The 57,671-nt window shown below is 71.8% G+C and carries 42 protein-coding genes (1 of these 42 running past the window's edge); 22 read left to right on the top strand and 20 right to left on the bottom strand.

The genetic code is table 11. The features are described from left to right. The 3 genes from K8638_RS12385 to K8638_RS12375 all read right to left on the bottom strand — a co-directional run. On the bottom strand, nucleotides 1-1,496 hold the 5' portion of the coding sequence (locus K8638_RS12385; protein ID WP_223754695.1) for a serine/threonine-protein kinase. Its footprint begins 331 nt before the window's first position; only the first 1,496 of its 1,827 coding nucleotides appear in the window; it begins with the start codon at nucleotides 1,494-1,496; its stop codon lies beyond the left edge, outside the window. Nucleotides 1,497-1,583: 87 nt separating this feature from the next. Next, the gene (locus tag K8638_RS12380) at nucleotides 1,584-3,434 is read right to left on the bottom strand and encodes a PQQ-binding-like beta-propeller repeat protein (RefSeq protein ID WP_223754694.1); all 1,851 of its coding nucleotides are present in this window, start codon (nucleotides 3,432-3,434) and stop codon (nucleotides 1,584-1,586) included. Next, a complete protein-coding gene (locus K8638_RS12375) occupies nucleotides 3,431-4,282 on the bottom strand; it encodes a tetratricopeptide repeat protein (protein ID WP_223754693.1) in 852 nt (283 codons plus the stop codon). Before K8638_RS12375 ends, K8638_RS12380 begins: the two co-directional genes overlap by 4 nt. Nucleotides 4,283-4,535: 253 nt before the next feature. Here K8638_RS12375 and K8638_RS12370 point away from each other — a divergent pair, with 253 nt between their 5' ends. Together K8638_RS12370 and K8638_RS12365 are read left to right on the top strand one after the other, a co-directional pair. Then, nucleotides 4,536-5,351 (top strand): spermidine synthase, encoded by an 816-nt coding sequence (locus tag K8638_RS12370; protein ID WP_223754859.1) that lies wholly within the window; start codon nucleotides 4,536-4,538, stop codon nucleotides 5,349-5,351. 176 nt (nucleotides 5,352-5,527) lie between these two features. After that, nucleotides 5,528-5,884, top strand: coding sequence for a YciI family protein (locus K8638_RS12365; RefSeq protein ID WP_223754692.1), 357 nt, complete (start codon nucleotides 5,528-5,530; stop codon nucleotides 5,882-5,884). A 75-nt stretch (nucleotides 5,885-5,959) separates the two neighbouring features. Here K8638_RS12365 and K8638_RS12360 read toward each other — a convergent pair whose 3' ends face one another. Then, the gene (locus tag K8638_RS12360; protein WP_223754691.1) at nucleotides 5,960-6,856 is read right to left on the bottom strand and encodes a DMT family transporter; all 897 of its coding nucleotides are present in this window, start codon (nucleotides 6,854-6,856) and stop codon (nucleotides 5,960-5,962) included. A gap of 108 nt (nucleotides 6,857-6,964) precedes the next feature. On the opposite strand from K8638_RS12360, the gene K8638_RS12355 reads away from it, so the two are divergent. Further along, nucleotides 6,965-7,846 carry a LysR substrate-binding domain-containing protein gene (locus tag K8638_RS12355; protein WP_223754690.1) on the top strand — a complete coding sequence of 294 codons (882 nt, stop codon included), beginning with the start codon at nucleotides 6,965-6,967 and terminating at the stop codon, nucleotides 7,844-7,846. A gap of 189 nt (nucleotides 7,847-8,035) precedes the next feature. Then, the gene (locus K8638_RS12350) at nucleotides 8,036-9,076 is read left to right on the top strand and encodes a pirin family protein (protein WP_223754689.1); all 1,041 of its coding nucleotides are present in this window, start codon (nucleotides 8,036-8,038) and stop codon (nucleotides 9,074-9,076) included. 21 nt (nucleotides 9,077-9,097) lie between these two features. Here the strand turns inward: K8638_RS12350 and K8638_RS12345 are convergent, their stop codons facing one another. Continuing rightward, entirely contained in the window at nucleotides 9,098-10,306 is a 1,209-nt protein-coding gene (locus K8638_RS12345) for a serine hydrolase (RefSeq protein WP_223754688.1), read from the bottom strand. A 136-nt stretch (nucleotides 10,307-10,442) separates the two neighbouring features. Here K8638_RS12345 and K8638_RS12340 point away from each other — a divergent pair, with 136 nt between their 5' ends. Next, nucleotides 10,443-10,874, top strand: a complete 432-nt coding sequence (locus K8638_RS12340; protein ID WP_223754687.1) for a YciI family protein — start codon at nucleotides 10,443-10,445, stop codon at nucleotides 10,872-10,874. A 57-nt stretch (nucleotides 10,875-10,931) separates the two neighbouring features. Further along, a complete protein-coding gene (locus K8638_RS12335) occupies nucleotides 10,932-12,269 on the top strand; it encodes an RNA polymerase sigma factor (protein WP_223754686.1) in 1,338 nt (445 codons plus the stop codon). 13 nt (nucleotides 12,270-12,282) lie between these two features. Here the strand turns inward: K8638_RS12335 and K8638_RS12330 are convergent, their stop codons facing one another. The 4 genes from K8638_RS12330 to mutS all read right to left on the bottom strand — a co-directional run bounded on the left by K8638_RS12330 (nucleotide 12,283) and on the right by mutS (nucleotide 18,899). Continuing rightward, nucleotides 12,283-14,097, bottom strand: a complete 1,815-nt coding sequence (locus K8638_RS12330; RefSeq protein WP_223754685.1) for an N-acetylmuramoyl-L-alanine amidase — start codon at nucleotides 14,095-14,097, stop codon at nucleotides 12,283-12,285. An 86-nt stretch (nucleotides 14,098-14,183) separates the two neighbouring features. Further along, nucleotides 14,184-14,948 carry a DUF3592 domain-containing protein gene (locus K8638_RS12325; RefSeq protein WP_223754684.1) on the bottom strand — a complete coding sequence of 255 codons (765 nt, stop codon included), beginning with the start codon at nucleotides 14,946-14,948 and terminating at the stop codon, nucleotides 14,184-14,186. A 59-nt stretch (nucleotides 14,949-15,007) separates the two neighbouring features. Then, a complete protein-coding gene (locus K8638_RS12320; protein WP_223754683.1) occupies nucleotides 15,008-16,030 on the bottom strand; it encodes a DUF3616 domain-containing protein in 1,023 nt (340 codons plus the stop codon). A 100-nt stretch (nucleotides 16,031-16,130) separates the two neighbouring features. Beyond that, the gene (gene mutS, locus K8638_RS12315) at nucleotides 16,131-18,899 is read right to left on the bottom strand and encodes a DNA mismatch repair protein MutS (RefSeq protein ID WP_223754682.1); all 2,769 of its coding nucleotides are present in this window, start codon (nucleotides 18,897-18,899) and stop codon (nucleotides 16,131-16,133) included. Nucleotides 18,900-19,056: 157 nt separating this feature from the next. On the opposite strand from mutS, the gene nhaA reads away from it, so the two are divergent. Next, entirely contained in the window at nucleotides 19,057-20,409 is a 1,353-nt protein-coding gene (gene nhaA, locus K8638_RS12310) for a Na+/H+ antiporter NhaA (RefSeq protein ID WP_223754858.1), read from the top strand. Nucleotides 20,410-20,433: 24 nt separating this feature from the next. Continuing rightward, on the top strand, nucleotides 20,434-22,128 hold the full coding sequence (locus K8638_RS12305; RefSeq protein ID WP_223754681.1) for an AarF/ABC1/UbiB kinase family protein: 1,695 nt from the start codon (nucleotides 20,434-20,436) through the stop codon (nucleotides 22,126-22,128). 42 nt (nucleotides 22,129-22,170) lie between these two features. Here K8638_RS12305 and K8638_RS12300 read toward each other — a convergent pair whose 3' ends face one another. Next, nucleotides 22,171-22,635 carry a DUF2267 domain-containing protein gene (locus K8638_RS12300; protein WP_223754680.1) on the bottom strand — a complete coding sequence of 155 codons (465 nt, stop codon included), beginning with the start codon at nucleotides 22,633-22,635 and terminating at the stop codon, nucleotides 22,171-22,173. 158 nt (nucleotides 22,636-22,793) lie between these two features. Next, nucleotides 22,794-24,119 (bottom strand): amidohydrolase family protein, encoded by a 1,326-nt coding sequence (locus K8638_RS12295; protein WP_223754679.1) that lies wholly within the window; start codon nucleotides 24,117-24,119, stop codon nucleotides 22,794-22,796. A 262-nt stretch (nucleotides 24,120-24,381) separates the two neighbouring features. On the opposite strand from K8638_RS12295, the gene K8638_RS12290 reads away from it, so the two are divergent. Then, complete coding sequence (locus K8638_RS12290; protein WP_223754678.1) at nucleotides 24,382-25,485, top strand: nitrous oxide reductase family maturation protein NosD; 1,104 nt, start codon at nucleotides 24,382-24,384, stop codon at nucleotides 25,483-25,485. Between the two features lie 115 nt (nucleotides 25,486-25,600). Here K8638_RS12290 and K8638_RS12285 read toward each other — a convergent pair whose 3' ends face one another. From K8638_RS12285 to K8638_RS12275, 3 genes are read right to left on the bottom strand one after another with little or no spacing between them, the layout of a single operon-like run. Next, nucleotides 25,601-28,726, bottom strand: a complete 3,126-nt coding sequence (locus K8638_RS12285) for an efflux RND transporter permease subunit (RefSeq protein WP_223754677.1) — start codon at nucleotides 28,724-28,726, stop codon at nucleotides 25,601-25,603. After that, nucleotides 28,723-29,955, bottom strand: a complete 1,233-nt coding sequence (locus K8638_RS12280; RefSeq protein WP_223754676.1) for an efflux RND transporter periplasmic adaptor subunit — start codon at nucleotides 29,953-29,955, stop codon at nucleotides 28,723-28,725. The genes K8638_RS12285 and K8638_RS12280 overlap by 4 nt, the downstream gene beginning before the upstream one ends. A 5-nt stretch (nucleotides 29,956-29,960) precedes the next feature. Next, on the bottom strand, nucleotides 29,961-31,397 hold the full coding sequence (locus K8638_RS12275; protein ID WP_223754675.1) for a TolC family protein: 1,437 nt from the start codon (nucleotides 31,395-31,397) through the stop codon (nucleotides 29,961-29,963). 199 nt (nucleotides 31,398-31,596) lie between these two features. Between K8638_RS12275 and K8638_RS12270 the strand changes: the two genes are divergently transcribed. The 7 genes from K8638_RS12270 (at nucleotide 31,597) to K8638_RS12240 (ending at nucleotide 40,386) form a co-directional block, all read left to right on the top strand. Next, nucleotides 31,597-33,540 (top strand): putative metal-binding motif-containing protein, encoded by a 1,944-nt coding sequence (locus K8638_RS12270; RefSeq protein ID WP_223754674.1) that lies wholly within the window; start codon nucleotides 31,597-31,599, stop codon nucleotides 33,538-33,540. A 21-nt stretch (nucleotides 33,541-33,561) separates the two neighbouring features. Further along, nucleotides 33,562-34,260 (top strand): ABC transporter ATP-binding protein, encoded by a 699-nt coding sequence (locus K8638_RS12265; protein ID WP_223754673.1) that lies wholly within the window; start codon nucleotides 33,562-33,564, stop codon nucleotides 34,258-34,260. Between the two features lie 73 nt (nucleotides 34,261-34,333). Then, nucleotides 34,334-35,107 carry an ABC transporter permease gene (locus K8638_RS12260; RefSeq protein WP_223754672.1) on the top strand — a complete coding sequence of 258 codons (774 nt, stop codon included), beginning with the start codon at nucleotides 34,334-34,336 and terminating at the stop codon, nucleotides 35,105-35,107. Continuing rightward, entirely contained in the window at nucleotides 35,104-35,850 is a 747-nt protein-coding gene (locus K8638_RS12255) for an ABC transporter permease (protein WP_223754671.1), read from the top strand. The genes K8638_RS12260 and K8638_RS12255 overlap by 4 nt, the downstream gene beginning before the upstream one ends. 7 nt (nucleotides 35,851-35,857) lie before the next feature. Beyond that, nucleotides 35,858-36,604, top strand: coding sequence for an ATP-binding cassette domain-containing protein (locus K8638_RS12250; protein ID WP_223754670.1), 747 nt, complete (start codon nucleotides 35,858-35,860; stop codon nucleotides 36,602-36,604). After that, nucleotides 36,597-37,607: an MlaD family protein gene (locus K8638_RS12245; RefSeq protein WP_223754669.1), complete on the top strand. Its 1,011-nt coding sequence runs from the start codon at nucleotides 36,597-36,599 to the stop codon at nucleotides 37,605-37,607. Before K8638_RS12250 ends, K8638_RS12245 begins: the two co-directional genes overlap by 8 nt. Before the next feature lie 19 nt (nucleotides 37,608-37,626). After that, on the top strand, nucleotides 37,627-40,386 hold the full coding sequence (locus tag K8638_RS12240; protein ID WP_223754668.1) for a phosphatidylserine/phosphatidylglycerophosphate/cardiolipin synthase family protein: 2,760 nt from the start codon (nucleotides 37,627-37,629) through the stop codon (nucleotides 40,384-40,386). Between the two features lie 15 nt (nucleotides 40,387-40,401). On the opposite strand, the gene K8638_RS12235 is transcribed toward K8638_RS12240, so the two are convergent. From K8638_RS12235 to K8638_RS12220, 4 genes are all read right to left on the bottom strand, one after another. After that, nucleotides 40,402-41,031, bottom strand: coding sequence for a DUF2202 domain-containing protein (locus K8638_RS12235; protein WP_223754667.1), 630 nt, complete (start codon nucleotides 41,029-41,031; stop codon nucleotides 40,402-40,404). A 122-nt stretch (nucleotides 41,032-41,153) separates the two neighbouring features. Further along, the gene (locus K8638_RS12230; RefSeq protein WP_223754666.1) at nucleotides 41,154-41,822 is read right to left on the bottom strand and encodes a DUF4956 domain-containing protein; all 669 of its coding nucleotides are present in this window, start codon (nucleotides 41,820-41,822) and stop codon (nucleotides 41,154-41,156) included. After that, nucleotides 41,809-43,491, bottom strand: coding sequence for a dTMP kinase (locus K8638_RS12225; protein WP_223754665.1), 1,683 nt, complete (start codon nucleotides 43,489-43,491; stop codon nucleotides 41,809-41,811). Before K8638_RS12225 ends, K8638_RS12230 begins: the two co-directional genes overlap by 14 nt. Beyond that, the gene (locus K8638_RS12220; RefSeq protein ID WP_223754664.1) at nucleotides 43,491-44,807 is read right to left on the bottom strand and encodes a porin; all 1,317 of its coding nucleotides are present in this window, start codon (nucleotides 44,805-44,807) and stop codon (nucleotides 43,491-43,493) included. The genes K8638_RS12225 and K8638_RS12220 overlap by 1 nt, the downstream gene beginning before the upstream one ends. Nucleotides 44,808-45,001: 194 nt before the next feature. Between K8638_RS12220 and K8638_RS12215 the strand changes: the two genes are divergently transcribed. Continuing rightward, nucleotides 45,002-46,720, top strand: a complete 1,719-nt coding sequence (locus tag K8638_RS12215; protein WP_223754663.1) for a DEAD/DEAH box helicase — start codon at nucleotides 45,002-45,004, stop codon at nucleotides 46,718-46,720. Nucleotides 46,721-46,811: 91 nt separating this feature from the next. Here the strand turns inward: K8638_RS12215 and K8638_RS12210 are convergent, their stop codons facing one another. After that, the gene (locus K8638_RS12210; protein ID WP_223754662.1) at nucleotides 46,812-48,047 is read right to left on the bottom strand and encodes a PepSY domain-containing protein; all 1,236 of its coding nucleotides are present in this window, start codon (nucleotides 48,045-48,047) and stop codon (nucleotides 46,812-46,814) included. Nucleotides 48,048-48,124: 77 nt separating this feature from the next. Continuing rightward, entirely contained in the window at nucleotides 48,125-48,613 is a 489-nt protein-coding gene (locus K8638_RS12205; protein ID WP_223754661.1) for an 8-oxo-dGTP diphosphatase, read from the bottom strand. Nucleotides 48,614-48,952: 339 nt separating this feature from the next. Between K8638_RS12205 and gltB the strand changes: the two genes are divergently transcribed. The 5 genes from gltB (at nucleotide 48,953) to K8638_RS12180 (ending at nucleotide 57,302) form a co-directional block, all read left to right on the top strand. Further along, nucleotides 48,953-53,518, top strand: coding sequence for a glutamate synthase large subunit (gltB, locus tag K8638_RS12200; protein WP_223754660.1), 4,566 nt, complete (start codon nucleotides 48,953-48,955; stop codon nucleotides 53,516-53,518). A gap of 3 nt (nucleotides 53,519-53,521) precedes the next feature. After that, entirely contained in the window at nucleotides 53,522-54,982 is a 1,461-nt protein-coding gene (locus tag K8638_RS12195) for a glutamate synthase subunit beta (protein ID WP_223754659.1), read from the top strand. 76 nt (nucleotides 54,983-55,058) lie between these two features. After that, nucleotides 55,059-55,703, top strand: coding sequence for a glutathione S-transferase N-terminal domain-containing protein (locus K8638_RS12190; protein WP_223754658.1), 645 nt, complete (start codon nucleotides 55,059-55,061; stop codon nucleotides 55,701-55,703). 108 nt (nucleotides 55,704-55,811) lie between these two features. Next, complete coding sequence (rnk, locus tag K8638_RS12185) at nucleotides 55,812-56,240, top strand: nucleoside diphosphate kinase regulator (RefSeq protein WP_223754657.1); 429 nt, start codon at nucleotides 55,812-55,814, stop codon at nucleotides 56,238-56,240. A 162-nt stretch (nucleotides 56,241-56,402) separates the two neighbouring features. Then, nucleotides 56,403-57,302, top strand: a complete 900-nt coding sequence (locus K8638_RS12180; RefSeq protein WP_223754656.1) for a hypothetical protein — start codon at nucleotides 56,403-56,405, stop codon at nucleotides 57,300-57,302. Nucleotides 57,303-57,671 lie beyond the last annotated feature (369 nt).

Genomic DNA, 57,671 nt, shown 5'->3' with positions numbered 1-57,671 from the left:
CCGGGCGGGACGGCGGCGGGCTCGCTCTCTTCAGCCGTGGCCCTGGCGGGCTCGCGCTCCTCGGAAGCACTCCCACGGGTCGCCTCGCTCGCTGGGACCGGCGGCACCAGCGGGGCAGGCTTCTCACCGGCCCCGGCGGCTGGCATGGGGGCCGCGCGCTCACGAGCTCGCGACAAGGTGCCAATGCCCAGCGCGAGCAGCCCCCCCAACCCCACCGCCAGCAGGAAAATCCCGGGGGACGCCAGCCTCCGCGACGCGACTCCCAGCGACTTCGTCCAGCCTCCGTCGTCCGTCTCCGCCCTCCCCTGATGGTCAAAGGGGGCTGACGTGACGACCCGCTCGGTGGATTTCGTGGACGCGTCACTCCGGGTGACCTCCGCCGCCGGAAACGGCCTCGCGGGCGTCGTGGGTGCCGAGGCCTCCACGGGTGCCGGGCCCGCCCGCTCCCTGCGGGTGGCCTCCGTCCCCTGCAACGGCCCCTCGGGCGTCGTGGGGACCGAGTCCTCCACGGGCGTCCGGCCCGCCCGCTCCTGACGGGTGGCCTGCCCGGGCGATGGCGTCACGGGCTGCACCCCCTGCCCGTCCGGACCCTCCGCCGCGATTCGCGCCGCGAACCGGGCAATCTGGTACGCGCCCATCGGCTCGCCCGTGGACAGCACGAAGCGCTCCAGGTCGTGCTGGAACGCACGGCAGTCCGGGTAGCGCCGCTCGCGGTCCTTCTCCAGCGCCCGGTCCAGGATGTGCACGAGCGCCGCGGGCAGGTCCGGCCTCCGAAGCGACGCGGGGATGAACGGGTCGTTCAGGACGGCATTCACGATGCCCGCCTCGCTGCTGACGGCGTACGGCCGCTTTCCCGTGAGCAGCTCGTACAGCACCACCCCCAGCGCATAGATATCGGCCCGCCGGTCCAGCTTCTTCAGCTGCAGCTGCTCGGGTGGCATGTAGGCCAGCTTCCCCTTCACCACGCCCGCCTGGGTGCGGTGCTCCTGCCCCGCCACCTTGGCGATGCCGAAGTCCACCACCTTCACCGCGCCCTGCCGTGACACCAGGATGTTGGCCGGGCTCACGTCCCGGTGGACGAGCCTCATGGGCTCGCCGGTGATGGGGTCGCAGAACTCGTGCGCGTACGCCAGCCCCTCCGCCGCGGACGCCACCACCTTCGCGCAGAGGGCCGGTGGCAGCGGCCGCGTCGTCCCATGCTTCACGAAGCGGCGCAGGTTGGGCCCGTCGATGAGCTCCATGGCCAGGAAGTAGCTGCCCTCGGCCTCACCGAAGTCGAAGACCTGGACGATGTTCGGGTGGTCGAGCTGCGCGGCCAGCTTCGCCTCGCCGAGGAACATGGCCACGAAGTCCGGGTCCTCCGCCAGCGCCGGGAGGATGCGCTTGAGGACCAGCGTCTTCTCGAAGCCCATGGGCCCCGCGGCCTTCGCGAGGTAGACCTCGGCCATTCCCCCGGCGGCGAGCTTTCGCACGAGCTGGTACTTGCCGAGTTGCATTGCACCGAGACTTTCCCAGGACAGCGGGGAGGCGTCCATGATCCCGGTACGCCAGAACGGGTGCCGGGTTACATCCCCCGGCCCCCGTCACGGGCAGGCCAGGGGCGTGGCGGCGTTGCCCGTGTTGCGCGCGTCGTGCTGGAAGCGGGGCCACGGCGCGTTCGTGTCCAGTCCCCTGGAGTCCACGATGATGGCGTAGAGGACGCCATCGGCTCCTGGGACGTACAGCGTGCCGAGCTCCTCATCACGCGCCGAGCCGCTCCGGGCCCGTGCGCAGTCCAGGGCTGGAGAGGGCGAGGAGAAGACCGTGGAAGAGGACTGCCAGCCGGCGACCGGGGCCACCGAATCGCTCAACCGCCACAGGAGCTTCAGCGTGGAGGCCTCCCACGCGCTCACCTCCGCTCCGCGCGACTGAGGTCCGCTCGCGGTGTAGAGCACCCCGGCGGCACCGAGCACCGGTGCGTTCGGGATGACACCCGCCCCAGGCACGCTCCGGAGCCTCGCCATGTCCACCAGCCCCACCGCGGTCAACGCTCCGTCCTCCGCGTCATGGCCGAAGTAGAGGGTCTCTCCTCCATCGGCGGCCCCCAGCACGAGGTCGCGAATGGGGGGCTCCCCCCGTGCTGCCACATACTCCACGCCAGCATCAGGATTGCCCGCGTTCGTCAGGGTACGCATGACGGCACTCTGGCTATCGTCGAAATCGGCGCCCGCGGTGACCACATGGGTGGCATTCCGCGAGAGTGCGAGGCCCGACATCTCCCACGGCATGTTGGACGTGGCGGAAGGCACCTTCACCCAGCCATCCGCGATGAAGCGGAACCCCTGGATGCCAGGGTACCCGGTGGCGTACACGTCGAGGCCATGAGCCACCATGCCCCCGAACACGGGGGGGCTGTCGTCCGTGCTCGGTATCGGCTCCATGCACGGGTTCGTCCCCGTGTCATCGGGCCTGAAGGCCACCAACTGGGCCGCGTGCTCCGTGCCGACCTTCGGCAGTTCCACCTGGGTCACCACGGTCTCGACGTCCGCGGGGTCGGTGGACATGCGGGTGGTGGTGAGGACCAGGGGTGTGGCGTAGGAGTCCTCCGCCTGCCGGGAGCAACCGTAGATGGGGAGGGCACCCTCGCTGGAGAGGGCCACCAGTACCTTCGTGTGCGTGGAATGAACCGCGCTGGCGTCCACGCTCACGTAGACGCGCTCCCGGCCGTTGACGAAGGCCCCCACGGCCGGGCCGCTCGTCACCCGCCCCACCACCCGCGACCAGCGCACCACTCCCTCTGGCGCGAGCGCGAACACCCGCCCCTCCGCGCCGCCCGTTCCGAAGTAGACGGTGCCTCCAGCCCCAATCGCCGGGCTGGTCTGAATCACGCCCGCCTTCCCGGCGAAGGACCACTTCCAGCGTGTCACCGGAATGGAAGTGCTCGCCGTGAGGGTGTTCCCCTCCGAGTCACGAATGGATGCGGTGGCGGTGAACTCCCCACGGAAGGCCCTCAGCGGCGGGCTCCAGAGCCCGAATGTCACCTCCTTGCAGAAGGGACCCGCATCGCAATCTCCGACGCGGAGGTGAGAGGACTCCGGGCCCTCCACTCCCTTCAAGGCAACACTCAGCGGGCCCGCGTCCGGAAGCGCCTGGCTGGCGCGGACGCGCACCACCACCTCCTCGTCGCGGTGCCGGGCATCCGGCCGCAGGGGGTCCGTATAGCGGAAGTCCGCCCCCCCGTCGGGCGTTGAGGGCCCAGGCAACAACTCCATCGTCAGCGTGGCCGTCCCGGGGAGGGGTTCACCGTTCCTCCTGCACATTCCCGCGACGCAAGTGTAGCCCTCGATGCACCTGCTCTGCGCATCACAGTCGCGGTCTTCGGGATTCCACTCAGGCACGGTGCACGCGAACAGCACGCCCACCGCCACGACGGCGCAACCCATCAGCCGCTTCATCGGGACGCTCCAACCTGGGACACCGAGCTCTCATCACGGGGGGACAGCAGCCAGGCCACCACCGCCCCCGTGGCGGCGAGCCCGGCCGTGGCGAACAGCACGTTCGCGACGCGCGCGCTTCCCCTGGCGTCCTCCAGCCGGTTCCAGGAGTCGATCTGGACCTTTTCATCCCTCGCGGCATTGGCGTCACTCCGGGAGGACAGCCCGAAGTACGTGCCCACGCCCGCCGCCACCACTCCCGCGCCGAGCAGCGCCACCGGAACCACGGGGAGCCGCGAGCGCGGCGCCGCCTCCACCGTGGGCATGAAGGGCTCGGGCTCCCTGTGCGTGGACTCGGGCACCACCACCGGCGCCGGTGTCCGCTCGGGCCGGTCCGTCCCTCCGGCCACGGCGCTCGGCGGCGGCGCCGCCGGTACGACCGCTGGCGCCGGCTTGCCGCCGGTCCGCGGCGACGTCCTCGAGCGGCGGGCCAGCTCCCTGCGCACGCGGGCGCGCACGGACTCGAACTCACGCACCACCTTGGGCGCGGCGCTCAGCGGCAGCTTCGCCTCCGGGTCCAATGACAGCGCCGTGTGGAAGGCCGCGCGGGCCGCGTCGCGCCTCCCCATGTCCGCGTAGACGAGCCCCTCGTGCAGCGCCACGGCGACGTCCTGCTCCACGCCCGAGGCGAGCCGCTTCGCCCGGCCCAGCTGCTCCAGCGCGCGCTCGTACTCCAGGTTCTCATAGAGGTTCACGGCCGCGGAGAGATAGCGGTCGAAGTCACCGGCGGCGGCACCACCACGCCCGGCCACCAGCAGGAGTCCCACGAGCATCAGTCGGGGGGCCGCTCGGAAGAGGAAAAGACGCATGCGCCGCATCCTAATGGAGTCCGCGCAACCCTCCGGAAAGTCACCCTCACTTGCGATGCACTGGAAGAGTTCCACCAGATTGATCAGAGACGCTCCACCCGCGAGCCCCCATTCCTCGTATGCTCCCGGCGTGACGTGGATGCGCCCGTGGCGCCCGGGGGAGAGCACCGCTCCCTGGAGGCCCACCCTCACCTGCTGGCATCGACTGAACCGGGGGGGCCGTCCGCCGGAAGGCAGGACCCGCCGTGCCGTGATGGCCCAGGCCCGCGTCGCTCGTGCGTTCGAGCACCCTCGCAAGGTGTTGCACGTGGCGAAGTCGTCGGCGGGCCTCCTCATCGTCAGCGAGGACGAAGAGGGCCGGCGCTATCTCCAGTTCGGCTGGCTGGGCGCGTCGCAGAGCGTGGTGTGGCCGGGGTTCCCGCTGCGCCTGGAGTCGGACTACACGCGGGCGATGGTGGCGGCACTGGCCTTCGTGGCGGAGCCCCGCCGCATCCTGGTGGTGGGCGTGGGAGGTGGCGCCATTCCCATGTTCCTCCGCACCGTGCTCCCCGAAGCCCACATCGACGCGGTGGACCTCCATCCGGAGGTGCTGGACGTGGCCCGGCGCTACTTCGGCTTCCGCGAGGACGCGGCGCTCCACGCACACGTCGCGGACGCGCGGCGGTTCATCGCGACGCCCGGGCCGCCCTATGACGCCATCCTCCTGGACGCCTACGGGCCCCGGGGCATCCCCCCGGCGCTGGCGACGCGGGAGTTCCTCCAGGCCACCCGCGCGCGCCTCGCACCGGGCGGCGTGGTGATCGGCAACGTGCTGAGGTTTCCGGGCAAGTGGAACTCCTCCATGGCCCGCACGTGGCAGGAGAGCTTCGCCCAGCTCCATGCCTTCACCGTGGAGGAGTCGGCCAATCAGATCCTGGTCGGACTCCCGGACGCGAAGAAGCGCTCCCGGGCGGAGCTGAACGCACGCGCCGAGCAGCTCACCCGCGAGTGGGGCGTGGCCTTCAGCCTGCGCTCGCGGGTGGCCCGCCGGTATCAGGGAAGCGCCCCGCCCGGGAGGGGCGCTCGTTGAGCGCACTCCGGGCCTCGGGCGTCCGCTGGCGTCCGGCGCCGGCCGCGACGAACCCCGAGAGCGCCGAGCGGGCGGTGCGGGGAGCTGTGGCCTTACCCACACGGTTCCCCGCCGGAGAAACGACACCACGGGGCAGGAGCAGCTGGGCTAGGCTGCGCGCGGAAGGAGAACGACCCATGCCGTACATGCTGTTGATCATGGAGCCGCGCGGTCAGCGGCGGACCCGGACTCGTGAGGAAGGGGAGCACGTCTACGCGCGGATGGTGCGCTTCGGCGAGGACCTCAAGGCCCGAGGCCTCCTCATGGCCAGCGATTCGCTCCAGGCCGACTCCAACGGAGTCCGCGTCGAGGTCCGCAACGGCAAGCGCAGCATCAGCGATGGCCCGTTCACCGAAGCCAAGGAGATGATTGGCGGCTTCTTCCTCCTCGACTGCCGGACCCGGGAAGAGGCGGTCGCGATTGCCCAGGAGTGCCCCGCGGCCGAGTGGGCCACCATCGAAGTGCGCGGGGTCGGCCCCTGCTTCGACAACTGAGTTCCCCGGCCGCCGGAGGGTCCTGGCCGGCCTCCCGGGTGGCCAGGGCCTCCAGGCCCCACCGGGCGGCCCCGCCTACCCCGCCTGCTTCTGGCTCAGCGCCACGCTGCCCAGGATGAGCACACCGGCGATGAGCATGGTCAGGGTCATCGGCTCCCCCAGCAGCAGCCAGGCCCACGCCACGGCGAACAACGGCACGATGTAGGTGACGGTGACGGCCTGCGCCGCGCCGATGCGCTGGATGAGCCGGTAGAACACGACGTACGCGAGGCCCGTGCACAGCACCCCGAGCGCCCCGGCCGACAGCCACGACACCGCCGGAATCGGCTGTGCCGGCCAGGTGGCCACCGCGAAAGGCAGCATCAGCACCGCCGCGCAGGACAGCGTGGCCGCGGCGACCGCGCCCGCCGGCAATCCGGTGAGCTGACGCCGCACCATGTTCGCACCGATGCCGTACAGGAACGCGGCCGTCGTGCCCGCCGCCGCGGCCTCACCGATGCTCGCGCCCGCGGCCTTGCCGCTGGCGAGAATCACCACGCCCACGAAGCCCGCGAACACCGCCACCGCGCGCCGGCGGCCGATGCGCTCTCCGTAGAACAGGAACGCCACCAGCGCGGTGAACAGCGCGGCCATGCTGTTGGTGATGGCGCCGATTCCCGCCGGTGCCCGCTGCGCGGCCCACGCGAACAGCGCGAACGGCACCGCCGAGTTGATGGCGCCAATCAGCGCCAGCTTCGGCCACAGCGTCGGAGTCAGGGCCGCCCTCGCCCGCCACAGGAACGGCATCAGCACGAGCGCGCCCAGCGCCAGCCGGATCTCCACCAGCGGCAGCGCGCCGAAGTCCCGGGCGGCGACGCGCATGAACATGAAGGACGCGCCCCAGATGGCGCCCAGCAGCCCCAGCTCGAGCGGCGTGAGCCATGCGCCCGAAAGCGAGGAAGAAGGAGTACGGGCCAGCGGCGGAGCATTCATGGCGATGACACCAACCTTGCTTTTGTCCGCGCCGTATATTCATTCCGGGCATTTTCCTCACAAGCGCATCCTATTGCGGTCAGCCACAAGTATGATTTGAGGCTCCGCATGACCTCGCGCTCGGACTGGCTCCCCGCCCTGGCGGCGTTCGAATCCGCCGCCCGCCACCAGAACTTCGCCCACGCGGCGGAGGAGCTGCACCTGACGGCCAGCGCGGTCAGCCACCATGTGCGCAGGCTGGAGTCGCTGCTCGGCGTGGCGCTCTTCCAGCGGCACGCGCGCGGCGTGTCGTTGACCATCGAGGGCCGCCAGCTGGCCGACACCGCCAGCAGCGCGATGTCCGCCCTGGACGACGTCCTGCGCGGACTGAGCGCCGCGCGCGACGAGCACGACCTCGTGCGCATCACCACCCTGCACTCGCTGACCTACACCTGGCTGCTGCCACGCCTGCCGCGGTTCGCCGCCGCGCATCCGCACATCCGCCTCCACGTCGACACGGAGGTGGCGCTCACCCGGTTCGATGACGGCGGCCCCGACCTCGGCATCCGCCACGGCGAGGGCCACTGGCCGGGCCTGACGGCGCTCCACCTGATGGATGACGCCCTGTTCCCGGTGGCCGCTCCGGCGCTGCCCGGCCTCCAGGACGTCCACGAAGCGGCCGACATCGCGAGGCTGCCGCTGGTGTCGGACCTCTCGCGCCAGGGCTGGCAGGACTGGTTCCGCGCCGCGGGCGTGCGAGGCGCCCGGCTCGACGAGCGGTACAGCTTCAGCGACACCACCGACGCGCTGAAGGCCGCGGTGCACGGCCTGGGCGCGGCGCTCGCGCGCGAGCAGATCACCACGCCCTACCTCGCCGACGGGCGCCTCGTGCGGCTGCCCGGGCCCACCATGCCCGCGCGCTTCGGCTACTACGTGGTGTACCCGGCACACCGGCGGCTGCGGCCCGCGGCGCGCGCCTTCGTCGACTGGCTGCTGAAGGAGCCCGGGTAGCGAGCCCGGCTGCCAGCACCGGCGTTGCGAAGAGGACACCCCGGGGATTAATGAACCCGGCCAGTTTCGAACGCGAGGTGGGCCTTGGACGAAGTGAGCCGGAGAGCGGCGCTGAAGTTGATCGCGGCGGCGGGAGTCTCGACGGCCACGGGCTGCTCGCGTGGTTCCGGACGGACGGAGGAGCAAGGAATGGGTCAGCAGGAGAGCAGGCAGCCGAGCGCGGTCATCAACGTCGCCCCACTCCAGGGGATGCCCTGGCGGACGCCGGATCCGTTCCTTTTCTGTGTCCACCACGATGACCGGTACCCGGCGGGCAACGAGCGCCTGGGCCCGGCCGCCTCGCTGGCGGGCCGCAACCTCGGCCAGGACTTCGACGGCCGGGACGGCTGGAACATGTACCACGGCACCGTCGTCCCCGGCTTCCCCCAGCACCCGCACCGGGGCTTCGAGACGGTGACCATCGTCCGCAACGGGCTGCTCGACCACTCGGACTCGCTGGGCGCGGCGGCCCGCTTCGGCGGCGGTGACGTGCAGTGGATCACCGCGGGAGCCGGGCTCCGGCACTCGGAGATGTTCCCGCTGCTCCAGCGCGACAAGCCCAATCATGTCGAGCTGTTCCAGATCTGGCTCAACCTGCCCCGGGTGGACAAGCTCGCGGCGCCGCACTTCTCCATGCTCTGGAACCACGTCATTCCCCGGCACGTCGCGAAGGACGAGGCGGGGCGCACCACCGAGGTCACCGTCGTCGCCGGCAGGCTGGGCGGCGTGACGGCGCCACCGCCGCCGCCGAAGTCGTGGGCCTCGCGCGAGGACGCGGACGTGGCCATCTGGACGCTCAAGCTGGCGCCCGGCGCGCGCTGGACGCTGCCGGCGGCGGCGCGCGGCAGCAACCGCATGTTGTACTTCTTCCAGGGCTCCGGGCTGCGCGTGGGCGGCCGCGCCATTCCGCCGTCCCACTCCATCGAGCTTCGCGCCGACGTGGCGGCGGAGCTGGAGAACGGGGCCGACGCGGCCGAGCTGCTCATGCTGCAAGGCAAGCCCATTGGCGAGCCCGTCGTGCAGTACGGCCCGTTCGTGATGAACTCGCGGCAGGAAATCCAGCAGGCCTTCGCCGACTACCAGCGCACGGGCTTCGGCGGCTGGCCGTGGCAGAGCGACGACCCCGTCCACCCGCGTGACGAGGGGCGCTTCGCCCGTCACGCGGACGGCCGCATCGAACGGCCGGCCTGAGCCGGCCCGTCCCGGGACAGCTCAGTCGTCGATGGCCTGATAGACGAGGTTCCCGAAGTCGACGATGGCCCCCGACGTCCCCGGATACACCAGGCGCTGCGTCATCAGGATTCCGACCAGCGCCTCCCGGGGGTCCGAGAACCACATCGTCCCGAAGCCGCCGGCCCAGCCGAAGCGCCCGGGAACCATCGACACGTCGTCACGGCGCGTCACCATCGACACGCCAAAACCCCAGCCACTGTCGTCCCAGAAGCCGGGGGCGAAGCTGGAGACCGCCTTCTGCGCGGGCGTGACGTGGTCGGTCGTCATCAGCTCGACCGTGGGCCGCGACAGGATGCGCTCGCGCCCGAGCCTCCCTCCGTTCAGCAACATCTGGCCGAAGGCCAGGTAGTCGTCCACGGTCGACACCAGCCCGCTGGACCCGCTCGGGAACGCGGGCGGGCGGCTCCACTGGCCGTCCGCCGCACCGTCCTGGAGCTCGAGCGCCGAGGTCTCCGGATTGAACCGGTAGCAGCTCGCCAGCCGCTCCAGCTTCGACTCCGGCACGCTGAAGGCGGTGTCCTTCATTCCCAGCGGCTCGAAGATGCGCTCGCGGAGGAACGTCTCCAGCGGCTGGCCCGAGGCGCGGGCAATCAGCACGCCCAGCACCTGGGCCCCCGTGTCGTACATCCATTTCTCGCCGGGCTGGTGCATCAGCGGCAGCGTGGCGAACCGGCGCAGCCACTCGTTCGGTGCATGCGGGGTCGCCGGCATCGGCGGACCGATGCCGAGCTGCAGCGCGTTCATGGCCTGCTGAATCGGGTACGAGCTCGACGGCTCCATGATGATGCCGAAGCCCATCCGGAACGTGAGCAGGTCCCTCACCGTGATGGGCCGCTTCGCGGGCACGGTGTCGTCGAGCGGCCCGTCGAGCCGCTTCAGGACCTCGCGGTCCGCCAACTCGGGCAGCAGCCGGTCCACCGGCTCATCCAGCCGCAGCCGGCACTCCTCCACGAGAATCATCGCCGCCACGGCCGTGATGGGCTTGGTCATGGAGGTGATTCGGAAGAGCGTGTCGCGCCGCATGGGGCCGCCCCCGCCGGCCGCCTTCGTGCCGATGGCATCGACATGCACCTCGCCCCGCCGGCTGACAAGCGTGACGAGCCCGGGCAGCTCACCGCGCTCGACATGACCGGCCATGACGTCGTGCATGCGGCCCAGCCGCGCCCTGGACAAAGCTTCAGCACTCATCATCCGTTCACCTGCCCCACTCCAGGAATCACGGCCGCCTGGCCGCGTCCGGAAAATCGTTCGTAATTCATGTCGATCCGCCGGGGCCTGTTTCGACGTGGGAGTAGAAACCCGAAGCTCGAAAGGAGACACGACCATGCGTTTCATGATCCTGATCAAAGCCACCAGGGACTCCGAGGCGGGTGTCATGCCGGGAGAGAAGCTCCTGACGGAGATGATGAAGTTCAACGAGGAGCTGGTGAAGGCCGGCATCCTGCTCGCGGGAGAGGGGCTCCACCCCAGCACGAAGGGCGCGCGCGTCCGGTTCTCGGGCAACAAGCGCACCGTCATCGACGGCCCCTTCGCCGAGACGAAGGAGCTCATCGCCGGCTTCTGGCTGTGGCAGGTGAAGTCGAAGGAAGAGGCCATCGAGTGGGTCAAGCGCGTGCCCAACCCCGAGGGCACGGAGTCGGAGATCGAGATCCGCCAGGTCTTCTCCCCGGAGGACTTCGCGGCGAGCGACCCGTCGGGCGAGGTCCGGAAGAAGGAGGAGGAGCTGCGCGCCATCTCCGAGTCGCGTCGCAATTAGACATGACACCCGCCTCGTGCCTTGCACCGGCGGGGGGAGATGCCCTAGTCGGAGGCCATGACGGCTTCCGACACGCATCGCGCAATCCACGCGGTTTGGAGAATCGAGTCGGCCCGGCTCATCGCCGGCCTCGCGCGGATGGTGCGCGACGTCGGCCTGGCCGAGGAGCTCGCACAGGACGCGCTCGTCATCGCGCTCGAGAAGTGGCCGCGGACGGGCGTACCGGACAACCCCGGCGCGTGGCTCATGGCCACCGCGAAGCACCGCGCCATCGACCAGATGCGCCGGGGCAAGCAGCTCGAGCGAAAGCACGAGGAGCTCGGCCACGAGATGGAGGCCCGGCAGGACGCGGCCACGCCGGATCTGGACGCCATGATCGACGAAGACGTCGGCGACGACCTCCTTCGCCTCATCTTCACGGCATGCCACCCCGTGCTGTCGACCGAAGCGCGCGTCGCGCTCACGCTCCGCCTGCTCGGAGGCCTGACGACCGAGGAGATTGCCCGCGCGTACCTCGTCCCGGAACCCACCGTCGCGCAGCGCATCGTCCGCGCCAAGCGGACCCTGGCCGAGGCGAAGGTCCCCTACGAGGTCCCCCGCGGGCCCGAGCTGGCCGAGCGCCTGTCCTCGGTGCTCCAGGTCATCTACCTCATCTTCAACGAGGGTTACTCGGCCACCGCCGGTGGCGACTGGATGCGGCCCGAGCTGTGCCAGGACGCGCTCCGGCTGGGCCGCATCCTGGCCGAGCTCGTTCCCCAGGAGCCGGAGGTCCACGGGCTCGTCGCCCTCATGGAAATCCAGGCGTCGCGCGCACGGGCGCGGGTGGGCCCATCGGGCGAGCCCATCCTGCTGCTCGACCAGAACCGCGGGCTCTGGGACCAGCTCCTCATCCGCCGCGGGCTCACGGCGCTGGAGCGCGCCGGGAAGCCAGGCGCGGCACCGGGCCCGTACGTGCTGCAAGGCGCCATCGCCGCCTGCCATGCGCGAGCGCGGACGCCGGAGGAGACGGACTGGCAGCGCATCGCGGAGCTCTACGGCGTGCTGGCCCGCGTCTCCCCTTCCCCCGTCGTGGAGCTGAATCGCGCGGTCGCGGTCTCCATGGCGTCAGGGCCCGAGAAGGGGCTCGAGATTGTCGATTCGCTGACGTCGGAGCCCTCGCTCGCGGGCTACCACCTGCTGCCGAGCGTGCGCGGCGACTTCCTCTTCAAGCTGGGCCGCCTCGGCGAGGCGCGCGCGGAGTTCGAGCGCGCGGCCTCACTCACCCGCAACGTCCGCGAGCGGGACCTGCTGCTCGGGCGCGCCGCGGCGTGTGGCGGTGACGCGGCGCTGGCCCCGGCTCCGGCGGCGAAGGCCCCGGCTTCCCCGGGGCGCAAGGCCAGGCCCCGGCGCAGCTGAGGGCCGTGGACGCTCAGTCCACCTTCGCCACGCGGCGGCGGTCGCCGATGAACTCCTCGACGCCGTGGGCAATCGCCTTCGCCAGCTCGGACTGGTACTCGCCCGAGGCCAGGCGCTCCTCCTCCTCCGGGTTGGAGAGGAACGACGTCTCCACCAGGATGGCCGGCATCTTCACGCCCAGCAGCACGTAGAACAGCGCCTCCTTGTGCCCCAGGTCCTTGATGCCCGAGTACCTGCGGGACAGGCCCGACACCAGGGAGCGCTGCACCTGGTTGGCCAGCCGCGACGACTCCTCGGTGTTCGCCTTCGTCGCCAGGTCCGCCAGGATGAACTGCAGGTCGCTGATGCCCTTCTCCGACGACGCGTTCTCCCGCGCCGCCAGCCGGATGGAGTAGCGGTCCGCCGACGTGTTCAGCGTGTACGTCTCGATGCCCCGCAGCTTCCGGCTCGCCGCCGCGTTGCAGTGGACGGAGATGAACAGGTCTCCGTGCTCGGCGTTGGCGAACTTCGCCCGGTCCTCCAGCCGGATGAACCGGTCATCGTCGCGCGTCAGCACCACCTCCAGCCCCTTCTCCCGCAGTTCCTCCGCCAGCTTCTTCGCGACGGTCAGGGCCACGTCCTTCTCCCGCGTGCCGCCCTTGCCGATGGCACCCGTGTCGTGCCCGCCATGCCCCGGGTCGATGATGACGCGACGCACCTTCAGCCCGAGCTGCTCGGCCAGCGTCAGCTCCGCGCTGCGAGTCTGCTTCGCCACCGCCTTCAGCCGCGCCTGCGCCACCCGGTCGTCCACCGGACGGGTGATGGGCCTCGGCGGCTCGGGAGCGGCGACGGTGATGTCGAACGGCGCCTCGGAGGCCTTCGTCTGCCCCTTCGCCGGGGGCTCGGGCTTCACGTCCCGCGCCGCGACGGCCTCGGGCTTCGACTCGGCCGCGGCCGGCTTCGGCTCCCGGACGGCCTCCACGTCAACGGAGGGCTTCTTCTGCACGGAGGCCACGGCCGCGGGCGGCTCCTCCGCGTTGGACTTCGCGTCCCGGGCCGCAGCCTCTTCATCCGAGGTCCGCTTCGACGTGGAGGGCTTCGCCTCCTTCGCCGCCAGGGCGGCCGCCACCGCCTCGTCCAGTCCCTTCCCTTCCTCACCCGCGCCGGCCTCGGCTCTCGCGGGCGCGTTCGGGTCCAGCCGGGGAATCATCGGCGACGGCTCGCGCGCGAGCTTCTCGATGGCACCGACCAGCGAGGAGCCGGGACGCCCGGCCTGGGCCACGGCGGTGGGCCGGGACTCGGCGGCGGGCTTCACGGGCGCGGGCTTCTGCACCGGCGCTGCCTTCGGAGCAGGCAGCGTGGCCAGCAGCTCCTTCATGTTCCGCGCCTGGTCCCCCTTGCTGCTCTTGGCGAGCGCCTCCGTCAGGGTGCGGCGCGCCGCGTCCGGCTGATCCAACCGGTTCACCTGGATGCGCGCGAGCGCCAGCGCGGCGTCATCCGCCAGCCGGTGCTTCGGGTGCGCGGCCAGCAGCTTGTTGTAGTGGGTGATGGCCGCCTTCAGGTCCTCCTCCACGAAGGACACGCGGCTCAGCTCCTGGAGCAGATCCGCCGCGGTGAAGAGGGCATCCGGGGCGCGCTCGGACTTCGGGTGCTGGCTCGCCACCGCCTCGAACTTGCGCACCACGTTCAGCCAGTGGTGGCGCAGCTTGCGCCGGGCCGCGTCGTCCTTCAGCGCGTAGTACGCGCGCCGCGCGCCCTGGTAGGCCTCCTCGGCCTCGTTCCGCTTCGCCGCTCCCACCGCGCCCGGGACGAGCAGCAGCAGCAGGGGCAGCACGAGAGCGAGGCGCATGGGTTCCTCCGGCGGACTGGGAGCTACAGGCGTGTGTCACACGGCCCCACGTCACCGGCAAATTTTCGGCCCCCACGGCCTTCCCGTCAGCGCACCCAGCCCAGCGTCTTCGCCAGGTCCTGGTCGATGACGCGCGCCCACCCGGGCTGCCGGGGCACCACCGCCGCCAGCACCTTCTCCCCGTTGCGCACCGGCGCCCTTCCGGGCCGCACGCGCGCGCGCACCTCGTGCTTCACGTCCTGCCGGAAGTAGTGCGCGGGGAACACGATTTCACGCCGCGTCTCCGGCAGCGGCCCCTCCGGCGTGAGCCACACCAGCGCGCCCGTCCGCAGCGGCTCCACCTCCGCCCGCCACAGCCGCCGCACCTCCCGCGCGAAGAGGCCCAACGCCGCGAGCACGCCCAGTCCCAGCCCCCACGGAAGCCACCCCACGCGCGAGGCCCGCGCCCGCGCGAAGCCCGCCTCGCGGGGGCGGTCCGGCCTGTGGGGGTCCACCAGCAGCTGCACCCGCGCGCCGCGCCCCAGCCCCTCCGCGTACTCCGCGAAGGTCGTCACGCCGGACACCGAGTGCTCCACGGACTGGAAGGTGTAGAGCACCTCCAGCGCCCCTTCCGCCCCGTCGCGGGCGTCCGGAGGTGGCAGCCGCGAGGCCACCAACAGGCCCTCCACCTCCTCCGCCCGCGCGACGAAGGCCTGTTCCTCCACGAAGAAGCGCCCGGCCCAGGCGGCTCCCGCGCCCAGGAGCGCGATGGCGGCGAGGCCCAGCACCACGCCTCGCACGAGGCGCCCCACCGCGCCGGGCACCTGTGTCAGTCGCACCTTCCTGGGGGCATGGGGGATGGCGAGCTGCATGCGGCCGCCAGCGTACCCCACCTGCGCGCGGCGCGCGGGTGGGCCCAGGCAGGCCCCGCTCAGGTCTGCTCCGGCGGAAGCCGGACCCACACGCCCCGGAAGCGCTTGCGCGCCGGGTCCTTCAGCCGCTTGCACTCGACGCCGTCGAGGGGGACGGCGCCATCGTCGCTCAGGAGCAGGATTTCGTCCGCCTGCTCCGGCGTGAAGAAGGCCTCGGGGTTGAGCCCGGTGAGGTCCACCTCGCTGACGGCGACGGGCGCATCGTCCCCTCCGCGCCACGTGTACAGGCGCGACGTCGCCTCGCTCGCGGTGCCCCCGCTGATGATGAGGTAGCGCCCGCGCCACCACGACAGCGAGCGGATGCCCAGGCCGCCCAGGTCCAGCAGCCTCGGCTCGCCCAGCCGCGCCCGCTCTCCGTCCCGCACCATCTCTTTCGGGTTCAGGATGGGCACCACCAGCGCCTTCCCCTCGGGCACGGGGCTGCGGAAGCCGATGATGAGGGAGCTCCCATCCGGCATCGCCGTCATGCCCTCGATGTTCAGCCCGCCGGGGGACTTCGGCGGCAGCGCCTCGGCCTGGGCCAGGGAGAACCGGGCGAGCCGCGGGTCCGTCAGGAGGTCATCCAGCAGTTGCGTATAGGCCCGGCCCACCAGCTTCGGGCCGCTCTCCGTCTCCTGCGTGGCGAAGAAGCGCAGGCGGCTCGGCTGCTTCTTGCCGGAGCTGTTGCGGCCATGCGACGTGAGCCAGAAGGACAGCGACTCCAGCCCGGTGGCCGCCTCGATGTCCGTCTCCGGTACCTTCTTCTTGATGGGCAACTCCAGGTCCGGTGAGAGGTCCACGCTCTGCACCGGCACCCCGCCCCGCCGGGCGTCATAGACGCGGAGGACGTTGTCCTCGTCGTCACCCACCACGAACTTCTCGCCCCCCAGGGCCACCGCCCCGGAGGCGTCACACATCCCCTCGAAGACGATGGGCGCACGAACTTGCGCGGTGCTCGCCGGAACGGCCGCGGGTCGCTCGGGCACGCCACGGGCGGCGCAGCCCACGGTCAGGACTCCCACACAGATGAATGCCAGCCTCATGGACTCGCATTCATTTGCACGAACAGCCCCTTCGGGGAGTGACTCGAAACGGACTGTAATCTGACCGACAGGCGGGGCCCACAGGCCCCCACCCGCCTGCCTATTCCAGCTCCCGCTGCAACCGGGCCAGCAGGTTCAGCGCATCCAGCGGCGTCATCCTGTCGATGGTGACGGCCTTCAGCATGTCCATCACCTTCTGCTGCGCGGGCGACGGCGCCGGAGAGGAGGAGGCCTGGAGCGCGGGCGCCGGCTCCGCCACGAACAGCCCCAGCTGCCCGTTGGAGGTGCCCCGTCGCGCCGGCTGCCGCACCGCCACCCGGGGCCGGCCCGCGTCGTCCAGCTCGCCCGACTCCAGGTTCTGCAGGAGCTCCCGCGCCCGCGTCACCACCTCGGGCGGAAGGCCCGCCAGCTTCGCCACCTCGATGCCGTACGAGCGGCTCGCCCCGCCCGGCACCAGCTTGCGCAGGAAGATGACCTTGCCGCCCTGCTCCTTCACGGCGATGCACAGGTTCTTCACCTTCGGCCGCTCGCGCGCCAGGTCCACCAGCTCGTGGTAGTGCGTGGCGAACAACGCGCGCGCCCCCACCTTGTCATGCAGGTGCTCCGCCACCGCCCAGGCGATGGAGAGCCCGTCGAAGGTGGACGTGCCGCGGCCAATCTCGTCCAGGATGATGAGGCTTTTGCGCGTGGCGTGGTGGAGGATGTGGCTCGTCTCCGTCATCTCCACCATGAAGGTGGACTGCCCGCGCGCCAGGTTGTCCGCCGCGCCCACGCGCGTGAAGATGCGGTCGCACAGGCCGATGCGCGCCGCCTTCGCCGGGACGAACGAGCCCGCCTGCGCCATCAGCGCCGTCAGCGCCACCTGACGCATCACCGTGCTCTTTCCGGCCATGTTGGGGCCGGTAATCACCAGGAGCTGCGCGTCCTCCGGGTCCATCCGCACGTCGTTGGGGACGAAGGACTCCCCCGCCCCCAGCATGCGCTCCACCACCGGGTGCCGCCCGGCGGTGATGTGGAGCACCTCCGACGCGTCCACCTCCGGCCGCGTGTAGCCGTACTCCGCCGCGCAGCGAGCGAAGGACAGCAGCGCGTCACACGCCGCCACCGCCTCCGCCGCCGAGCGGATGCGCGGCGCCTCCGCCACCACCTTCGCCCGCAGCTCCTCGAAGAGCTGCAGCTCCAGCACGCACCGCCGCTCCTCCGCGGTGAGCACCTGCTCCTCGTACTCCTTCAGCTCCGGCGTGACGAAGCGCTCCGCCCCCACCGTGGTCTGCTTGCGGATGTAGTCCGAGGGCACCAGGTGCAGGTTCGCCTTCGTCACCTCCAGGTAGTACCCGAAGACCTTGTTGTAGCGGACCTTCAGCGAGGAGATGCCCGTGCGCTCCTTCTCCCGCGCCTCAATCTGGAGCAGCACGTCCTTGCCGGACGTGGACAGCGCCACCAGCCGGTCCAGCTCCTCGTGGAAGCCGGGGCGGATCATCCCGCCTTCCTTCAGCGTCACCGGCGGCTCGTCCGCCACCGCCCGGGACAGCAGCTCCGCCAGCTCCGGCAGTGCGCCCAGGGGCCCCGCCAGCGACTGGAGCAGCGCGGACTGGCACCGCGCCAGCGCCGCCCCCACCCGGGGAAGCTGCGCCAGCGACACGCCCAGCGCGCGCAAGTCTCGGGCGTTGCCCGCCCCCAGCGAGAGCCGGCCGCACAGCCGCTCCAGGTCGCCCACCTCCTTGAGGAGGGTGGCCAGCTCCTCGCGCCACACGCTGCGCCCGGACAGCTCCTCCACCGCGTCCAGCCGCGCGTGGATTTCCGGCAGCGCCCCCAGCGGCGACGAAAGCCAGCGCGCCAGCTTGCGCGCGCCCAGGCTCGTCACCGTCCGGTCCAGCACGCCCAGCAGCGAGCCCTTGCGCCCGCCGTCCCGCTGGGAGCGCAACACCTCCAGGTTGGCCCGGGAGGACTCGTCCATCAGCAGATGGCTGGCGCGCTCCTGGCGGCTGAGCCGGTCCACGTGCGCCGCGGCCGTCTTCTGCGTGTCCTTGAGGTAGCGCAGCGCCGCGCCCGCCGCCCCCGTGGCCAGGGGCGCGTCATCCAGCCCGAAGGCGGACAGCGACTGCACCGAGAAGTGGCCGCGCAGGTAGCCCGCCGCCCGCGTGGGCTCGAAGGCCGCGGCCTCTCCCTCCGCCACCGCCGGCGTGCGGGACAGCCGGCCGCAGAGCTGCGCGACCTCCGCCGAGCCCCGCTGCCCCTGCGGCACCAGCAGCTCCCGGGGCTCCACGCGAGACAGCGCCTCCGCCAGCTCCGCCAGGGTGGCCGCTTCCAGGGCGAGGAACTCACCGGTGGACGCCTCCAGCAGCGCCGCTCCCCAGCCCCGCTCGCCCCAGCACACGGCGGCCAGGAAGTTGCTGGCCTGCGGCTCCAGCACCTCCTCGTCCAGCACCATGCCGGGCGTAATCACCCGCGTCACCTCGCGCCGGACGATGCCCGGCCCGCTGCCGGGCTCCTCCACCTGCTCGCAGATGGCCACCTTCAGGCCTTCTCCGATGAGGCGGGCGATGTAGCGGCGCGCCGAGTGGTACGGCACCCCGCACATGGGCACCTTGTCCGCGCCCTTGGCCCTCGCGGTGAGGGTGATCTGGAGGATCTCCGAGGCCTTGACGGCGTCCTCGAAGAACATCTCGTAGAAGTCCCCCAGCCGGAAGAAGAGCACCGAGTCCGGGTGGAGGGCCTTCAGCTCCAGGTACTGCCGCATCATCGGTGTGAGGGAGGCGATCTCCCGCGCGCCCGCTCCCTCGCTCGCCCCCGGACCGACGTCCTGAGTCACGTCCCCGGAGAGGTCCACCGCTGCCTTCGTTGCCTTCGCCTGCTGCGTCACGGCCATCCCTGCCCTTCTCTCATGACCCGACCTGCGGATCAACGAACCCGCCACCCTACCTGCCGCGTTCCCTTATCACCCACCCCCGACACTTCCACTGCCCCGCTGGCCGAAATCGGATGCACCCGCCTGGCGGGGCGTGCATCTTGCCGCCGTCATGGAGATGCCCCCGACGAACACCTCCGCCCCCCGCGCCCAGCCCCGCCCGCCCGTCCCCACCCTCTTCCGCGTGGCCCTGATTCCCCTCCAGGCCTTCTTCCGGCTGGAGGCCAGCAGCGGCATCCTCCTGGCGCTGTCCGCGGTAATGGCCATGGTGTGGGCCAACTCCCCCTGGGCCTCCGTCTACAACCACCTGTTCGACGCCCGCCTGGAGGTGGGGGTGGCGGCCTTCCGGGGGACCTTCACCTTCCGGGAGTTCGTCAACGACGGGTTGATGACGCTCTTCTTCTTCGTGGTGGGCATGGAGATCAAGCGGGAGCTGCGCGCGGGCGAGCTGCGCTCCTTCTCCAACGCCGTGCTGCCGCTCATCGCCGCGGTGGGCGGCATGGTGGTGCCCGCGCTCCTCTACACCGCCTTCAACGCCGGCACTCCCTCCATGGCCGGCTGGGCCATCCCCATGGCGACGGACATCGCGTTCGCCATCGGCTGTCTCACCCTGGTGAAGGGCCGGGTGGGCCACGGCCTGGTGGTGTTCCTCACTGCGCTGGCCATCTTCGACGACATCGGCGGCATCCTCGTCATCGCCCTCTTCTACGGCTCGGGCCTGCACGTGGACTGGCTGCTGGGAAGCGCGGCGCTGCTGGTCGTACTCCTGGGCCTGGGCCGCTTCTACGTGCGCAACGGCATCCTGTACGCGGTGGCCGGCGCGGCGCTCTGGTACGCCATGCACCACGCCGGCGTCCACGCCACGCTGTCCGGCGTGGTGCTGGGGCTGTGCATCCCCGCGCTCCCCATCCGCAGCGGCCGGGAGGTGCTGGACGAGTTGCACCAGTATGTCGGCAACTGCGTCCTGCAGAAGGCGGACGAAGAGGTGAGCGGCGCGCAGATCCTCTACATCGAGGAGCGGCTGGAGGACCTGGAGTCGCCGCTCAACCGCTTCGTGCACCTGTGGCACCCGTACGTGGCGTACGGCATCGTCCCGCTGTTCGCCCTGGCCAACTCCGGCATCTCCCTGGAGGGCATGGGGCTGGGAGACCTGCTGAAGCCCGTGCCCCTGGGAATCATCGCGGGCCTGTTCGTGGGCAAGCAGGTCGGCATCTTCCTCTTCACCTGGGTGTCGGTGAAGGCCCGGGTGTCCGGCATGCCGGGCGGCGCGGGACCGGGGCAGCTCCACGGCGTGTCGGTGGTGGCGGGCATCGGCTTCACGGTGGCGCTCTTCGTGGCGGGGCTGGCCTTCCTCCGGGAGCCGGAGTTGCTGAGGGAGGCCAAGCTGGGCATCCTGGTGGGCTCGCTCCTGTCCGCCGTGGTGGGATACGTCCTGTTGCGCTTCGTGGCGAAGCCCATCGTCCGGGCGTAACGTAGGGGACAAAGGGGCGGCGCCGTGATTCTCCAGGACCTCAACCGCGTTCGGCAGATCTCCGTCATCGCGGCGCGGCACGGCTTTGGCGAGCTGGCCGAGCGTGCCGGGCTGTGGCGCATCCTCGGCCGCAAGGAGAAGGTGGAGGTCTCCCCGGAAGCCCAGCGCGCCTCCACCGCCCGGCGCTTCCGCATGCTGCTGAGCGACCTGGGGCCCACCTTCATCAAGCTGGGCCAGGTGCTCTCCACCCGCGCGGACCTCCTGCCCGCCGAGTACATCGACGAGCTGTCCCTCCTCCAGGACCATGTCGTCCCCATTCCCCTGGAGCAGGTGCACGCGCAGATCCGCGACTCGCTGGGCAAGGAGGTGCAGGAGCTGTTCGCCCAGATCGACCCGGTGCCGCTGGCCGCCGCCTCCATCGCCCAGGTGCACCGCGCGATTACGCTGCAAGGCGACGAGGTGGTGGTGAAGGTGCAGCGGCCGGGCATCGCCGCGAGCATCGACTCGGACCTGGGCGTGCTGCGCAGCCTGGCGCGCCTGCTGGAGGCCGTGGTGGAGGAGACGGGCGTCTACACGCCCTCCGGCATCGTGGACGAGTTCGACCGGGCCATCCACGAGGAGCTGGACTTCATCAACGAGGCCAACAACATCCGCGCCTTCCTGGAGAACCACCGCGAGAGGCCCTACCTCAAGATTCCGCGCGTCTACTCCGAGCTGTCCGCCCGCACGGTGCTGACGCTGGAGTTCATCCGCGGGGTGAAGATCAACCAGGCCGAGCTCCCGGAGGAGGACCGGAAGGTCATCGCGCAGCACATCCTGGAGGCGTCCTTCCGCCAGCTCTTCGAAGACGGGCTCTTCCACGGCGACCCGCACCCGGGAAACATCCTCCTCCTGGAGGGCAACCGGCTGGCGCTGCTGGACTTCGGCGTGGTGGGGCGGCTGTCGCGGCCCATGCAGGAGACGCTGGTCATGCTGTGCCTGGCGGTGGCGCTCAAGGACAGCGACTCGGTGGCGCGCATCCTCTACCGGGTGGGCGTGCCGGACGCGCGCGCCAACCTGGTGGGCTTCCGCAACGACATCGAGGGCATCCTCGGCCAACACCTCGCCACCACGCTGGGGCAGGTGGACACGCGCTCGCTGCTGCGCGACTTGCTGGACCTGGCGGTGAAGTACCGCATCCGCATCCCCAAGGAGTACGCGCTGCTCAGCCGCGCGTCCGTCTCCACGGAGGGCATGCTGCGCAGCCTCTACCCGGAGATGAACATCATCGAGGTGGCGCTGCCGTACGCGAAGGAGCTGCTCGCGGGGCGGTATGACCCGTCCCAGCTCCAGGGCGGGCTGATGCGGACGCTCCTGCGCTTCCAGTCCATGGCGGCGGACCTGCCCACGCAGCTGTCGCAGATCCTCCTGGACATGGAGTCCGGCAAGTTCACCGTCACGGTGCGCGCGGACCAGTTCGAGAAGCTCAACGAGAACCTGCGCAGCGCGGCGGTGATTGCCTTCCTCGGCCTGTGCGCGTGCGGCTTCATCGTGGGGGCGTTCATCGCCTTCGCGCCCAAGCCGTGGATGTACGGCGGCGTGCCGGTGCTGGGCGTGGTGGGCATCGCCCTGGCCGCGGCCCTCTTCGGCGCCGTCTTCACCTGGTACCTCTTCGGTGGGCGGGGACTGGGCAAGGTGCGGCTGAGCCGCTTCCTGAAGAAGCAGCAGAAGCGCAAGTAGGGCGGGCGCGCGTCCGGGGCAGGCCCGCCCTCCTCCGCCGCGCTACACCGGCCGGCGGAACAGGTCCGCGAGGTCCGCGGGAAGCTGCGAGGCCACGGCCGCCACCTCGTCCTCGGGGATGCGATCCCGGATGGCGGTGAAGACAGCGGTCACCACGCGGAAGGACTGGTCCACGGGGATGCGCAGGTGGTCCGCCACGTCGCCGAGGAACTCGTCGCGGCCCATCCGCTTCGCGTGGGACGGGCCCCGGTGGATGGAGCAGGCGCCGAGCATGCGGCCGATGCCGCCCGGCAGCGCGCGCATCAGCTTCACGTCCTCGCCGTCGGACAGCCGCCGCGCCAGGGTGCAGAGCACGGCCTCGGCCGTCTTGCGCGCATCGAGCTCGTTCACCCGCAGGTCCTGACTGTTCTGCAGCTCGTCCAGGAAGGGCTGGAGGTCCGCGCTCTCGTCCCGTTCCTTCACCGGCTCCGCGGAGACGTCACGAGGGGGTTCGGTGTGCTGCGCCATGGGGGTTGCCTCCTTGCTCGCGGTGAGGGACGTGCCGTGCTGGCCCGACGCCAGTCACGGTGGCCATGACCCACGCGCCCATCAGCGGGAGGGCGACGGTTCCTCCCGCCGCGGCCCCGGAGCCGGGAGCCCGCCGGGCCGCTCGCCCCGGGCCTCCCTCACTTCGGAGCCGGAGCTACCGGAGCCCTGCTGGCCACCGGAGTCAGCTCGTCGCGGATGACCACTCCGCCCTTCATGACGAACCGGATGCGCTGGAGCTCGGTGAGGTCGGCCAGCGGGTCTCCGGAGACGGCCACCAGGTCGCCATAGCGCCCCGGCTCCAGCGTGCCGACGTGCTGCTGGAGGCCGAGCAGCTCGGCGGCCCGCGAGGTGGCCGAGCGGAGGGCTTCGATGGGCGGCAGCCCGGCGCGGTGGAGGGCCACGGGCTCCATGGCGTTGCGCCCCTGCTGCCAGGCCGTGCTCGCGTCGAAGCCGCTGGCAATCCTCACGCCGAGCTGGTGGGCGAGCGCCACCATCTTCCGGGCCCCGGCCAGCCGCGCGTCGAAGCGGCGGCGCGTGGCCGCGTCGGGGGCGCGCTCCGCCAGGGCCTCGAGGATGCCCACGGTGGGCACCAGGAAGGCGCCCTTCTGCCGGATGAGCTCCAGCGCGGCGCGGTCCGCGTCGTGGCCATGTTCGATGGAGTCCGCGCCCGCCGCGAGCGCGTTGCGGATGCCCTCGCCGGACATCGCGTGGACGGCGGCCTTGCGGCGGGCCTTGTGGGCCTCGTCGATGATGACGCGCAGCTCCTCCACGGTGAGCGTGGGCGTGGCCCAGTCCGCGTAGATCTTCAAGAGGTCCGCGCCCTGCCCCAGTTGCTCGCGCGCGGCGCGGCGGGCCTCCTCCACGCCGCTGACGAACTGCGCCCCGGTGGGCAGGTCCTTCACGTCGGGAGAGGTGCCGAACGGGTGGTAGGCCCCCACGGCCGCGATGCCCCTCGTCGCCACCTGCATGCGGGGCCCCTCCACGAGCCCCTGGCGGATGGCGTCGCGCAGGGCCACGTCCGCGAAGCCGCTGCCCTCGTTCTCCACGTCGCGCACGGTGGTGAAGCCGGCGCGCAGGGTGGCCCGCGCATTGGCCGCGCCCTCCAGCGCACGGGTGGCCTGGGACTTCTTGAGCAGGGCCAGCTCATAACCGTCCGGCGTCTCTTCCTGGCGCGCCATCAGGTGCGTGTGGCAGTCGATGAGGCCCGGCAGCACCGTGGCCGCGCCCAGGTCCACCACCTCCGTTCCCTCCGGCACCGGCAGGCCGGGGCCCACCTTCACGATGCGCTCACCCTCGATGAGGATGACCGGCTCGCTCACGTACTTCCCGGTCTTCACGTCGAGCATCCGCGCGGCACGCACGGCCACCCGGCGGGGCACCTCGGAGGGAGTGCCGGGCTGGGCCGCGGCGGAGGCTCCGATGACGAGGGAGAGAAGGGACAACGCACGGGCAAGCCGCTTCACGAGGCCTCCGATGGGCGAGGAAACGCGGCGGAGCGTAGCGCGCGCCGGGGCGCCGGCCACGACGATGTTGTCCCTGGCAACGGCAACGCGTGTCCTCCGGGCGCGCGGGCGGGCCCGTCACCACGCCCCCTCAAATCTCTGAGGTTCCCTTCCGCACACCGTCAGATCTTCGAGGAGCCCATCCGCTCCGGTTCGTGCGTACACTGCTTCGCGAGCAGGGGCCGGTTGTCTCGTCTCGCAATGACTACCTGAAGGGGGAAGCATGTCCTGGAAGCATCCTGGCTCACTCGCGCTGCTCACGTTGTGCCTCGCCGCGTGCGAAGGGGCGCCCGACACTGGCGCGTCCGAACAGACGGCCTCCATGCAGGAGGCTCCCGCCACAATCCAACCGCCGGGGCCGGCCTCGCCCGGTGACACATCGCAACCGGCTCCCGGTACCGACGCGGTGCCCGGCCCTGGAAGCGGAGCCTCCGGCGAGGACTCGGGCCCGGCGGGCCTGCCGCCCCCCTCCGAGCCCCGGGAGCCCCGCATCCTCATCGTGCCGAAGCACTACCCCACCATCCAGGCCGCGGTGGACGCCGCGGAGGCCGGGGACACGGTGCACGTCGCCCCGGGCATCTACACCGAGCACGTGCGGCTGAAGAGCGGCATCCGCCTGTCGAGCCTCGGCGCGCCCTACACCGTCCTGGACGGCCAGGGCGCCTCCCAGAACCTCATCGACTTCACCGGCGCCACGGACGTGGTGATTACCGGCTTCACGTTCCGGAACGTGGGCTCCGACACGCACTGCACCATGACCGGTGACCTGCTGCGCTGGTGCGGGAGTGCCTGGTACGCCGCCGCCATCTCCGCGGACGGGCATGACCCCTCGTCGGCCCGCGTGGAGGGCAACATCTTCGAGCACAACGGCATTGGCGTGCTCCTCTACTTCCATGCGCGCGCCGAGCTGCGGGGCAACCTCTTCTTCCAGAACGACTCCGCGCTCACCTTCCCCTATTTCCAGGACACGGCCACCGTCGAGGGCAACATCTTCTGGGGGAACCGCGAGCTCGCCATCGGCGTGCTGGCGGGCGCCATCGATATCCGGCGCAACGTCATCGCCGGCTCGTCCGTGGGTCTGGTGCATGCGTATGTCCAGACGGGCGACATCCGCTGCAACGTCTTCTTCCAGAACGAGGAACACGCGGCGGAGACGTTCTACGGCCCGCCTCGCGTGGTCATGGGTGAGAACGGCAACGTGGTGATGGATCCGCTGTTCAAGGACCCGGACGCCCGCGACTTCCGCCTCCAGCCCGACTCCCCGCTGAAGCACCTGGAGTGCCTGCGCGACGTGTCCCTCGACGGCCCAGGCCCCGTGGAGCCCTGACACGCCGTGTCCCGCGGGTCCGGGGCGCGTCCCCGGAAAGCCGGCGCCGCCAGCTCCACCCGCGGACTTCACGGGGGCGCTGGCGGCGCGGTGGAATGGAAGCTCCGTTCCGCGGTCAGCCGTGCGCGGCGGGCCGGGCCTCGTCGCGGCTCGGCGGCTGCGCGGGTGTGCCGGCCTCGTCATCCGGCTTCTTCCCCCTCAGCGTCTCCAGCCGCGTCTTCATGCGGTCCGCCACCACGTAGAAGGCGGGCACCACCAGCAGGCTGAGCACCGTGGACACGGACAGGCCGCCGAGCACGGCGATGGACATGGGCGCGCGCGTCTCCGAGCCCGCGCCCAGCGCCAGCGCCGCCGGCACCGCCGCCATCATCGTCGCGGTGGACGTCATCAGGATGGGCCGCAGCCGCACCGGGCCCGCGCGCAACATGGCCTGGAGCGCGTCCGCGCCCCGCTCGCGCTCCTGCAGCGCGTAGTCCACCAGGATGATGGAGTTCTTCTTCACGATGCCCATCAGCAGCAGCAGGCCAATCATGCTGAAGATGTTCAGCGTGGTGCCCGTGGCCAGCAGCGCGAAGGCCGCGCCCGCCACCGACAGCGGGAGAATCGTGAGCACGGTGACGGGGTGCAGGAACGAATTGAACTGCGCGCCCAGCACCATGTACGCCACGCCAATCCCGAGGAAGAGCGCGAAGAAGAGGCTGCTCATCGAGTCGCGGAAGGCCACGCTCGCGCCGCCGGGCACCACGCGCACCCCGCCGGGCAGGTCCTTGGCGAGCCGCTCCACCGTGGCCAGCGCCTCCTGCTGGCTGGAGCCGGGCGCCACGTTGGCGAAGACGCTGATGGCGCGCTCACGATCCCTCCGGGTGATGCCTTGCAGGGCGGGGCGCTCCTCCTGCGTCACCAGCGAGGACAGCGGCACCAGCGCGCCGCTGGCGGTGCGCACCTTCAGCACCGACAGGTCCTCCGGCCGCGAGCGCTGGTCCGCCAGCAGGCGCATGCGCACGTCGATGCGCCGGCCGCCGGTGCTGTACTTGCCCACGCGCACGCCGCCCACCAGCGCGTTGATGGTGGTGGCCACCGACTGGATGGGCACGCCCAGGTCCGCCGCGCGCGCCCGGTCCGGGGAGATGCGCAGCTCCGGCATGCCGAGCTGGTAGTCCGTGTCCACGTCCACCACCTTGCCGCTGGCCTGGAGCTTCTCGCGCATCTCCTGGCTGGCCTCCACCAGCCGGTCCCACTCCGAGCCGCGCACGCTGAACTCCACCGGGAAGCCGCGCTGCGCGGTGAAGCCGCTCTGCGACGGGTCCTGCACCACCGCGCGCAGGCCCGGGTAGCTGTTCAGCTCCTTGCGCAGGAGCTGCTGGAACTCGGACTGCGGCATGCGCTCGTCGGGGGGCTTCAGGGTGACGAACATGATGCCGCTGTTGACGGCGCCGCCGCCGAAACCGCCCACCACGCCGAACACGCGCGTCACCTCCGGCCGGCTGGCGGCGAAGGCCTCGGCGCGGCGGAACAGCCGGTCCGTCTCCTGCAGATTGCTGCCCACCGCCGTCTGCATGCGCACCATCAGCCGGCTCTGGTCCTGCGAGGGCACGAACTCACTGGGCAGCGCGCGGAAGACGAAGATGCTCACCACCAGCAGCGCCGCCGAGCCGCCCAGCACCCACCACGGCCGCTTCAGGCCCCAGCCCAGCGCCCGCCCGTACCCCCGCTCCAGCTTCTCGAAGGCCCGGTCCACCGCCACACCCACCCGGCTGCGCCCCTCGCGCGACGTCTTGAGGAGCTGCGCGCACCGCGCCGGCGCCAGCGTGATGGCCTCCACGTAGGACAGCAGCACCGCCACGCACAGCGTCACGCCGAACTGGAGGAAGAACTTGCCGATGACGCCCTTCATGAAGACGACGGGCAGGAAGATGGCCACCACCGCCAGCGTGGCCGCCAGCGCCGCGAAGGTGATTTCCGCGGTGCCCTCGCGCGCCGCGCGCACCCGGTCCTTCCCCTCCTCCGAGTGCCGGAAGATGTTCTCCAGCACCATGATGGCGTCGTCCACGACGATGCCCACCGCCAGGGCCAGTCCCAGCAGCGTGAAGGTATTGAGCGTGAAGCCCAGGAAGTAGATGACGGCCACCGTCCCCAGGAGCGACATGGGGATGGCCAGCACCACGTTCAGGGTGCTGGACAGCGAGCCCAGGAACACCCAGCAGACGAAGGCGGTGAGGATGCACGCCAGCAGCAGCTCGAACTCGATTTCGTGGACGCTCTCCTCGATGAAGCGCGTCGAGTCGAAGTTGATGCCGAGCTGCATGCCCTCCGGCAGGTCCTTCTGGAGCTTGTCCAGCTCCGCGCGCACGCCGTCGGCCACCGCCACCGCGTTGGCGCCGCGCTGCTTCTTGATGCCCAGGCCCTGCGCCGGCTCGCCGTTGACGCGCGCCGAGCGCCGCACGTCCTCGAAGCCGTCCTCCACCAGCGCCACGTCCTGCAGGTAGACGGGCTGGCCGCCCTGCTCGCGGACGATGATGTTGCGCAGCGTCTCCAGGTCCAACGCCTCGCCCATGACGCGGACGTTGACCTCGCGCCCCTCCGTCTCGATGCGGCCGGCGGGCAGCTCCACGTGCTCGCGCTGGAGCGCGGCGGTGACGTCCGTGACGGTGAGGCCGAGCGCGTCCAGCTTCTGTGCGTCCACCCAGATGCGCACGTTGCGCTCCAGCAGGCCACCCAGCATGACCTCGCCCACGCCGGGCACCGTCTGCAGCTTCTCCTTCACCCGGTAGCGTGCGTAGTCACTCACCACCTGCTGGCTGAAGGGGCCGGACACGCCCACCCACATGATGGGCTGGTCCTCCGGGTTGTTCTTGGAGATGACGGGCGGGTCCACGTCCCGAGGCAGCCGGCCCTGGGCCTGGCTCACCTTCGTCTGCACGTCCTGCAGCGCCAGGTCCACGTTGCGCGACAGGTCCAGCTCCACGGTGATGCTGCCGCCGCCCATGCGCGCGTTGGAGGTGATGCTGGTGACGCCCTCCACCTGCGTCACGGCCTCTTCAATCGGCTCGATGATGTCGCTCTCCACCGCCTCGGGGTTGGCCCCCTCCCAGGCGACGGAGATGTTGATGGTGGGGAAGTCCACGTCCGGGAACTGGCTGATGCCGATGCGCTGCGCCGCCACCACGCCGAAGACGATGGTGGCCGCCATGATCATCCAGGCCAGGACGGGCTTCTTGATGCAGGCTTCCGTGAGGCTCATCTGCGGGCACCTCCGCCGCTGGGGCCGCCAGCGTCGCCACCGCCCTCGGGTCTGGCGCCCGGCTCGCCCTTCAGGGTGGGCTTCGGCCCTTCCGCCACGCGCACCGCCACGCCGTCGCGCAGGGCCTCGCCGCCGCGCACCACCAGCGTCTCACCGGGCTTCAGGCCGTCGCGGACCTCCACCCGGCCGTCCGCCGTACGCATGCCCAGCTCCAGCACCCGCTCGCGCGCCTTGTCGCCCTCCACCACGTACGCCAGGAAGCCGCGCTCGCTGGGGCGCACCGCCGTCTGGGGCACCACCGGGCTGCCGCCCCGCGTCTCCACCGGCACCGTCACCGTGGCGAAGGCGCCCGGCCGCAGCTTCTGGACGGCCTCACCGGAGATCTCCGCCGTCACCGGCACCATGCGGCTCGCGTCGTCCGCGGCCTCGGCCACATGGGTGATCTTCGCGGTGAAGCCGCCGCTCATGGAGCGCACGGTGAAGCGCGCCGTCATCCCCGGCAGGATGCGCGCGACGTCCGCCTCCGGCACGGTGAAGCGCAGCAGCAGCGGCTCGCGCCTCAGCAGCGTGGCCATGACGAGGCCGGGCTGCACGTACTGGCCCGTCTGCACGGTGCGCGTCTGGAGGACGCCGTCCATGGGGGCGCGCACGTAGGCGTCACGCTGGTTGAGCTGCGCCTGGTCCAGCATCGCCTTCGCCGCGGCGACCTCCGCCTCCGCGGTGCGGGCGCGCGTCTGGTACGTCTCGAGCTGCTCGACGGGCAGCAGGCCCGGGCTGGCCTCATTGACGGCGGCGCGGCGCTCGGCGCCGGCCTGGGCCTCCGCCAGCGCGGCCTTCGCCTTGGCCAGCGCGGCCTCCGCGGAGCGCACGGCGATGGCGTAGCGCGCGGGTTCAATCTCCGCGAGCACGTCGCCCTTCTTCACCGCCTGGCCCTCCGCGAAGAGCACGCGCTCCACGGCGCCGGCCACGCGGGCGGTGATCTGCACCCGCTCGAAGGCCTCCACGGAGCCCACCGCGTTCACCACGTACTCCACGTCGCGGGCCTCGACCGGGGCCACCTCGACGGGGAACTGGAGGGGCCCGCGGCCTCCCGGGCCACCGGGGCGCCCCCCTCCCTTGGGAGCCGCCGCCGCGCCCGGGCCGGCCTTCGACGCCTCCGCGTTCTTCTCGCAACCGGCACCCATGGCCAGCACGGCCACGGCCAGCGTCAGCGTTCCTGCGCGTCGCATTCCCTTCACGGTTCCTTCCCCAAAGGATCGAGTCCGACCGCCGCCCTGAGTCCCAGCAGCGCCACACCCAGTGCATAGCGGCTCTGAGCCTGGGATACCTCCGCCTCGAACAACTGGAGCGACGCATCCGCCACCGTCAGCGCCGTGGAGAGGCCCTGGCGGTAGAGGATGCCCTGCTCCTCGGCGTTCTGCCGCGCCGCGCGCACCGCCAGGTCGCTCTGCGCGAGCGCGGCCTGTGCGTTCTCCAACCCCACCCGCGCCCGCTGGATGTCCACGTCCACCCGGCGGGTGCCCGCCTGCTCCTCCAGCGCCGCGGCCCGGGACAGGGCCACGCGCTCACGGCGCTCCGCGTAGCGCTCGCCGCCGTCGAAGAGGCTCCAGGTGAGGTCCACGGAGAAGAAGCCGTCCCCCGTGCGCCCGGTGAGGCCCGCCTCGTTGGTGAGCCGGTAGGTGTACGACGCGCCGAGCGCGGGCAGCAGCCGGGCGAGCGGCTCCTTCGCGTTGGCCTTCAGCGACTCCACGCGCAGCCGCTGGGAGAGGATGTCCGGGCGCCGGTCCGCCGCGCCCTGGGCCAGCGCCTCGTACCCGGTCAGCGGCTGGGCCGCGTCCGACAGCAGCGTGGCCGGCGGGGCCAGGGAGCCCTCCACGGGCTCCACCAGCAGGTAGCCCAGCTCCAGGCGGCTCGTCTGCGCGGCATTCCGGGCGCTGGTGAGCTGCACCTCCGCGCTGGCCACCTCCAGCTCCGCGCGCGTCACGTCATTGGTGCTGGCCAGGCCGGCCCGGGCCCGGGCCTGGGCGTCCTCCAGGGACTTCCGGGCGAAGGCGAGCCGCTGCTCGGCGGCCTGGAAGACCTGCTGGTCCGCCAGCGAGATGAGGAAGGCATTGGCGGCCTCGAAGGACACCTGGCGGCGGGCCTCCACCGCGTCCAGCCCGGCGGCCTCGCCTTCCAGCCGGGCCGCCCGGTACAGGGGGAAGCCCCGGGCGTCGAACAGGACGACGCGAGCGACGAAGTTGGCGCCGAAGGCATTGAAGCGCTGGAGGACCACCTCCTGGCCGCCCACGTTCCGCGTCGTCTGGTTGGAGCGCCGGGTGTAGGTGCCCGCCGCCGTCAGCTCCGGGAAGAAGAAGGCGCGGGCCCGGGCCACACGGGCTTCGGCGGCCTTCGCGCGCTCCCGGGCCGCCAGCGCCGCCTCGTTCCGCTCCGCGGCCAGGGACACCGCGCGCTCCAGTGTCAGCGGTGCCGCCCCGGCAGCGGGCCCGGCCGGAGCCGCGGAGCCGGACGCGGAGGACGCCGGAGCCGCACCGGACGTCGGAGCCGCCCCTGGCGCCGGGGTTGCTGGGGCCGTACCGGGAGTGCCGGCCTCCTGGGCCAGGGCACCGGGCGCGGACAGGACGAGCCAGGCACACAGGGGCATGGCGAGAGCGGAGCGGGCGGCGGGCATGGGCGGGCGGGGAGGAGTCGGACCAGGGGGAGCGGTTCGGCGCGCCATATAACGGAGGTGATGTAGGGGGCTATGGCCATTCACGCGTCTGGACGATGCCGGGCGCGGCGGACTATGGGTGACTTCGGGGTCTCCTGGGTTTCTGACCTCACTGCGTCATGAAGGCGGGCGGCTGGGCGCGCCCGGGAATGCACAGGCAATGCGTTTATTCCTGCTCGGTGTGCCGCTGGTGGCGGTTTTCTTCATGGGATGCCGGAAGGAGGACGCGCCTCCCAGCGCGGGGGCACTGCGCGTGTCCATCTCCTACGCCACCTTCCATCCCGCGTGTCTGACATTGAGGGTGGTGGACCGGGAGGACCCGTCCCGCACGGACTCCACGGAGGTGCCGGTGGAGGCCAGCGCCCGCAGCGACGAGCGGACGGTGGCGATTCTGGGCCGCGAGGGGTGGAGCCGGAACCTGACGCTGACGGCCACCGCGCACGAGCGCTCCTGCAATGGGCCGCTGGTGGCGGAGCAGTCCGTGGAGGCCCAGGTGCCGGTGGAGGGCGTCACCAGCGCGCGGCTGGCGCTGCGGGCCGAGGACCTGGATGACGACGGCTACGTCTCCGGCCAGGGCGCGCTCCCCGGGACGGACTGCGATGATGACGCCCCCGGCGTCCACCCGGGCGCCACCGAGCTGTGCGACGGCATCGACAACAACTGCGCGAATGGCGAGGCCGACGCGCCCGACGCCCGGAATTTCTACGCGGACGGGGACGGGGACGACTACGGAGCCCGGGACGCCCTGCCCGTCCCGGCCTGCGTCCAGCCCGCGGGGACGGCCACGCGGACGGGTGACTGCGATGACGGGGACGCCGACATCCATCCCGGCCAGCGGGAGTCCCTCTGCGACGGCGTGGACGAGGACTGCGACGGCACCAGGGACGATGACGACTTCGCCGTGGGCGCCACCTGCGCCACGGAGCTGGGCTGCCCGGGAGTGAGGACCTGCCAGGGCGTCTCGTCCGCCGCGTGTGTCAGCGAGCAGCAGCCCGTGGCCTGGTACGTGGACGAGGACGGGGACGGGAAGGCCGGAGCGGAGGCGGGCTCGCGGTGCACCGAGCCCGTTCCGGGGGCCACCACCGTGCGCGACGACTGCGACGAGAGCTCGCGCTTCGCCTCCACGGGCGCCACCGACGGGTGTGACCGGCTGGACAACGACTGCGATGGCACGGTGGACGAGGACGCTGCCGGGTGCGGCGCGGTGGCGTGGACGGAGGACACCGTCGGCGCCGCGGACGCGAGGTGGAACGCGGTGGCGCCCTACGGAGAGAACCGGGGGTGGCTGGCGGGCGAGACGGGCCGGGTGGTCCACGTGAGTGGGGCCACCTTCACGCCCGTGGCGAGCTGCGACGGCACCTGGCAGGCGGCGTGGGCGGCGAGCAACGGGCGCGTGTTCCTCGGCTCGAGCGCGGGCGAGCTGGCCACGGTGCGGCCGGAGGCGCTCGACACCTGCGAGCGCGTGAGCGGCCCGGCGACGAGCGGCATCAACGGGATGGTGGGCTTCGAGCAGGGCTCCACGGTGCGGCTGTTCGTGGTGGACAGCCAGGGGCGTGTCATCCGCTGGGAGTACGTGGAGGGCGCGCCGACACAGGCCGCGCCCCAGGCCGTCACCCGGGTGGCGGCCAACCTGCGCGCCATCCATGGCCTCGGCCCGGAGACGCTGCTCGCGGTGGGCTCGGAGGTGGTGGACAGCGAGGAGCGCCCCGTGGCGTGGCGCGCGCCCGCGAGCGGGAGCACCTGGCTCAAGGAGGACCTGGGGGTTCCGGCGAGCACCGGCTACCTGCGAGCGGTGCGCGTCCTGACGCCCCGGCTCGCGTACGTGGCGGGAGATGGCGGCCTGCTGCTGGAGCGCGCGGGGACGGCATGGAGCGTGAAGCCCGCCCCCGGAGGCGGCACGGCGGACCTTCGCGCCCTGCTGGCCTTCGGGCGCACCGCGCTCTACGTGGTGACGTCCGCCACGAATGACGTCCACTTCTTCGACGGCACGGCGTGGAGCAGCGTCACCGTGGCGCCCCACACGCTCAACGCGCTCGAGGGCACCGGGCCTGCGGAGGTCTGGGGCGCGGGCTTCAGCGGCACGCTCGTCCGCTGGAAGCCCTGAGGCGGGAGCGGACTTCCGGCCATGGACCTGCGCGCGGATGGCCTCACGGTACGGTACGGGACGCGCACGGTGCTGTCGGGGGTGGACTGCGCCCTGCCTCCCGGCACGCGGGCGCTGGTGCTCGGGCGCTCGGGCGCGGGGAAGACGACGCTGCTGAAGGCGCTGGCGGGACTGGTGGCCCCGGCCTCCGGACGCGTGCTGTGGGACGGGCAGGAGGCGGCGCGCCTGAGCTCCGGCGAGCGGCGCGCGAGGCAGGCCGCCTTCGGCATGGTGTTCCAGACGGACGCGCTCTTCGACTCGCTGACGGTGCGCGACAACGTGCTGCTGCCCCTCACCCGCCGCCGCGTGCCGGAGGCGGAAGCCCGGGCACGGGCGGACGAGGTGCTGCGCGCGGTGGGGCTGGCGGACGCGGCGGACACGCTGCCGGAGCGGCTGTCCGGCGGCATGAAGAAGCGCGCGGGACTGGCCCGGGCGCTGGCGGCGCGGCCCTCGGTGCTGCTGGCGGATGACCCCTTCGCGGGGCTGGACCCGGGCACGGCGCGGCAGGTGGCGCGGGTGCTGCTGGAGGTGGCCGGCGGCGGCACGCTGCTGGTGGCGGCGCCCGAGGCCCCGGTGGACCTGCCCCTGCCCCGCTGGCTGTACCTGCGCGGTGGGCGGCTGGTGCACGACGGGCCGCCCGCGCCGGAGCTGGAGCACGCCCCGGACGAGGTGCTCGCATGAGGGCCCTGGGCTGGGTGGTGCACAACGGTCCCTCCGCGGAAGCTCCGAAGCACGCCCCGGACGAGGTGCTCGCATGAGGGCCCTGGGCTGGGTGGGGCGCATGGGCCTGGACGCGGTGCGCGGCGCGGGAGCGCTGGGCCTGGTGGCCGGGCGCACGGTGCTGGGGCTGCCGAGGCTGGAGCGGCGCGAGCTGGCGCGGGCGCTGGTGCAGTTCGGCTACGGCTCGCTGCCATTGGCGCTGGCCACGGCGGCGCTGGCGGGCGTCATCGTCGTGCTCCAGGCGGGGCTCTACATCCAGCGCTTCGGGGCGCGGGCCTTCCTGGGGTGGGCGTCGGGGTACGGGGTGCTATGGGAGTTCGGCCCGCTGCTGCTCGGGCTCATCATGTCGGCGCGCATCGGCGCGAGGAACGCGGCGGAGCTGGCCACCATGCAGGTGGGCGGGCAGATTGAAGGCCTGCGCGGCATCGGCCTGGACCCGTTCGCCATCCTCGTGGCGCCGCGGGTGGTGGCCATGGAGCTGAGCATGCTGGCGCTGAGCACCTTCACCTTCCTGGTGGCCATCCTCTTCGAGGCCGTGGCGGCGCTCCTCACGCTGGGCCTGCCGGTACGGGCCTTCTTCGGGACGTTCGCGCACATGCTGAGCCCGCTGGACGTCCTGGGGGGCGTGGTGAAGACGGGCGCCTTCGGGCTGGCCATCTCGCTGGTGTCCACGGCGGTGGGACTGTCCGCGCGAGGCGGGGCGCGGGCGGTGGGACAGGCGGCGGCGAGCGCGGTGGTGCGAGGGTGCGCGGCCATCTTCGTGCTCGACTTCCTGCTCACCTCGCTGCTGTCGGGGTGGATGGAATGAGCACGGTGCTCTCCTTCTTCGGAGCGCCGGCGGTGATGCTGGCGCGCACGGTGCGCTCCTCACTGCGTAACGGAGTGCCCTGGCGCGAGTCGCTCGCGCAACTCCACGAGCTGGGTGGCCGCAGCGTGTGGCTGGTGATGTCCGGCATGGCCTTCTTCGGCGCGGTGCTGGTGACGATTGCCAACAGCCAGGCACGGCGCTTCGTGGGCAACGTGGCGGTGCTGGGCCCCGCGTACTTCGAGCTGCTCATCCGCGAGCTGGGCCCGGTGATGTCCGCGCTGCTGACGGCGTCGCGCGCGGGCGCGGGCCACGCGGCGGAGCTGTCCACCATGAGCGTCAACGAGCAGGTGGAGGCGCTGGAGATGTCCGCGGGAGACCCGCACGCCGACCTGGTAGCGCCGAGGGTGATTGCCGGGGTGCTGGGCGTGCCGCTGCTGAGCGTGCTGGGAACCATCGCGGCGACGCTGTCCGCGGTGGCGGTGGCGGGGTTCGCCTTCGGCGTGGACGGGCGGTCCTTCATGGACCCGCGCTACGTGGACGGGTGGGACCTGCTGGCGGCGGTGCTGAAGGCGGGAGGCTGCGGGCTGTACATTCCCCTGGCCGCGGCGGTGGCGGGCCTCAAGGCGCGAGGCGGAGCCGAGGCGGTGGGCGAGGCCACCACCGCCGGCGTGGTGGCGGCGAGCCTGGGGTGCCTGTTGATCGACTTCGCCGTATCCCTCGCCTTCCAGTTGCTGCGCCTGTGAGCCGACCGTGACCCCCTCCCCCGCCGAAGACACCCTGCGCTTCACGGACGTGCGCGTCGCGTTCGAGGCGGGGCGGCAGGTGCTGCAAGGACTGACGGCGGAGGTGTCCACGCGGGAGCTGACCTTCATCGCGGGAGCGAGCGGCTCCGGGAAGAGCGTGCTGTGCCGCCTGGCGGTGGGGCTGCTGCGGCCGGACGCGGGGCAGGTGGAGCTGTGGGGCGAGCGGGTGGACACGCTGCCCGAGCGGGAGCTGGTGCGGCTTCGGCGCAAGGCGCCGTACCTGGTGCAGGGCCCGGCGCTGCTGGACTGGCGGACGCTGCGCGAGAATGTGCGGCTGGCGGACCCGGAGGCTCCGGAGGAGGACGTGGAGACGGCGCTGGCGCAGGTGGGGCTGGAGGCGTGGGCGGACCGGCTGCCGCCGGAGCTGGGGCCGGGGGCGAAGAAGCGGGCGGCGATTGCGCGGGCGCTGGTGTTGAAGCCCCGCTACCTGTTGCTGGACGAGCCCACCACGGGGCTGGACAGGCGGGCGGCGTCACAGGTGGAGGACGTGCTGGCGTCGCTGAAGGCGCGGGGGCTGGGCGGGCTGGTGGTGACGCATGACTACCGGCAGTTGAAGGGGCTGGCGGACCGGGTGCTGGTGGTGGCGGGCGGAAGGTGTGCATACCTGGGCCCGCCGGCCGGGTTCCTGGAATCCTCCGCGCCCGAGCTTCGGGTGCTGACGGCGCCGTTCATGGAGGGTGCGACGGATGGATGAGCGACGGTTGGAGCTGAAGGTGGGCGCCCTGGTGCTGGCGGCGGTGGTGGGCGTGCTGGCGCTGCTGTGGCTGATGGGGGAGCTGACCCTGGGCTCGGCCGCGGGGCTGGCGGTGGACTTCGGCCACACGGGCAACGTGGTGGAGGGTGCGCCGGTGAAGCTGGGCGGCGTGCAGGTGGGGCGCGTGCAGGCGATACGGCTGATGCCGGAGCGGAGGGATGAACAGGGCCGCGCGATGCCGGTGCGCATGGACCTGGCGGTGACGCCGGAGGCACTGGGCGCACTGCGGACGGATGCGCGGGTGACGGTGGCCACGGTGGGGCTCCTGGGAGAGCCGTACCTGGAGCTGAACCCGGGCTCCGCGCCGAAGCCGCTGGGTGCGGGCGAAGCGGTGCGCGGAACGGATGCGCCGAGGCTGGACCTGCTGGCGGAGCAGCTCTCGCGCTTCGTGGAGATGCTGTCCGCGATGCTGGAGAAGGACCCGGAAGCGGTGACGGAGCTGGCGGCGAACGTGTCGCGGCTGACGAAGACGCTGGACCGGATGCTGACGGAGAACGAGGGTGACGTGAAGGTGCTGGCCTCGGAGCTGGCGGCGGCCTCGAAGGACCTGCGGCAACTGGCGGCCTTCGCGCGTGAGTCGTTCCAGCCTGGAGGCAAGGGGGCGAAGCTGCTGGATGACGCGGCGGCCACGGCGGCGGTCATGCGGAGCGAGCTGCCGGGGCTGACGAAGTCCGCGGGGACGACGCTGGACGGACTGGCCGCGGTGACGGGGACGCTGGGGCCGGAGGACGGGCAGCGGGTGAAGGTGGCGCTGGAGCGCCTCACGAACGCGGCGGGACAGCTGGAGGGGATTGCCGCCCGGGCGGACCGGGTGCTGGCGAAGATTGAAGGCGGTGAGGGAACGGCCGGGGCGGTACTTCAGGACCCCACGCTGTACAATGAGCTGCGCACGCTGGTGACGGACCTGCGCAAGCATCCGTGGAAGATTCTCTGGAAGGATTGAGGGCCCAACGGAGACCGCCATGTTCCGACGCCTGCTCATCCTCTTCGATGCAAGTGCGGACCCGGAGCAGGTGCTCACCGCCGCGCGGCGTCTCGCGCCCGCTCCCGACAGCGTGCACCTGTACGGCCTGTCACCCGAGCGAAGGGATTTGGAGTCCCCACGGCCGCCCAGCCTCAACGCCCTCGACCGGCTCTGGGAGGCCGCGCGGGGCTGGCACGTGGCAAGCGGCGTCGGACATCAACTCGAGGACCATCTCGATGTCGACGCGGTCACCACCACGGCCCGGCAGCACAACTCCCAGCTCGTGGTCATCGGTCCCCTGCTCGGCACGTCGCCCCATGCGCGCGTGAGGGTCGTCCTGTCGCTTGCCATCCGTGAGCGGCTTCACGTGCTCTCCGTCGGCTCCCACTGTCCGACGGCACCCTCCCCCACGTCCCGAATCGCCATCGCGGTGGCTCCCGATGGCAGGGGCCTGGGCTCGGTGGCGGACTTCGTCGCGAAGCGGGGCCTCCCACCCTCCGAGCTCATCGCACTCACCTCCAACGAGGCCCCGCACCGGGCCGGCCAGCTCCACACCCTCTCGCGGGCGCTGGGCGTCTCCGAGACGCTGCGCATGGAGGCACTGGCGCAGGGAATCCGAGACCGGGCGGAGGTCTTCGAGACGGCCGCGCTGCGCTGTGGGGCGGACCTCCTGCTCGCCCCCGCCGACGCGGTCGATGACGTGCATGCGCTGATGCTCGGGCTCTTCGGCGCCAGGGCCTTGCAGGACGCCCACGTTCCCACGCTGTTGCTGCCGCGCACGCTCCCCTCGCCTCCGCTGTTCGAGGAGCGGTACGCCATCTCGGACTCGCTGCTCCTGCCCGGGCTGGAGCCCCGGTTCGCGGTCGAGCGCGTCGGGCTCCTGTCGAGCGTCTCCGTCCCGGAGCCGGGCGTCCTCACCATCTTCGAAGGCGGCGCGCCCCTGGGAGGCGCCCAGCACCAGGGCGGCACCGTCACCCTGCCGGCGTCCTGGTTCACCCACGTCCGGAGCGGGCACACTCCTGCCCTGGCCTTTGCCTGCGACTCCACCACGCGAGAGCTCGTCCCCTGCCACCTGCTCGCTCCCGAGCGGCCGCTGCTGCTCATCGACAGCCGCCTCGCCCAGGCGCCACTCCAGGGCACCCTCGCGGCCATGAGCGGCACGTGTCACCCCGTCTTCGTGCGCCTGCGGGACAGCGAGCCGCTCGACACATATCGGGAGCGCCTGCGCACGCTGTCACCGGGCCTCGCGCCGCCGCTCCTCATCGACGCCAGTGCCTGGCTCGACGATGCGCGCGCTGATGACGTCCCACGCCAGGTCGATGCCCAGCGGCTGCTGCGCGTGGCCGTGCGCCTCGCCATGGCTGGCGCCGCCATCTCCGCGGTCATCACCCGCGACGAGCACAAGCCGGTCCACCCCTTCATCCGCACGCTCACCCAGAGCGAGCTGCTGCTCCTGCCCGAAGGAGACGCTCCAGCGCCCCTGCGGCTGCCGGACGTGCCCGACACGTTCTCCCGTGAGCTGTCACTCGCCGGGGGCAGCCAGAGCGTCGGTGGCCATGCCATCGACTTCGAGCTCGACAATGCCTCCGCGCGAGGAACGGCGATTGCCGCCATCGACGCCGCCCGGAGCACCGTTCATTGGCAGTGTTACATCGTCGAGGACGATGCCGTCACGGCGCGCTTCGCGGACGCACTCAAGCGCGCGGCGGCCCGGGGCGTACGCGTGCGGCTGCTCGCGGATGCGCTCTACAGCGGGCACGACACCTTCGGCGTGATGAACCCGGTCCTCGTCGGCCTCTCCAAGACGACCAACATCGAGGTGCGGGCCATCGCGCCCCTGTCCGGGCTGCCGAGCCTCGCCGAGCTGAAGCAGCGCAATCACCGGAAGATGCTCCTGGTCGACACGGAGCAGGCCTTCATCACCGGGCGCAACATGGGCGCGCCCTACTACACGGGCTTCAACGAGGTGGCCCTCCAGCGGACCTCGAACTACCGCGACGTGCCCTGGCTGGACTGTGGCGCACGGCTCTCCGGTCCCCTGGTCTCGGACCTGGAGCGTTCGTTCCTGGACGAGTGGACCCGGGCGGGCGGAGCACCGTATGCGGTGCCGCTCGCCGCCCCGGCCGGTGCGATGTCGGCGCGGCTCGTCCTGCACGAAGGGCTCACGGACACGCACACCCTGGACACGCAACTGGCGCTCATCCGCCATGCACGGTCGCGGCTGGTCCTCGTGAACACCTTCCCGCTGCTCCTCGAATTGCAGAACGCGCTGGTCGCCGCGCTCCGGCGTGGCGTGCGCGTCGAGGTCCTCTTTGGCAGCGTCCGGCCGCACTACGGCTACGGCCAGCAGGGCCACTTCACGGGCGGAACCTTCCGCGAGGTGGCGGACCGGTACGTCCGAAGCCGTCTCGACGCGGTCATCGACGCGGGCGGCGTGGCCTATGAGTTCGCCATGCCGCCCGCACCCGCGTGGGAGCCCGAGCTGGAGCGCGTCTTCCCGCACGTGCACGCCAAGCTCCTGGTCTGCGACACCGCCGCGGTCGCCGTGGGCAGCGCCAACCTGGACGTCACCGCGGCCTACTGGGAGAGCGAGGCGCTGCTCGTCGTGCACGATGCCCCGTTCGCTGAGCGCATGCTCTCGGCGTTGGAGCCACTGCTTGCAACCTCGCGCAGAATCGACCGCGAGGACAGCCGCTGGCGGACCGAGGCCGAGCAACGCGCCTGGGTCAGCCGCAACTGGCCCTCACTCGTTGGCTGAAGAGCCACTCCGCGCCTACATGCCCACGATGGCGGCGTACTCTTCCGGAGACAGATACACGGGCTGGTAGACCACCCCCTGCCGGCCCAGCGCCCGCGTGAAGGCGCGCAGGTGATTGCCGGACGCGGCCATCAGGTTCCCGTAGACGCGTTGGATGTCACCGCGCGGGGTCTGCGCCATCCGCGCCCGCAGGTCGACGATGTCGAGCTCCTCGATTCCCGCACCGACCTCCAGGGCCGCCTGCAAGGAGGTTGTGCCCCGAGCGATGAGCTCGTCGTAGAGCTTCTGCAGGGACGGGTCGCTGAACTCACCATGGCCCCTGCCCTCGACGGGGTCCGGGAGCCCGTAGGCGTCGAGGAGACTCTTCACCGCGTCCATGTGGGTCTGCTCGCTCTCGCGAATGTTCGCGAACGTCCGGTGCCCCCATCTCTCGAGGAGTGTGGTGTAGACATCCCGCGCGAGCTTCTCCTCTTCGCGGATATACAAGAGTCCCTGGCGCTCATCCTGGGTGAGCGCTCCCGCGTCGGGCTGCGCCTGCACCGTCTGGTCATTCCCGGCGGGCGGCCCGGCCTCTGCCCGCCCGGACGCTCCGCAGCCTGCCATCAGCGCCCCGAGCATCAGTCCTCCCAGCGTCCTGTAGCGCATCGCGCCCTCCTTGGCGTGACTCCGGGCGGCATGCCCGGAGGGCCGCATGCCGACGCGGCCCTCTCTACATTGAGAGCCAGGAAGGGCGGCGCGAGATTCACCGGACAGGCCATCAAGCGCCCCTACCCCGGGTCGATGGACGCGCTCCGCACGCCCGGAAGGGCGCCTCGCAATCCCTGGATGAGCTCCAGGCCGTCCATCGCGGCGGGCACGGCCAGCTCGACGACGGCGGTGCCTCCCGCCTCCAGGGGCGCCTGCTCCAACGTAACGACACGCGCATCCGGGTGGAGTGTCCTCAGCGGCGGCAGAGCCTGCCCCACGTCCTCCAGCGCCAGCGACAGCCGCACCCGCTGCGAGTGGGGCCGCGAGGTCGAGTCCAGGACCAGCAGCACCGCCGCGAAGAACAGCGTCGCGCTCAGCGCCATCGAATACGCCCCCAGCCCGCACGCCATCCCCACGCCAATCATCACGAACATGACCGCCGCGTCCCGAGGGTCCTTGATGCCCGAGCGGAAGCGGATGAATCCACCGAGCCCCACCAGCCCGAAGGCGCGCGACATGCTGTCCCCGATGACCGTTGTCATCACCGCGCCCGCGATGGCGATGAGCAACTGCGTGTGCACCGTCTCCTGCGCCAGCACGGGAGTCCGAGGCATCCACCGCCGCCAGGGCCGGTACGCGAGCAGCGCGCCCAGCACCAGGGCCGCGACGAAGCGCTGAAGGATGTCCACCAGCACCAGGGCCTGGGGCGCCGCCGTGCCCACCTCCTGAAGCACACTAGGCGGAGGCATCACGCACCTCCCACCCACCGGCCACCGCCACCCGCGCCGCCTGGCGCAGGAGCGCGAAGTCCTGGGGATGCGACCTCAGCAGGCTCTCGACGAGCATCCGTCCCCGGCCCGTCGCCGCCAGCGGCCCCAGGCTCTTCACCGTCGCCGCGGGCCACGTGTCGGCCAGCGCCACCCGCAGCTTCCACGCCGCGGCCCCTTCCATCCCCGCGAGCGAGTCCAGCACCTCCTCGCACTGGACGCCGTACGCCTCACGCAACAGCCAGGCCCGGGGGCCGTCCAGGCCCACCAGCGACCCGAGCACCACCTTGGGCGCACGCGGCGCGTGCTGCTCCCGCAGGGCCCAGGACCGCTCGTCGTCCAGCCGCTTCAGGGAGCGCAGAACGGCATCCGGCGCCGCCTCCCACGCGCGCTCGCGCCAGGCCCAGGCCCGCGCGTCGCCCACACCGGTGATGGCGCGGCACGCGGTCCGCGAGGTCCGCTCCCGGCCGAGCGCCTCCTCCCCGCCCATGTCCGACAACCATCGCCCCCGCAGCGCCCACGCCCGCTCCCCACCGAGCTCCGCCAGCGAGGTGACCACCGCTTCCGGAGCGGAGAAGTACAGGTGCTCCCGCAGCGCCAGGGCCCGCTCCGAGTCGAGCCCATCCAGCGAGGCCGCGACCTCCGCCGGAGCCCGCGCCGCCCAGCGCTCCCGCAGCGCCCACGCCTCCGGCGCGTCCGCCGCCGACTCCACCAGAGAGGCCAGCACCTGCGCGGGCGCGATCTCCTCCAACTGTCTCCGCAGCTCCCACGACGCCGGGTCCGACAGGCCCGCCAGCCCATGGGCCACCAGCTCCGGACAGGCCGCGGCCAGGCGCAGGCGGCGCTCGGTGATGTCCGGGCCCTCCATGCCGGCGAGGAACCAGGCCGCGAGCCCCGGCTCCTCGTTCATCCATCGGTCGACCCGATGCAGGAAGCGCTCGCGCGCCTCCGCCAGCGAGCGGATGGGTGCCACCGGAGGCGGCGGTGACGAAGCGGCGGACGCGGCCTCGCCCCGGTGAAGACGCAGGACCTCCTGGACGAGCTGGTCCACGAGCACGTCGAGCGGCACGTCCGCGTTCTCGATGATGCGCCACCGCTCGGGCTCACTGGAGGCGAGGGCACGGTAGCCGGCGCGCAGCCGGGCCTGGAGCCCCACCCCGGCCAGCCCCTTCCGGGACGGTGACTTCGTGTCCGTGGCCAGCAGCTTGGAGATGCGGCGCCGGGCCCGGGCAATCGCCGGGTCCACGTCGATGAGGAAGCACCGGTCCGGCACCAGGCCCCGGGTGCTGGCCTCCAGCACCGGCCGCACGTCCCGCTCCGGCAGCCCCCGGCCCCAGCGCGCGAGCACCTCCGCCGTGTAGAAGAAGCGGTCGGTGATGACCACCTCGTACGCCTCCAGCGCCGGGCGCGTCACCTCCTCCAGGAGCTGCGCCTCCCGCGCCGTGTACAGCAGCAGCTCCGCCATGGGCGTGAGCGCCAGGTGGAGCGGATCCCGCGTGAAGCGCCTCAGCCCCTCCGCCACCGGCGAGGCGAGCTGGCCGTCCTCGCGGACATGACGCACCCGCACGCCCGCTCGGCGCAGCTCGCGGGCCACGCGATTGGACAGCGTCGTCTTGCCCGAACCATCGATTCCCTCGAAGACCACCAGCATCAGAAGCCGACCTCCATCTGGACCAGCAACGCCCTGCGCGAAACGAGGCTCCCGTCGAGCGAGCGGAGCAGGAGCGGGAAGGACGCGCCCGTGCGGCGCACCTCGAACTGCGTCTGCAGGCGCCACTGCTTCCACAGGCCCACGTTGAAGCCACCCGTGCCCTCCCAGATGGAGTCGTCGGGTGACTGGAGATCCGGGTCCAACGCGGAGACCATGACGAAGGGCTCGACATAGGCCCGGCCCGTGTCCACGCCGCCGATGCGAAACGCCGTCAGCAGCCGCCCCGTGAGCAGCGAGCCCTGCGTGCCCGTGAGCAGCGGTGAGCGCCCCACCCTCACCTCCGCCCAGGTGCGCAGCGCGCCCACGCCGAGCGACAGCGAGTGACTCGCATCGAGCCCGCTCATCCAGCCACTCCCGCTCCCCGCCACGGAGGACGCGGTGGGCTGGTACAGCGCGGACGCGCCCACCTCCAGCCTGCCCAGGTCCCACGTGGCGCGCACCGCCGGCATGAGCCCGAGCCCCTTGTCGAGCGCCACGTCATCATCGACATCGCGCGACTGGTAGACGCCCGCGAGCAGCGCGAGCCCGCAGTCACCACACTTCCACTCCGCCTGCGCACCGGGGCTGCGGCCACTCATGCCCAGCGCGTCGTCCAGCACGTCACGGACGAGGCCGCGGCGCACGAGCGGGAGCCTTCTCGTGGACTCCAGCTCCACCAGCGACAGGGGAATCTTGAACTGACCGGCCCGGACCGCGAAGCCGTGGGACAGGTTCAGCCAGACGAAGGCGTCCTTCAGCTCGCCCCGCACATCCAGCTCCACCACCGCCCGCAGGCGCTTCTGGAGGCGGTAGGTCAGCTCCAGCCGCGCGGCGGGAATGGAGAGGCCACCCTCCCAGGCTCCGCCGCGAGGCGCGTCCACCGCCTCGCGCACGGAGATCCGGCCGCTCACCTCCACCGAGCCCAGCGCCGCGGGCAGGGAGATGAGGCCGCGAGCGCCCGTGACGTCGGTGGGCCCCGAGCCCGCCTCCGGCACGTTGGAATCGGCGGCGGGTGATGATTCACCCGGCTGAGCCTGCGTCCCGGAGTGAGCCGCCGGAGTGGTGACCTCCGGCACTCCCGCGCCGGGCGCACCCACGGAGGGCTCCTGCGCCTCGGAGCGAGCCATGTCCGTCGCCTCACCCTCCCGAGCGAGCACCGAGGCTGGCAGGCAGAGCAGCGCGGTCAGCGCCAGCCCCCGCAGCCCCCGCTCCGAAGCCAGGGCACTCATCAGCCCCATCGGCGCGGCGAACGTCGCGGCCCTCGGCCTTGCGTGCATACGGTTCCCTCGAATGAACAGGTGTTCCCGGAAGTGGCCGTCGCGCTCCGGCCGGCGCGCTCCGGCGAGCAGGAACCCTGCAAGGGGGCCGTGACGTGTTCTTTACGTAAGCGTGTCGAAATGTTTTCGGATGTGGGACAAAACCGACATTCTTGGAGCCCACCCGGCGGGAGCTGGTGATACAAGCCCGGCCCGTGAAAGCCTCCCCCCCTCCTCCCGAAGAATCCCCCCGCGCCACCTTTGAATCGCTGGGCCTCAAGCCCGCGCTCGTCGAGGCGCTCACCACACTCGGCTACGAGGAGCCCACGCCCATCCAGGCAGCGGCCCTCCCGCCGCTGCTCGCGGGGAAGGACCTGCTCGGCATCGCCGCCACCGGCACCGGCAAGACGGCCGCCTTCGCCCTGCCCCTCCTCCACCACCTGACGCCGGGCGAGAGCCGCCCGAATGCCACCTCCGCGCTGGTGCTCGTGCCCACGCGCGAGCTGGCCATGCAGGTCTCCGAGGCCATCCACCGCTACGGGCAGAAGATGGGCGTCAGCGTGCTGCCCATCTACGGCGGGCAGGTCATCGGCCAGCAGCTCCGCGTGCTCAAGCGCGGCGTGGACGTCGTCGTCGCCACCCCCGGGCGCGCGCTGGACCACCTGCGCCGCGGCACGCTCCAGCTCGACGACGTGCAGACCGTCGTGCTGGACGAGGCCGACGAGATGCTCGACATGGGCTTCGCGGATGACCTGGAGGCCATCCTCTCCGGCACGCCCGAGGACCGGCAGACGGCGCTCTTCTCCGCCACCCTGCCCCCGCGCATCGCCGCCATCGCCGAGCGCCACCTGCACGAGCCCGTGCGCGTGAAGATTGCCCGCGAGAAGGTGGAACAGGGCGAGATGCCCCGCGTCCGCCAGACGGCCTACGTCGTCCCGCGCGCCTTCAAGATCGCCACCCTGGGCCGGCTGCTCGACGTGGAGTCCCCCACCGCCGCCATCATCTTCTGCCGCACCCGCACGGAGGTGGATGACCTCACCGTCTCCCTCAACGGCCGCGGCTGGCGCGCCCATGCCCTGCACGGCGGCATGACGCAGGAGCAGCGAGACCGGGTCATCAAGCAGCTCAAGTCGCAGGGCACGGACCTGCTCGTGGCCACGGACGTGGCGGCGCGCGGCCTGGACATCCCCCGGCTGTCCCACGTGGTGAACTTCGACGTGCCCAACGCGCCCGAGGCGTACGTGCACCGCATCGGCCGCACGGGCCGCGCCGGCCGCGAGGGCGTGGCGATTACGCTGGTGGAGCCCCGCGAGCACCGGCTCTTGCGCAACATCGAGCGCGTCACCGGCCAGCGCATCGAGGTGTCCACCGTCCCCACGGTGGCGGACCTGCGCGAGAAGCGCCAGGAGATGCTGCGCGCCTCGCTGCGCGAGACGCTGGTGGCCGGAGAGCTGGACCGGCTGCGCGGCGTGGTGGAGGACCTGGCCTCGGAGTTCGACCCGCTGGACATCGCCGCCGCCGCGGTGAAGCTCCTCCAGGAGGCGCAGGACGAGGGCCGCGAGGAGAAGGAGGAGGAGATTCCCATCGTCGCCCCGCCCGCGGAGCGCCGCGAGCGCCCCGGCAAGCCCGGCGCGTTCGGCGCGCCCCGGGGACGCCCGGAGCGGGGTCCGAAGGCTCGCGGCGGCCCTCCGTCCTGGGACATCACCCGCCTGTGGATTGGCGCGGGCCGGCGCGCCGGCATGCGCCCGGCGGACCTGGTGGGCGCCATCGCCGGCGAGGCGGGGCTCGACTCGTCGCGCATCGGCGCCATCCAGATTGGCGACAGCTTCTCGCTGGTGGAGGTGCCGGAGCCGGACGCCAATCGCATCATCGCCGCGCTGAAGGAGACGACGCTGCGCGGCCGCAAGGTCATCGTGCGCAGGGACCGGGGCTGACCGGGAAGTCCCACGCGCGGCTCAGGGGAGCGGGCCTTGTCACGGCGAAGCGGCCTGCCCCCGTCACGCGTTCACGGCCGCGCTCCTCCCGTCAGGCCGTCGTCCCCGGCTCCGCCCTCGCGGAAGGCCGGGGCGCGGCATGCCGGCGCGGGAAGAACCGCCGCCACGCCAGCGCGAAGCCCGTCCACACCAGGAAGACGCCGCCCAGGGAGGCCACCGCGGCGGCGAGCTGCCCCAGCCACCCGAGTGCCTCGCCCGTGTGCAGGAAGCGCAGCCACGTGCGCAGCTTGCGGCCGCTGTTGTAGTCGGCGTAGCCCTCCTGCTTCACCTGCTCGCCGGTGAAGGGATTCAGCGACACCTGCGTGGACGCGAAGAGCGGCCACGCGCCCTGCTCGCGGACGGTGAAGGTGAGCGCCTCCGGTGCCGGGGAAGCCCGCGCGCCCTGGGGCTCACCGGGGCGCTGGCCCCCACCCAGGCGCAGCGAGACGGACTTCCACGCCGGCGTCCCCTTCGAAGCCTCCGCGAAGAGCGCGTCGAGCCCGAGGCGCTCGGTGCCCGGCGGAGGCGGCGTGGGAAGCTTCACCGCCGACTGCCCCGGTGGCCCCTGCGTCGCCGGAGGCGGATTGCCCGTCACCGTGAAGACCAGGTCCGAGGCCCACTTGTACGAGATGACCATGCCCGACGCCGTCAGCACGATGAGCACGGGCAGCGACCAGAAGCCGATGACGTTGTGCCAGTTCCAGTCCCGCGCCTTGCCCTTCAGCCCGCGCCGGAACCAGAGCGACGGCCGCATCGCGCGCCGCGTCCACTTGCGAGGCCACCAGAGGTACAGGCCGGAGACGGCGAGGAAGAGGAACGCGGCGTTGCCCGCCCCGGTGATGGCCCGGCCCACGGCACGGCCGTCCCCCTGCGCGGCGAGCCACCGGTGCAGGTTCTCCATGAAGCCGAAGAACGAGCGCCAGCCCCGGGCGCCTCCCTCCCGCACCTCGCCCGTGTAGGGATTCACATAGGCGAGCCCCTCCCGGCCCAGGCTCACCAGCACGGCGGCGTCCGGCCCCGGGTACACCGTCACGCCCGACGGCTGCGCCTCCGGCCTCGCGGCGCGCACGCGGGCCACCAGTTCATCCACGGAAAGCCGGGCCGCATCGGGCGCGGGCGCCTGGACGTGCCGCGCGTCCCGCTCCGCCCACTCGAGGACCTGCGCCTCGAAGGCAATCGCCACGCCCGTGAGGGACATGAGCGCGATGACGAGCCCGGCGGCCACGCCGGCCACCAGGTGGACCCAGAAGAGGACCTTGCGAAGCCTATCGAGATTACGAATCATCATCGCCCTCGCCAGGACGACCGATACTGCTCGCCGGGCCGGGGGTCAACGCACCGCGGCGCCCGCTCTTCCCGTCGCGCTTACAGCCGGGTGAAGGACCAGCTCAGCGCGCGGCCGCCCGCATAGGGCATGACGCCGTGGAAGGGCCTCGGGTCCGCGTCGAACACCAGCGGCAGGAAGTGCCGGTCTCCGTCCCACAGGTTCAGCCGGGGGAGCTCCGTCACCGGCACCCAGGACAGCGAGCCCTCCGGGTTGCGCTCCAGCGGCGTGCCCTCGAAGCGCTCAATCCGGAAGATGAAGCCGAGCCAGTCCTCGCCGTGCTTGCCGAAGCCGGGCCAGGAGAGAGTCCCACGCAGCACCATCTCCACGCACTCGATGCCGGCCTCCTCGCGAATCTCCCGGCGCATGCACGCGGCCACGTCCTCGTCGCGGTCCATCTTCCCGCCCAGGCCGTTGTACTTCCCATAGTGCGCGTCGTCCGGCCGCGCGTTGCGGTGGATGAGCAGCACCCGCTGCCGGTCCGGCGACATCACGTAACCCAGCGTGCCGATGATGGGGGTGTAGGGCATTCAGCGCTCCTCGCGGCGCGCGGACCATGGCAAGCGCGGTGGCCTGGAACAAGGAACTTCACGGCCCGGCCCCCAGGCCGCCGAGCGCTCGCGGCCGGCCACCTCCAACCCGCCGGAATGTCTCGCGCCGGGGAGGTGTAAAGCCCCCAACGCTCGCGCCGCCCCGGAGTCCCGTGTGGCGGGCCGCGAGTGCTCGGCGGCAGACGCGCCACCCATCCCCTGGGGTCGGCCGGACAACCCGGCCTTCCCTCGTGACTTCCTTTACGTGAACCGACGCATCGCGTTAGCGTCTAGCGTTACAACAATGACCTCCCGCGTCAGCGGGAAAGGGGGAAGTTGATGTCCGCAATCCTCCCCGGCCGGTACGGCCTCTACGAGCCCGATACCGAGCATGACGCCTGTGGCGTGGGCTTCGTGGCCCACATCAAGGGCGAGCGCTCCCGAGGCATCGTCGAGGACGCCCTGGAGCTGCTCAACCGGCTGAGCCACCGGGCCGCCGCCGGGAGGGACCCCAAGACGGGAGATGGCGCGGGCATCCTCGTGCAGCTTCCCCACCGCTTCTTCGAGCGCGAGGCGCCCAGGCTGGGCTTCGAGCTGCCGCCCCGCCGCCACTACGGCGTGGGACAGGTCTTCCTCCCGCCCGAGCCCGAGGCCCGCGCCGCGTGCGAGGCCGCCTTCGAGCAGGTGGTGGCCGAGGAAGGTCAGCGGGTGCTCGGCTGGCGCGACGTACCGGTGGACCCGGAGCACCTGGGCCCGGTGGCGCGCGAGGCCGCGCCCGTCATCCGGCAGATCTTCATCGCCCGGCGGCGCGTGGTGCCGAGCGCCATCGAGCGCAAGCTGTACCGCATCCGCAAGCTGACGGAGAACCGCATCCGCGAGCGCGGCCTGGACCCGAAGGGCCTCTTCCACGTGGCGTCCCTGTCGTCGGAGACGCTCATCTACAAGGGGCTGATGCTGCCGGTGGACCTGCCCCGCTTCTACGCGGACCTCCAGCAGCCGGACTTCGTGAGCGCGCTGGCGCTGGTGCACTCGCGCTTCTCCACCAACACCTTCCCCACCTGGGAGCTGGCGCAGCCGTTCCGCTTCATCGCGCACAACGGGGAGATCAACACCCTGCGCGGCAACCGGAACTGGATGACGGCGCGGCGCGGGCTGCTCCAGACGGCGCGGCTGGGCGGAAGCCTGGAGTCGCTTCAACCCATCATCGTCCCCGGCAAGAGCGACTCGGCGCAGTTCGACAACATGGTGGAGCTGCTCTACCTGGGCGGCCGCACGCTGCCGCACGCGCTGATGATGATGATTCCGGAGGCGTGGGAGGGCGACGCGCACATGGCCGACGAGCGGCGCGCCTTCTACGAGTACTCCTCGTCCCTGCTGGAGCCGTGGGACGGCCCCGCCGCCATCGCCTTCACGGACGGGCAGCTCATCGGCGCCACGCTGGACCGCAACGGCCTCAGGCCCGCGCGCTACCTCGTCACCGAGGACGACCGCATCATCCTCGCGTCGGAGATGGGCGTCATCGACGTGCCGCCCTCGCAGGTGCGCCGCAAGGGGCGCCTGACGCCGGGCCGCATGCTGCTGGTGGACACCACGGAGGGGCGCATCCTCGAGGACGAGGAGGTGAAGCGCGACATCACCACGCGCTGGCCCTACCGCAAGTGGCTGGAGCGCAACGTCTACACCTTCGAGGACCTGCCCACGATTCCCGCCCCCGAGCGTCTGCGGGGCGAGGAATTGTGGAGGCTTCAGCGCGCCTTCGGCTACACCGCCGAGGACGTCCGCACCCTCCTCACGCCCATGGCGGAGACGGGCAAGGAGCCGGTGGGCTCCATGGGCACGGACACGCCGCTGGCGGTGCTCAGCGACCAGGCGCCCAGCCTCTTCTCGTACTTCCACCAGCTCTTCGCGCAGGTGACGAACCCGCCCATCGACCCGCTGCGTGAGTCGCTGGTGATGACGCTGGCCACCGCGCTGGGCCCGGAGAGCAACACCCTGGAGGAGACGCCGGAGCAGTGCCACCGGTTGTCCCTGCCGGGCCCCATCCTCACCAACGGGCAGCTCGCGCGGCTGAGCGCCATCCAGGGCGAGGGCCTCTTCGAGACGCAGCGCCTGTCGCTCCTCTACCCGGCGAATGGGGGCGAGGGCGCGCTGGAGGCCGCGGTGGAGCGGCTGTGCACGGCCGCCGTGGACGCGGTGGACGCCGGCGCCAGCATCCTCCTCTTGAGCGACCGCGGCGTGGACGCGGCGAACAAGGCGATTCCGGCGCTGCTGGCCATGTCCGCCGTGCACCAGCGCCTGGTGCGCGACGGCATCCGCATGTACACGGGCCTGCTGCTGGAGACGGCCGAGGCGCGCGAGGTGCACCACTTCGCCTGCCTCTTCGCCTACGGCGCCGCGGCCGTGAATCCGTACCTCGCGCTGGACACGCTGCGCGCCATGGCGGACGCGGGCGAGCTGGCCGTGGACGCGGAGAAGGCGCAGGACCGGTACATCCACGCCATCGAGGAGGGGCTGCTCAAGGTGATGTCCAAGATGGGCATCTCCACGCTCCAGTCGTACCGGGGCGCGCAGCTCTTCGAAGCGGTGGGGCTTCAGCGCTCGCTGGTGGAGCGGCACTTCACGGGCACGTCCTCGCGTGTGGAAGGCGTGGGCCTGCCGGAGCTGGGGCGCGAGGTGCAGGAGCGCCACGCGCGCGGCTTCGGTCCCGAGGCGGACATGGAGGCGGGCCTCCTTCCCGTGGGCGGCCAGTACCGGTGGCGCCGCCTGGGTGAGCGGCACAAGTGGAACCCGGCCACCATCGCGAAGCTCCAGGCGGCGGTGCGCGCCAATGACGCCGTCCAGTTCGCGGAGTACTCACGGCTGGCGGACGACGAGACGCGAGAGCACTGTAACCTGCGCGGTCTGCTGGAGGTCTCGACCGCGAGCTGTACCCCGGTGCCGCTGGAGGAGGTGGAGCCGGCCCTGTCCATCGCGCGCCGCTTCGTCACGGGCGCCATGTCCTTCGGCTCCATCAGCGCGGAGGCGCACGAGACGCTGGCCATCGCCATGAACCGGCTGGGCGGGCGCTCCAACAGCGGCGAGGGTGGCGAGGAGTCGCGCCGCTATACCCCGGACGAGAATGGAGACCTGCGCCGCAGCGCCATCAAGCAGGTGGCCAGCGCGCGGTTCGGCGTCACCACGGAGTACCTCGTCAACGCGGACGAGCTTCAAATCAAGATGGCCCAGGGCGCCAAGCCCGGCGAGGGCGGCCAGCTCCCCGGACACAAGGTGGACGAGCGGATTGCGCGCGTGCGCTGGTCCACGCCGGGCGTGACGCTCATCTCTCCCCCGCCCCACCACGACATCTACTCCATCGAGGACCTGGCGCAGCTCATCTATGACCTGCAGTCGGTGAACCCGGGCTCGCGAGTCAGCGTGAAGCTGGTGAGCGAGGTGGGCGTGGGCACCATCGCCGCGGGCGTGGCGAAGGCGGGGGCCGGCGCCGTGGTCATCTCCGGCTACGAGGGCGGCACGGGTGCCTCGCCGCTGTCGAGCATCCACCACGCGGGCCTGCCGTGGGAGCTGGGCCTGGCGGAGACGCAGCAGGTGCTGGTGCACAACGGGCTGCGCTCGCGCATCCGCGTGCAGGTGGACGGCGGCCTGCGCACCGCGCGCGACGTGCTGGTGGCCGCGCTGCTGGGCGCCGAGGAGTTCGGCATGGCCACCGCGAGCCTCGTGGCCGTGGGCTGCGTGATGCTGCGCAAGTGCCACCTCAACACCTGCTCGGCGGGCATCGCCACGCAGGACGGGGCGCTGCGCGAGCGCTTCCAGGGCAGGCCCGAGGACGTGGTGAACTTCTTCCTCCTCATCGCGGAGGACCTGCGCACGAAGATGGCGGCGCTGGGCGCTCGCACGCTGGAGGAGCTGGTGGGCCGGGTGGACCTGCTGCGCCAGCGGACGGCGGTGGACCACTGGAAGGCGAAGCGCGTGGACCTGTCCGCGCTGCTGACGGCTCCGGCGGCCCCGGCCAGCGAGCCCCGCCACTGCGAGGTGGCCTGGAGGAAGGATGTGTCGGACCACCTGGACCACTCGCTGCTGCGCGCCGCGAGCCACGTGCTGGACGGCGGACCGCCGCTGCTCCTGAACGTGCCGGTGAGCAACGCGCACCGCGCGGTGGGCGCCATGCTGTCGGGCGAGATTGCCCGGCGGCACGGAGGCCGCGGCCTGCCCGACGGGCGCATCCACGTGCGGATGAAGGGCTCGGCGGGACAGAGCTTCGGCGCGTTCCTGGTGGCCGGCGTCACGCTGGAGCTGGAAGGCGACGCCAACGACTACGTCGGCAAGGGGCTGTCCGGCGGGCGCATCATCGCGTACCCGCCGCAGGGCGGCCGCTTCGCCGCGGAGGAGAACGTGCTGGTGGGCAACACGGCGCTGTACGGCGCCACCGCCGGCGAGGTGTACCTGCGAGGCCTCGCGGGTGAGCGCTTCGCGGTGCGCAACAGCGGCGCCCAGGCGGTGGTGGAGGGCGTGGGCGACCACGGCTGCGAGTACATGACGGGCGGCGTGGTGGTGGTGCTCGGCCCCACCGGCCGCAACTTCGCGGCGGGCATGAGCGGCGGCACGGCGTACGTGCTGGACCGGGAGATGACCTTCCGGCAGCGGTGCAACCTGGAGATGGTGGAGCTGGAGTCGCTGGTGGACGAGTCGGAAATCTGGCTCGTGCACGGAATGGTGGAGCGGCACCACCGCCACACGGGCAGCGCGGTGGCGAAGCGGGTGCTGGACAACTGGGAGCTGATGGTGCCGCGGTTCGTGAAGGTGATGCCCACGGACTACAAGCGCGTGCTCCAGGCACGGCGCGCGGCCCGCAAGCCTCCGGAGACACTCGGGGAGCAGCTTCAGCACATCGCCGGTGGGAGGGGCTGAACCATGGGAAAGCCGACGGGATTCATGGAGTGGCCCCGCGTCCACGCGCACAAGCGGGACAAGCAGGAGCGGCTCGGGGACTGGAAGGAGTTCGCCCTGCCCCTGGCGCCGGACGAGGCGAAGCGCCAGGCGGGCCGGTGCATGGACTGTGGCGTGCCCTTCTGCCACCAGGGCTGTCCGCTCGGGAACCTCATCCCCGACTTCAACGAGGCCGTGTACCGGGGCCGCTGGCGCGAGGCGTACGAGCTGCTCAGCCGGACCAACGGCTTCCCGGAGATGACGGGCCGGCTGTGCCCCGCGCCCTGCGAGGCGGCATGCGTGCTGGCCATCGACCGGGACGCGGTGACGATTGAGCAGATGGAGAAGGAGATCGCCGAGCGGGCCTTCGCGGAGGACTGGGTGAAGCCCCGGCCTCCGGCGCGGCGCACGGGGCGGACGGTGGGCGTGGTGGGCTCGGGGCCCGCGGGGCTGGCGGCGGCGGCGCAGCTCAACGCGGCCGGGCACACCGTCACCGTGTACGAGCGGGACTCGCGGCCCGGTGGGCTGCTGCGCTTCGGCATCCCCGACTTCAAGCTGGAGAAGTCGGTGCTGGACCGGCGGCTGGCCATCATGGAGGCGGAGGGCATCACCTTCGTGAATGGCGTGGACGTGGGCGGCTCCGTGAGCTTCCGCGAGCTGCGCTCGAAGCATGACGCGCTGGTGCTGGCCATGGGCGCGCGGCGGCCGAGGGAGCTGGAGGTACCGGGGCGCGAGCTGTCCGGCGTGGTCCAGGCGATGGAGTACCTGGAGCACCAGAACCGGCTGGTGGCGGGAGAGGGACAGAAGGACGCGCGGCTGGATGCGGCGGGCCGGCGGGTGGTGATTCTGGGTGGCGGCGACACGGGCTCGGACTGCCTGGGAACGGCGCTGCGGCAGGGGGCGAAGAGCGTGCTCCAGGTGGAGCTGATGCCGGCTCCGCCCGCCGTGCGCGCGGCGGGGAACCCGTGGCCGAAGTGGCCGGTGGTGTTCCGCACCTCGACGAGCCAGGAGGAAGGCGGCGAGCGGGCCTTCGCGCTGCTGACGAAGCGGCTGAGCGGGAGCGACGGGCGGATTCAGGCGCTGCACGCGGTGCGGGTGGAGATGAACCGCGAGCCCGTGAGCCTGCCGCGAATGGTGGAGGTGCCCGGCTCCGAGGTGACGTTCGAGGTGGACCTGCTGGTGCTGGCCATGGGCTTCACGGGGCCGGAGCCGGGGCGGCTGACGGAGGAGCTGGGCGTGAAGCTCTCACCGCGCGGCACGGTGCAGGTGGACGCGCGCTTCGCCACGTCGGCGGACGGCGTGTTCTGCGCGGGTGACGCCAGCCGCGGGGCGAGCCTCATCGTCTGGGCGCTGTCGGATGGCCGCGAGGCGGCGAAGTCCGTGGACACGTACCTCTCGGGGCAGCGTTCTGTACTGCCTTCCCGGGGCGCGGACTGTGCCTTCTGAAGCCACCCGTTGTTCCACGGGCGCGAAAAACGCCTACAGTCGCCGCGTGTAGTCCCCCGATTCCGGAGGAACACGCATGACAGCCGCGCCCGAAGCGCTCACCCGGCCAGTCATCATCGGCCGTTCGAGCTCACACTTCACGCGCATCACGCGCATCTTCGCCTCGGAGATGCGCATCGGCCACTCGTTCCAGGTGTTGCGCGACATCATGTCCTCCAATCCGGAGGACTACGGTGGCAACCCCGCGCTCAAGATACCGAGCCTGCGGACGCCCCGAGGTACCTGGTTCGGTGCGCTCAATGTCTGCCGCGAGCTGTGGCGGCAGTCGAGCCCCAGGCCCCGGGTGGTATGGCCGGAGGACCTCGACCAGCCGGTGCTTGCCAATGCGCAGGAGCTCGTCCTTCAGGCCATGTCGACGGAAGTCGCGCTGATCATGTCCAGGGTGGGCGGAGCCGGCGACAGCAGCGCTCACCACGCCAAGATGCGTACGTCCCTGGGCAACATGATGTCGTGGCTGGACGAGAACGCGAGCTCCGCGCTCGCCGCACTCCCGCCGCATCGGGACCTGAGCTTCCTGGAGGTCTCTCTCTTCTGCCTCGTGACGCACCTGGAGTTCCGGGAGGTCTTGCCGACCGCCCCCTACTCCGAGCTGAACAGGTTCTGTCAGCGGTTCTCGACGCGCGCTTCCGCCAGCGAGACTCCCTACCGCTTCGACGCGTGAGGGGATTTCGAGCCCGCCCCGGCGATTGAATGGTGGGTCCTGGAATAGTCCGCGCTCCCAGGTGTTGAATGGGGATTATCCCTACCTTTTTCATGGGAGCCGTGTGACATGACCAGCGAGCAGTCCCTCCCGCAGTCCCTCATCGTGACCGAGACCGACCTGGAGCGCCTGCGCTCCGTCATCGACCACCAGGGAGGGGGCCGCATGGCCGAGCTCGCGGAAATGCTTGACGGAGAGCTGTCCCGCGCCCGGGTGGTCGCCTCGGAGGCGGTGCCGCCGGACGTGGTGACGATGAACAGCACCGTCGTCTTCGAGGACGAGCAGACCGGCGAGCGGCGCCAGGTGACGCTCGTCTACCCGCGCGACGCCCGCAGCGACGAGGGCCGCATCTCCGTCCTGGCGCCCATCGGCAGCGCGCTCATCGGCCTCTCGGTGGGCCAGTCCATCACCTGGCCCCTGCCGGGCGGCCGCAGCAAGCGCCTGCGCATCGTCGAGGTCCCGTACCAGCCCGAGGCCGCGGGCCACTACCACCTCTGACCACCCCCTCTGCTCCCCGCCGCCCTGGCGGGGGGCCTTCGTGCGGGGCTGCGAGCGCGCCCTCAACGGGGCGGTGACGCGACGAGACAACTTCCGCCCCACCTCTCACGACAATGTCGGTGGACGCTGGCCACCGCACGCCGGGCCAGGGGAGTCACCACCATGTCGAAGATCTCCAAGACGTCGTCGCCCCAGCCGCCCCCCGCTCCGCGTGAGGTGAAGTCCTCGCCGGCCCCGGAGAAGAAGAACGTGGCGGCGCCCGCCGGCAACCCGGTGCGGGGCAGCGGGTCCACCGACGGCTTCGACGCCCCGAAGAAGGCGGGCGCCCGGCAGCAGGTAGCCCTGGAGACCCCGGCCCCCGCCGCCTCGGCACGGAAGCCCCTCTCCGCCGGCAATGCGCGGGCCGTGGCGCAGACGTCCGGCCCCGGTGAGGACGGCAAGCTGACGGTGCGCGTGGACACCGGCACCACCACGACGGTGTTCCCGCTTGGCCTCCAGGCCCGCAACTACATCGAGATTCGCGTGAAGCCGCTGGACCTCGGGATTGCGCCGGAGAACCTCCAGTCCGAGCTGGACCGCGCCATGGCCGAGAAGCTCGCGGACGACACCCACACCTACGGGGCGGCCATGAGAGAGGCGGGCTACTCGTCGCTCGAGGAGTGGTCCAAGGCCAAGGGCTACTACGGCTCGCCGTCGCACGTCGCCTGGGCCGAGGCCGCCAGCGCCCGCACGGGCGGACAGATTCCCGCCGAGTGGTGGATGAAGTTCGACCCCTTCGGCGGCACCGCGGGAAATGGCCCGAACATCCTCCCGACCGGCGAGTACCCCGGCGTCGCGAGCCGCATCGCCATGGCCCACGACACGGACTGGGACCTGGGGCGCTACTTCGGCGTCGGTCCCCTGTCGGACCTCCGCGGCGCGCCGAACCCCGAGGACCTCGGTCCCCTGGGGCTGGACCCGCGCCTGGGTGGGGACCTCTACACCTTCGGTCACCCGGACTGGGAGGTGACCTACGGCAGTGAAATCCTCCCTCCCGGCACCCCGCCGCCCCAGGTGGCCTGATTCGTAGCGCGGTAGGGGTTCGCACGAGGTGGGGCGCCGCCTGGCGGTGCCTGGGCCATGGCGGTGCATCGGAGAAGGCGCGAACGAGGCGGTCCTCGATGAAGGCCCTCGCGTTGCACGGACCAGGATGGATGTCCCGCCGCGTTCGCGGCCGCCCGGGAGCCCAGGCGCTCGACCCGCGCATCCCTCCATCGAGCCCCCTGGCATTTGTCACTCGAAGGCCATGCGGCGCGACGGCCAGGTGACACGGCCAGGCGCTCGCATTGCTGGGACGCGCATGGGGACGGGGACACGGCGTGCGTTGAGAGTGCGCCGCTTTTTCGGGGCCCATGACCCGGCACCACTCTGTCGGAGACAGGCGCCTCGGGC

This window comes from Myxococcus sp. RHSTA-1-4, assembly GCF_020037125.1.
Classification (GTDB): Bacteria; Myxococcota; Myxococcia; order Myxococcales; family Myxococcaceae; genus Myxococcus.
Note: the sequence above shows the minus strand (reverse complement) of the source record. Positions and strands in the feature narration are given on the sequence as shown.

Excerpts from the sequence above, each read along its gene's own strand:
- K8638_RS12380 (WP_223754694.1), bottom strand. The coding sequence starts at position 3,434 with ATGAAGCGGCTGATGGGTTGCGCCGTCGTGGCGGTGGGCGTGCTGTTC.
- K8638_RS12375 (WP_223754693.1), bottom strand. The coding sequence starts at position 4,282 with ATGCGTCTTTTCCTCTTCCGAGCGGCCCCCCGACTGATGCTCGTGGGA.
- K8638_RS12370 (WP_223754859.1), top strand. The coding sequence starts at position 4,536 with ATGGCCCAGGCCCGCGTCGCTCGTGCGTTCGAGCACCCTCGCAAGGTG.
- K8638_RS12365 (WP_223754692.1), top strand. The coding sequence starts at position 5,528 with ATGCCGTACATGCTGTTGATCATGGAGCCGCGCGGTCAGCGGCGGACC.
- K8638_RS12360 (WP_223754691.1), bottom strand. The coding sequence starts at position 6,856 with ATGAATGCTCCGCCGCTGGCCCGTACTCCTTCTTCCTCGCTTTCGGGC.
- K8638_RS12355 (WP_223754690.1), top strand. The coding sequence starts at position 6,965 with ATGACCTCGCGCTCGGACTGGCTCCCCGCCCTGGCGGCGTTCGAATCC.
- K8638_RS12350 (WP_223754689.1), top strand. The coding sequence starts at position 8,036 with ATGGGTCAGCAGGAGAGCAGGCAGCCGAGCGCGGTCATCAACGTCGCC.
- K8638_RS12345 (WP_223754688.1), bottom strand. The coding sequence starts at position 10,306 with ATGAGTGCTGAAGCTTTGTCCAGGGCGCGGCTGGGCCGCATGCACGAC.
- K8638_RS12340 (WP_223754687.1), top strand. The coding sequence starts at position 10,443 with ATGCGTTTCATGATCCTGATCAAAGCCACCAGGGACTCCGAGGCGGGT.
- K8638_RS12335 (WP_223754686.1), top strand. The coding sequence starts at position 10,932 with ATGACGGCTTCCGACACGCATCGCGCAATCCACGCGGTTTGGAGAATC.
- K8638_RS12330 (WP_223754685.1), bottom strand. The coding sequence starts at position 14,097 with ATGCGCCTCGCTCTCGTGCTGCCCCTGCTGCTGCTGCTCGTCCCGGGC.
- K8638_RS12325 (WP_223754684.1), bottom strand. The coding sequence starts at position 14,948 with ATGCAGCTCGCCATCCCCCATGCCCCCAGGAAGGTGCGACTGACACAG.
- K8638_RS12320 (WP_223754683.1), bottom strand. The coding sequence starts at position 16,030 with ATGAGGCTGGCATTCATCTGTGTGGGAGTCCTGACCGTGGGCTGCGCC.
- mutS (WP_223754682.1), bottom strand. The coding sequence starts at position 18,899 with ATGGCCGTGACGCAGCAGGCGAAGGCAACGAAGGCAGCGGTGGACCTC.
- nhaA (WP_223754858.1), top strand. The coding sequence starts at position 19,057 with ATGCCCCCGACGAACACCTCCGCCCCCCGCGCCCAGCCCCGCCCGCCC.
- K8638_RS12300 (WP_223754680.1), bottom strand. The coding sequence starts at position 22,635 with ATGGCGCAGCACACCGAACCCCCTCGTGACGTCTCCGCGGAGCCGGTG.
- K8638_RS12290 (WP_223754678.1), top strand. The coding sequence starts at position 24,382 with ATGTCCTGGAAGCATCCTGGCTCACTCGCGCTGCTCACGTTGTGCCTC.
- K8638_RS12285 (WP_223754677.1), bottom strand. The coding sequence starts at position 28,726 with ATGAGCCTCACGGAAGCCTGCATCAAGAAGCCCGTCCTGGCCTGGATG.
- K8638_RS12280 (WP_223754676.1), bottom strand. The coding sequence starts at position 29,955 with ATGCGACGCGCAGGAACGCTGACGCTGGCCGTGGCCGTGCTGGCCATG.
- K8638_RS12275 (WP_223754675.1), bottom strand. The coding sequence starts at position 31,397 with ATGCCCGCCGCCCGCTCCGCTCTCGCCATGCCCCTGTGTGCCTGGCTC.
- K8638_RS12270 (WP_223754674.1), top strand. The coding sequence starts at position 31,597 with ATGCGTTTATTCCTGCTCGGTGTGCCGCTGGTGGCGGTTTTCTTCATG.
- K8638_RS12265 (WP_223754673.1), top strand. The coding sequence starts at position 33,562 with ATGGACCTGCGCGCGGATGGCCTCACGGTACGGTACGGGACGCGCACG.
- K8638_RS12260 (WP_223754672.1), top strand. The coding sequence starts at position 34,334 with ATGAGGGCCCTGGGCTGGGTGGGGCGCATGGGCCTGGACGCGGTGCGC.
- K8638_RS12255 (WP_223754671.1), top strand. The coding sequence starts at position 35,104 with ATGAGCACGGTGCTCTCCTTCTTCGGAGCGCCGGCGGTGATGCTGGCG.
- K8638_RS12245 (WP_223754669.1), top strand. The coding sequence starts at position 36,597 with ATGGATGAGCGACGGTTGGAGCTGAAGGTGGGCGCCCTGGTGCTGGCG.
- K8638_RS12240 (WP_223754668.1), top strand. The coding sequence starts at position 37,627 with ATGTTCCGACGCCTGCTCATCCTCTTCGATGCAAGTGCGGACCCGGAG.
- K8638_RS12235 (WP_223754667.1), bottom strand. The coding sequence starts at position 41,031 with ATGCGCTACAGGACGCTGGGAGGACTGATGCTCGGGGCGCTGATGGCA.
- K8638_RS12230 (WP_223754666.1), bottom strand. The coding sequence starts at position 41,822 with ATGCCTCCGCCTAGTGTGCTTCAGGAGGTGGGCACGGCGGCGCCCCAG.
- K8638_RS12225 (WP_223754665.1), bottom strand. The coding sequence starts at position 43,491 with ATGCTGGTGGTCTTCGAGGGAATCGATGGTTCGGGCAAGACGACGCTG.
- K8638_RS12220 (WP_223754664.1), bottom strand. The coding sequence starts at position 44,807 with ATGCACGCAAGGCCGAGGGCCGCGACGTTCGCCGCGCCGATGGGGCTG.
- K8638_RS12210 (WP_223754662.1), bottom strand. The coding sequence starts at position 48,047 with ATGATGATTCGTAATCTCGATAGGCTTCGCAAGGTCCTCTTCTGGGTC.
- K8638_RS12205 (WP_223754661.1), bottom strand. The coding sequence starts at position 48,613 with ATGCCCTACACCCCCATCATCGGCACGCTGGGTTACGTGATGTCGCCG.
- gltB (WP_223754660.1), top strand. The coding sequence starts at position 48,953 with ATGTCCGCAATCCTCCCCGGCCGGTACGGCCTCTACGAGCCCGATACC.
- K8638_RS12195 (WP_223754659.1), top strand. The coding sequence starts at position 53,522 with ATGGGAAAGCCGACGGGATTCATGGAGTGGCCCCGCGTCCACGCGCAC.
- K8638_RS12190 (WP_223754658.1), top strand. The coding sequence starts at position 55,059 with ATGACAGCCGCGCCCGAAGCGCTCACCCGGCCAGTCATCATCGGCCGT.
- rnk (WP_223754657.1), top strand. The coding sequence starts at position 55,812 with ATGACCAGCGAGCAGTCCCTCCCGCAGTCCCTCATCGTGACCGAGACC.
- K8638_RS12180 (WP_223754656.1), top strand. The coding sequence starts at position 56,403 with ATGTCGAAGATCTCCAAGACGTCGTCGCCCCAGCCGCCCCCCGCTCCG.